The following is a 56,519-nucleotide window of genomic DNA, read 5'->3' as shown; positions in this document are numbered from 1 at the left end:
ATGCCCACATCAAGGCGTTCGAGGGTTTCCTCAACGATAATTTCAAGAAAAATCCGCTCAACCCGTGGATGAGCAAGCAGCTTGTCAGGTCGCAGCTTTTCGACTGGATGTCCGACAAGGAGTTCGATGCTTTTGTCGCCCACGCGCAGGCGTCCGGCAAAGTGGTCGTCGATAAAGCCCAGGTCGCTCACGCCAAAGCCCAGGTAACGGTCGGCGCCGAGGATGAAGCGCTCATCGAGAGGCTGACAAAGGCCATCGTCGACGGCGCGTATGGCCCGCCGGAGACGACCTGGTTGGCGAAAGAGTTCGCAGTCGACTTGAAGAAGTTGAATTCGCTTGCCGACCTGCTTACCCGGGAGCATAAGCTCGTCCGTATCGCCCCGAATATGTACTTTGAAGCCGGGCTTGTAGAGAAAGCGAAAGCCGAGATCAAGAAGAATTTCAGCGGCAAGCAGATTAGCCCCGCTGACGTGCGGCAACTCTTTGATACCTCTAGAAAATATGTCATCCCTCTGCTAAACTATTTTGATATGACCGGTGTTACGCGCCGCGTCGGGGACTCGAGGATAGTCCGGTAGACAAAAGTATCGTGTGTAATGTTGTTGCCGTCGGCTGTCGATGAGTTCAACGGCGACCTCTTCTTGGAGGTGGATTGGGCCTGGTGGCTCAGCTGGTCTTCAAAACCAGTCGGCCGGGTTAATCCTCGGTTGGTGGGTTCGATTCCCACGCACCTCCGCCAATACAGGCCATCCGCAAGGGTGGCTTTTTCGATTCCCATCCTATCATAACCAAAACGCCGCACGCTCTTTACAAACGGTTGCGTTTGCCGAAATATAGGTAGTAAGCAAACTTGTCGCACGAAGGGGATTCGATGCGAGAGCTACCGTATAAAAAACTCGCTTTAATATTCGCGGTCATCTGGATGGGGATAGGCTTCTTCGCCCTCGCTTTTTATCTGCTCGGCTTCATCTCCAATATAATCCTGTGGGTAGTCCTCGCCGGGGTGCTCTCGTTTATGCTATATAAGCCGGCGAGGCGGCTTCAGGAGCGTCTGCACCGCTTGCCCTGGGTCTTAGTCGTCGTATTGATATACCTTATTATCATCATCCTGATAGGCGCGGTATCGGCCGGGATAGGGGTCTCTCTTACAGTGGAGACGCAGGGCCTCACGCAAGACTATGCGCGTTTTATCGATTCGATGCGCGATTCCATCCGCTCACTCCAGGCTTTTCTTGAAGGGCTCGGTATCGATGTCAACCTCGATGTGCTCGAAAAACGAGGGCTGGTATTGTTGAGCGAACATGGTGACGTCGTCTTCAATGCTTTTCTCGGCCTGTTGGATAAGTTTTCGTCGGGCATCAGCCAGATATTTCTCATTCTCATTATTAGCCTCTATTTCTTATTGGAGGCGCGCATTATAGCCGAATCGTTCACTAGGGTCGTCCCGGAGCGTTACCGGGAAGAGATGAAACAGCTCGGCCGGGAAATAGGGAGGGTGGTCGGCGGATACACCAAGGGCCAGCTCTTACTCTCGTTCATCGTCGGCGTCTTCGCCGGCATCGGCTCGTTCGCGTTCGGCCTGCCTTACGCGCTCGCCATCGGCGTCTTCGCCGCCATATTCAATCTGATACCCGTGGTCGGCTCGTTTATCGCCGGGGTTCCCGCGGTAGCGCTCGCCCTTATCTTCCAGAGCTGGCCGATAGCATTGGCGGTCGCCGGATACTTCGTAGTCATCAACCAGGTCGAGTCGAACATCCTGAGGCCGCGCATCGCATCCGAGTCGGTCGATTTGAGTCCGCTCATGACGATTTTAGCGCTCTTGGTCGGCACTCAGCTCGGCGGTATAATCGGCGCGTTGCTCGCCGTGCCGGTCTTGAGCATCATTCTCATCTTCATCCGCTACGTCGTAAGATGGTACCGCGCTTATACGCAGGAGACGGTGTCGGCTGAGCCTTAGTTTTCTGAGCGCTTTAGCATTAGACGTGATTGTGCTGAGCCGTCGCCGACATCCCGAACTCGAGTTCGTTCTAACTCGATCGATTTAGCGGTCGCTAAAATCTTAGCTATCCCTTCCATATAAGGCTTCAGGGATTGCAGGAATTTACGTTGGAGACATCCAATTAAGCCAAGGATGGCTTGCGGGTGTGCGCCGAGCCGCGCGCACTTAAGCTTAGGCTTCCAATCGAGATGATAACGGTGGGTTCGGTATGGAAAAAGTCGATGTCGTCGTCGTGGGGGCCGGACCTTCGGGCTCGGCGGCCGCGTACTTTCTGGCGCGGCGCGGTGTTGAAGTTCTACTGTTCGATAAGAGCAAGCTCCCGCGCGAGAAGACCTGCGGTGACGGGCTGGGACCGCGCGGTATCGAGGTTCTCGATAAGATGGGCTTGGAGGGTTGGCTCATCCAAAACGGTTCCTACCGGTGCGACCGCGTCCGGCTATTTTTGAACAACGGGGATTACTTTGAAGCGGGCATCCCGAGCGAGGACACTTTGCGGCCTTGCTCTTACATAATGTCGAGAAAGGACCTCGACCTCAAGCTGGCGGAGACGGCCCGAGCCGCCGGGGCGCGGGTCGCGACTGAGACCAAGGCGATCGAGCCGGTGCGTGTGGGCGGGGCCGTAGCGGGCATTCTAGTCGAAGACGAGGACGGAGAGCGTCAAATCGGTTGTCGCGTTATCGTCTGCGCGGACGGCACGCTCGGCACGTTCGCCGCCAAGACCGGCATCGATTGTGTTAAGCCGCACGCCTTCGCGGTGCGGGCCTACTACGACGGGGTCAAAAACCTCGACGATTGCATTAACATCTTTATTGAAGACAAGATACGCGAGGGATACGCTTGGATATTCCCGACCGGCGAACAGTCGGCGAATATCGGTATCGGCTTAAGCACCCGCGTGATGAAAGAGGGCAAAATAGACGCGCGCCGGCTATTGGGTTGGTTTATGTCGGAGAAGAAGACGTACCCGATCGATCTCAGCGACGCGGTGGCGACGACCGACGTTAAGGGTGCTTACCTGCGTATGGGGTACGGGAGGCATGATGTGGTCGCCGACGGACTCGTCTTGACCGGTGACGCCGCCGGCCTTATCAGTCCTATGAGCGGTGAGGGGATAGCATATGCCCTGGAGAGCGGTGAGATAGCGGCGGATGTGATAAAGGAAGCGCTCGATAAGGGCGATGTCTCAGCCGGCGGCCTGGCCCCTTACAAAAAGGCGCTCGATAAGGCGTTCTTAATCGACCACCGCATCTACGAGTTTTTGCGCGAGTCGTTGGCGCGACCTTCGCTGATGAACAGGGTAGTCGTAAAAGCGAGGCTAAACCCCGATTTCGCGGGTAAGTTCGTCAGCGTGATGATGGGCACCGCGCGACCCCTCGATGTATTCACCCCGAAGATGCTCTGGCGCTTGTTCGGCCCCGACATAAAACGCGGGTAGAAGTTAGGGCAACCGGCTATTTCCACCCACGCGATATTGCCCTACAATGAAGATATGTCTGGATTAGTGGAGCTTACGGCAGTAGAAAATGAAGTAGAGGCGGAGATGGTCAATTCGCTGCTCTCTTCTCATGGTATTCACACGGTCATAAAAGCGGCGCCGCTCGAGTTTCCGATGTCGGCCTTGCTTAGAGTGGTCTATGTCCTCGAAGAAGACCTCGAACGCGCGCTGGAGCTGCTCGATTCGAAGAACTTCGTCGCCGACGACGAAGATGAGGAAGGCGCGCTGGAAGACGAAGACACCCCGTAAGGCGGTCGTTGCTAGAGCGGGCAATATCCCCACGGGCAGCCGCCGGAGTATTCCGATGCCGCCGTTACCGGCTGGTCGATTATCTTTCTATCTTCGGGCCTGCCGACATAGAGGACTTGCTCTTTTTTGCTCCCATACCGGTATGCGGTGATTCCTTTGCAGCCCAGCTCGTAGGCGAGGACAAAGACCTTGCGCACATCTTCGAGCGTCGCGTTTTCCGGAAGGTTGACCGTTTTGGAGACCGCGTTGTCCACATGTTTTTGGAACGCCGCCTGTATTCGCACGTGCCACGCCGGTTCGATATCGAGAGCCGTCACAAAGACGCGCCTTACATCCTCGGGTATCTCTTCCATCGCTTGAATCGTGCCGTGTTTGGCGATTTTCATCATCAGGTCTTGGCTGTGGAATCCGCGCTCCCGCGCGACCTTCTCGAAGACCGGGTCGACCTCGAGGAGCGTCGTTCCCTCCATTACTTCGCGGGCGTAGGAGACGGCGAAGAGGGGCTCGATGCCGCTGCTGGTGTTGGCGATGATGCTTATAGTGCCCGTCGGCGCGACCGTGGTCAGGGTAGCGTTGCGCATCATCTCGTAGCCCGCCGCATCCCATTTGCTCCCTTTGAAGTTGGGGAAGGAGCCGCGCGTGCGCGCCAGCTCGGCCGAGGCGGCAATCGCCTCCTCGTAGACGAATCTCATGACGCGCTCCGCGATATCGAGCGCATCCTCCGAGTCATACGCAATCGCCAGTTCCAGGAGCAGCTCGGCGAAGCCCATCACGCCGAGGCCGATTTTGCGGTTGGCTTTGGCCATATAGTCTATCTGGGGCAGCGGGTATTTGCCCGCGTCTATGACGTTGTCGAGGAAGCGCACCGAGAGCCGCACCGTCTCTTTGAGCTTGTCCCAGTCGACAGCACCCCCCCGAACCATCTTGTGGAGGTTGATCGAGCCGAGATTGCACGGTTCATTGGGCAGTAAAGGAATTTCACCGCATGGATTCGTGCTCTCGAATTCGCCTGCGTCGGGGGTGGGGTTGGCCGCGTTGGCGCGGTCGATGAAGAAGAGGCCGGGGTCGCCGGTCGTCCAGGCCATCGCTACTATCAAGTCGAAGAGTTCTTTCGCCGCCGCCGTACCGGTGGTCTCGCCGGTACGCGGGTTGATGAGGTCGATGTCGCCCCCGGCGGCGACCGCTTCCATGAACGCATCGGTGACCGCGACCGAGATGTTGAAGTTATCGAGAAAGCCCTCTTTTTTCTTAGCGGTGATGAACTCTATGATATCGGGATGGTCGCAGCGCAAGATGCCCATGTTGGCGCCGCGCCGCCGCCCGCCCTGCTTGATGACATCGGTCGCGACATCGAATACCCGCATGAAAGATAGCGGGCCCGACGCTACGCCTTTGGTCGATTTGACCAGGTCGCCTTTGGGACGCAACCGCGAAAACGAAAAACCGGTCCCGCCTCCGCTCTGATGGATGATAGCCATGTGTTTTACGGAATCGAAAATGGCCGGTATCGAGTCTTCGACCGGAATCACAAAACAGGCCGCGAGCTGGCCCATAGAGGTGCCCGCGTTCATAAGGGTCGGCGAGTTTGGAATGAACTCGAACCCGGCCATTAGGTTATAGAAGGCCTCTTCGAGCGTTTTGACGTCGGCGTCGGCGTCGTAGAGCTTTTCGACTGCGGCGACCGCGATTGCGACCCGCCTGAAGAGCCGGCTCGGGGTCTCGATGGTTCTTCCTTGGTCGTCTTTGAGGAGATAGCGGTGGCTCAGCACTTTCGCGGCGTTTACGCTCACTTTGAGGTCGTCGACGGGCACTCCGACGAATTGGCGGGCCGAGCGCACGTTGGCCCTCATCTGCCGGTAGAGGATATATGCTTTGGCGACTTCGTACAGGCCTTTCTCGCTCAGGACTCGCTCGACCGCGTCTTGGACCTCTTCGACGGAGAGCACCGGCAAGGCGCCTGCTTTCGACTCGAGCAGCAAGACGACCTTCTTGGCCAGCTCGGCTGCGAGCCTTCCGTCTTGCGTGCCCGTGGCGTTGAGCGCTTTCTCTATGGCGTTTGCGATTTTGCCTTTTTCAAAATCGACGGTACGCCCGTCTCTTTTGTTTATCTTTGAAATGCGCTGTGCCTGCATATCGTTGATCACCCCTCGCGAATACTACCCTGAAAATGACTATAGCGATAAGCAAAGATATAACCAATTTCGATCTATTAGAAACTTGTCCGGCGCCGGTTTAGCGCCCTTTATCGCGCGGGACCGGCGGCGTCCGGTAGGGGACGGGGACATATTCGACGGAAGGCCGCCGTTGCTGGGCTTGCGGATATAATTGCATGAGCTGGTGAAATTCTTTCGGCAAGTCCGCCCTTACCGGCAGGCCGAGTTCTTTAGCCTCGGCGACGGTTATGGGATAATCGTGCGTCCAGCGTCCTTCGCTCATCGTCGTTGCAAGACGCAAGGCCTCGTCTTTATCCATAGTCTCTTTTATCAGCGCGTATATAAAGTCCCTGACTTGGTCGATGGCTTTCTTGGCGATGTCGGCGAGGATTATCGTGTGGTCGTCGCGGTTGGGGTTGTCGACTGCCATAGCGGCGAGAATCGAGGCCGCCGGGTATGACCCGCCGCGCGTATCCCCGAGTTGCGGGTCGACCGGGCCGAGCACCGCGTTCTCGTCCATGATTATCTCGTCGGCGCCGAGCGCGATGAGCGTCCCGCCCGACATCGCATAGTGCGGCACAAAAACGGTGACTTTAGCCGGGTGCCGCCTGATTGCCCAAGATATCTGTTCCGACGCCAAGACGAGCCCGCCCGGCGTATGGAGGACGATGTCGATTGGCACGTTAGGGTCGGTGAGGCGAATAGCTCGCATTATCTGCTCGGAGTCTTCGATGTCGATGAAGCGCGCGAAAGCGATTCCTAAGAAGCTGAGCGCCTCTTGGCGATGGATGAGAGTTATAAGCCTGCTCTTGCGACTGCCCTCGATGTTGTGGATCAGTTGCAGCCTGCGTGACTCCAAAAGCCTCTTTTGGACCATGGGTACTATAAAGGAGATTAAAAATAGTACGAAAAAAAGATCGGTGATTCCGAAGTTCATAACACGCCCTTCTTGTCCGATTTCGTTTCTTGGTCGACCTGTACCGGGAGTGATTGCGGCCTAATCTTGGCTCGCGGCTTCCGCTTCTATCGCGGCGTTCAGCTCCGCCACGAGTTGGTCGGGGTCGATTCCGTGGAGCGCCGCGCCCTGCTCTATGTTTTCAAGTCTCGACACCGCGCATCCGAAGCAGGAGAGGCCGTGTTCGACAAAGACCTCGATTGTCTCCGGGTAGAGTTCGACACAGTCCGATATGGTCATATCTTTTGTAACCGCCATCTTAACAGCCCCCTTATCAACCTCTCAAACGCCGGTCGTTTAGCTCACGGCTTAAAACATCTTACCAAGATTATAACAGCAGTTAATGTAGATTAATAATAAGTATACCCTAGAAATGGCACTCGCCACACTGGTTATGAGATTCGTGACAGGCAAGGCAGTTGCTCAGACCGCCCGCTACCGTCGTCACGCTCTTATCGAAAGCGCCGATATTCCGGTGGGTGGCGGCGAGTTCTTGCCGGTCGTAGTGGCACATCGCGCAAATGTCGTTGCTCGGTTTTTCCTTAGACATCGCCGCGACTTTATCGATGTCGACCAGCGGCCCACACGCGGTACAGGCCCATCCGTCACCGGCTGCTTCGAGTTTACCGCCGCAATCACCACAATCGGCATCCGCCGGCGAGAGCTGCTTTTTACATTTTGGGCAGAAGAGGGCGTTCGATATCTTGGTCTTGTCTTTAGGGCGTTTTTTAACCACGGTTTTACCGTCTCTATGGCAATCCGCGCAGATAACCTCGTTTATCCGTCGTTGCTCAAGCGCCTGTTTGCTCGACGCGGGGCGCCCCGGGTCCATCAGGTTTTCTTTCGAGGAGTGGCATTTGCCGCAGTCTTCGCCGTCGAGCGCGTCGTGCATCTTTACCATCGCGGGCTTCTTGCTATGGCAGACGCACGCGGGCATAGCGCCGGAGGGCGCGGCTACTTCAGCCGGTTTATTTTGTCCGTCGCCGGCCGAGAGTTGCGCTACTTGCACGAAGCCGGGGAGCATATCATATTCTCGCAGGTAGGAGTAACCAACCAGCGATACGACGGCTAACATCAAGACAATCGTTACGATTGAGGCGCTCCTGTCGCTCATCCTTATAACCTCACACGCCGGCGGCCGCTATACTTCCAGCTCGACCTCGTTGTTTATTTTGGCCGAGACAGCGGTAGCCGCGCTTGTTTTGCCCGCTTTTTTACCGGTTTGCGACTGGTCCATGAGCCCGGCGAGGGTCGTCGCTTCGAGCACCGCGAGCATCTGCTTTTGCGCAAGCCCCCAGACCTCATGGATGGGGCACTTAGACTTGCGCGAACAGCTCGCTTCTCCGATAAGGCACTGGTTGAGAGCGATCGGCCCCTCGATGGCCTCGACGATGTAGCGGAGCGAGATTTCAGAAGGTTTTTTCGTCAGGTAGATGCCGCCGCCGCTCCCGCGAACGGTGTGTATGAGACCCGCCGAGCGCAATTCGGGGACTATCTGAATAAGAAAATTCGGCGGGATATCTTGGCGCGCCGCAATCTCTTTAGACATCAACGGCTGTTCATCGAGGTTGCTTGCGATGTCGAGCATCGTCCGTATGGCGTACTCCGCCCTTCTGGTAAGCTGCTTTTCACCCTCCGTGCATGTCTATAAACTTAAGTAAAATGGTTAACTTTATGATATAGGGCTTCGAACAAATAATCAAGCATTTGATCGGTGCGATGTTCTTAGGATTTGCGGCGCAGTCCAGGCCGTTTTGCGCACATAAAAGGCCGGTTTTCATCTTGACAAAATTGGCGCCGAGTATTAAAAATTGCTATAATGATAAGAAATAATGTGTTCGATAATGATAATAAATAATTATTGGAGGATATGATGAACATAAACCAGCTTAGAGCTTTTGTCAGCATCGTCGAGAAGGGTACGTTTTCGGCGGCCGCAAGGTCGATGGGTGTGTCGCAGCCCGCGGTAAGCCTGCAAATCCAAGCTCTCGAAGAGTTCGTAGGGGTCGAGCTTCTCGACCGGCGCACCAAGAAAGTACAACTTACCGAAGCGGGCAAGCTCTTCTACCCGAGCGCGTTGCAGATAGTGACTCAAATCGACAATGTCCAGCACCAGCTCGACGAGTTGGGCGAATCCGTTAAGGGGCGCCTGGCGGTCGGCGGGAGCACGATTCCGGGCGAGTACGTTCTCCCGAAACTTCTCGGCAGATTCAAACGCGAGTTCCCGGATGTTTTGATAACACTGAAGATAAGCGACACGAACGACATAGCCGAGCAGGTCATTTCAGGGGAGCTGCAGGTGGGCCTCATCGGCGCCAAGTTCAGCTCCGGCCAGTTGACGTCACGGGCCTTTCTCCACGATGAGCTGGTATTTATCACACCTTCCGACCATGAGCTGGCGAAACAGCGAGCGGTGACCCTTGAGGACCTGCGGAACGCGGACTTCATTATAAGGGAGCGGGGCTCCGGCACCAGGCAGACTATCGAGGGCTTCTTGACTACGCACGGCATGAGTTTCGACGATTTCAACGTGGTGATGGAGCTGGGCAGCACCGAGGCTGTGGTAAACGCGGTCAGCGCCGGCCTCGGCGTATCTATCGTCTCCAAGTGGGCGGCGGAGCGTTCGCTGAAGCTCGGCGAACTCGTCACCGTTAAGATACCGGGCTTCTCTTTCACGCGCGACCTCTATCTGGTCGTAAGCAAGCATGTCCCGACCCGGTCGGCAGGCGCGTTCTTGTCCTTCATCGAAGCGTTGGATGTCGATGAGATAAAACCGTAGAAGCACAACCCCGCAGCTACTTGCCACCGTTAACAAATTGCTATATTGTATTTTATTAGCTATATACGCATATTTTAGACTCCGACCCGAAATTCCTAAGGCGCAGGCTATGGGATGAGGGCGCTTGGGTGTGACAGCAAGTGAGCACCCAGCCAGGGTCAAGCTGGAAACGGCGTGGCCTCCCGTGTTTGGAAAGGAGCCTGTTTATTTAGGCACCAGTCTGTCCACGCGCGGAGACTGGCGCCTTTTTTGTTTTGATGATTATCAGAGGAGGAGTAGGATTGAAAAGAATTGTATTAGTATTGCTCGCAATAGTCCTTACGACGGCGGTTATGGCGATTGCCGGTTGTTCGGCTCAGCAAGCCACCGATGCCACAACTACGACCACGGCCAAAAAAAGCGCGGCCAAGTCTAACCAGACGCTAATCTTGGCGACCACTACGAGCACCAAAGATACCGGCCTCTTGGATGAGCTTTTACCGGCGTTTACCAAGAAGACCGGGATAACGGTAAAACCGGTCGCGGTCGGCACCGGCGAGGCATTGAAGATGGGCGAGCGCGGCGACGCCGATGTACTTCTCGTGCACGCCAGGGCGTCCGAAGACGAGTTTATGGCCGCAGGCTTTGGCAGGGTCAGAAAAGACGTCATGCACAACGATTTCGTGCTCATCGGGCCGGCAAACGACCCGGCTAACGTCAAAGGCGCAGCCGATGCGGCTGCGGCGTTCGAGAAAATCAGGTTGCATAGCATGTTGCAAAGCACGTTACCGGCGAGCAACCCGTTTGTATCGCGCGGCGACGACTCCGGTACCCACAAGAAAGAAATCAAGATTTGGGAGCAGGCCGGCGTCAAGACGGATGATGTCTATTTCAAGCCGGGAGGCGGTTCGTACATCAGCACCGGCCAGGGCATGGCGCAGACCATCATCATAGCCAACGAGAAGCAGGGCTACACGCTCGCCGACCGCGGCACCTATCTGGTGCAGAAAGACAATATCGACCTCGTCGTTTTGACAGAGAAGAGCAAAGACCTTCTCAATCCCTACGGCGTCATCGCGGTCAACCCGGACAAATTCCCGAAGGTCAACTACGACGGCGCGATGGAGTTTATCGATTTTCTCACCTCGGATGAGGGGCGGAAGCTTATCGGCGAGTTCGGCAAGGATAAGTTCGGCCAGGCACTCTTCGTGCCGGACGCGAAGAAGTAGAAAGAATTTTCAAACCTAGAGTCTTGAATGGCGATAATGCAAATCAGGGCTACGCCGACGGGCGGGGCTGGAAGACCCCGCCCGTCGCAAAGGCATAAACAGTGAGCTAACGTTATGGATTTGCTTTTCGAAGGCTTCAAACAAGCCGTCATATTGATACTCAGCGGCGACCCGCTGGTCGTCGAGGCGACCCTGCGCTCGCTTCAGACATCCGGGACGGCGGTGTTTATCTCGATAATTTTGGGGGTGCCGCTCGGGTTTTTGCTCGCGCTCACCAGGTTTCCGGGGCGCAATCTTATAGTAAGCCTCGTCAACGCCGGCATGGGACTGCCGCCGGTAGTCGTCGGCCTCTTCGTGGCGATTTTTTTGTGGCGCTCGGGCGCGCTCGGGTTTTTAGGGCTGATGTATTCTATCCCGGCGATTATCATCGCGCAGGTCATAATCGCGTTGCCGCTGGTAACCGGGGTCATTATCTCGGCCATCCAGCAGCTCAACCCGAAAATCAGGTTGCAGGCGCTCGCGCTCGGCGCGACCAAAACACAGATGCTTTTCACGTTAATTAAAGAGGCGCGGATTACCGCGCTCGTCGCCGTGATAGCCGGCTTTGGCGCGATAATATCGGAGGTAGGCGCGGTGATGATGGTCGGCGGCAATATCAGCGGGCAGACGCGGGTCTTGACGACCGCCATCGTCGAGCAGGTAGGCCGGGGCGATTTCAGCCGGGCGATAGCTTTGAGTTTAATCCTTCTTACCATCACGTTTGCCGCGACCTACGCGCTCACGCACTACCAGCAGAGGGGGGCGGCCGCATGGGCGCAGCGTACCTCCGAATAGCCGATCTTTTGCAGCGCTACGGGGACAAGGTCGTCTCCGATATAGATGACCTCGTTATCGAGCGGGGCGAGGTGCTCGCCGTCATCGGCCCGAACGGCGCCGGCAAGAGCACGCTTTTGAAGCTTATCGCGCGGCTGGAGAAGCCGGTTTCGGGTAAGATTTCGTTTAACGGCGGGATTAGCGACGAACTCGATATCCGCCGGCGCCTGGCGATGGTCTTCCAGGAGCCGCTCCTCTTTAACACGACCGTCTTCGATAATATCGCCTACGGCCTGAAGGTCCGTAAAGTCGCGAAGGAAGAGATAGCGAGCCGGGTGCGCGAGGTCGCCGGGATGCTGGACGTAGCGCACTTACTCGGGCGTGCCTCGATCAATCTCTCCGGCGGCGAGGCGCAACGCGTCTCCCTTGCGCGAGCGCTCGTCCTCGAACCGGAGCTTTTACTCCTCGACGAGCCGATGGCCTCACTCGACCCTCCCACTAAGAGGGCGCTCATCGAAGACTTGCGGGAGGTGCTCGATAGGCTCGACGTGACCGTGGTCTACGTCACCCACCAGCGCACCGAAGCGATAATGATCGCCGACAGGATTGCCGTGATGGACGAAGGGCGAATCGTGCAGGTCGGCACCGCGCAAGAGGTGATGAACCGTCCGGTAAACGAGATGGTCGCCGACCTCGTCGGCGTCGAGAATATCCTCGAAGGCAGGGTCGCCGGCGCGCGCGACGGAGTCACCGTCGTCGAGGTCGAAGGCCAAGAGATAGAGGTCGCCGGCGGGGAAGGTCTCACCGCTAAGGTCTGGCTCTTTGTCCGTCCCGAGAATGTCTATATCGCCGCCGCCGACCACAGCGAGCGCCAGACGGGCATGCGCAATCATTTCGAGGGCGAGATAACCAAGTTGTACGATATGGGCGCGTTCTATCGCGCGGTGACGGAGTGCGGGTTTGCGTTGGTCGCCCTCGTCACCAAGCGCTCCGCCAATGAGATGGGCTTGCGGGTAGGCATGCGCGTTTCGACGTCGTTCGATTCGACCGATGTGCACGCGGTATCGAGAGAGTAGCCGGCGTCCCGGTCGGCGGGCGGAGAAATTTTGCGTAGCAGTCCCTTTTATGCGGGGATTGCTAGGATTTTACAGTAAGTTATCAATATAATAATAGTATGGTTATGGAAGAGGGCGACGGAAAACTCAATATGGCCGCGATTATCGTGGCCGGCGGCAAGAGCAGACGCATGGGGCGCGACAAGAACCTGGTCGAGTTCGACGGCGAGCCGTTGCTCTTGCGCGCGGTAAATAATGTGTCGGCGCTCTTCAGCGAGGTCATCGTCGTCACGAACCAGCCTATTCCTTTGGAGATAACCGGCGCCAAGGTCGTGATGGATGCCGTCGCGAACCAGGGTCCGCTCGGCGGCATCGGCACCGGCTTGAAGGAGTCGTCGTACGAGACGAATTTCGTCCTCGCCGTAGACATGCCCTTTGCCGACCCGCGGGTCATCCGGTATTTGGCCGGGCTGACCGGCCAGGCCGACATTGTGGTTCCAAGGACGGCCGGCGGTCTTGAGCCGCTCTTCGCGTTCTACGGCAAACGCTGCATTCCGGCTATCGATGAGGTACTCGCGCGCGGCGAGCGCAAGGTGGCGGCGATTTTTCCACGGCTCAACGTCTGGATTGTGGGGAGTTCGGAGCTTGCCCATCTCGAAGGAGCCGATGTTACATTTATAAACGTAAATACCTCAAACGACCTGGACAAGGCGGAAAATGGGATCGCCGAATTGATGGCTAAGAACAAAAAAGACGACCGGCGCCCACCGATAGAGCGCCCGGTAACCATCTATCTGGACGGCGAGGAGTTAGTGACGTTGCAGTGCAGCCTCGAGCACCTCGACGAGCTGGCTTGTGGTTTTATGGTCGCCGAGGGTATCTTGGAGTCGCGCGATGAGATAAAGGGTTTGCGCGTCGATACGTGTCTCGGCGAAGCGCGCATCGAACTTAAAAAGGCCGGGCAGCGGGCGAGCGTCACGGCCGGCCGGCGTTTTATGACCTCCGGTTGCGGCAAAGGGCTTTCCTTTACCGACCCCGGCGATACGCGCGGCATCCGCAAGCCGGATTCGGGCTTTTCGGTCGAGGCGGCGAGAATCCCGGAATTAATGAAAGAGTTTTTAGGCCGGAGCCACCGGCCCGGCATGCACTCCTCGGCATTGGTCAAGGATGACAAGGTGTGGATGTTGCGCCAGGATATCGGCCGCCACAACACGGTCGACATGATTCTGGGACGCTTGTTTCTCGACGATGAGGCCGACCGGGACGTCATGCTGTTGACGACCGGGCGTATCTCATACGAGGTGGTGGTCAAAGCGGCGAAAGCGGGTATCCCCATTATCCTTTCGCGGACCGCGGCGACCGATATGGCGATCGATTTAGCTTACGAACTCGGAGTCGAGCTGGTCGGATATGTTCGGGGACGAAATTCGCAGCTCTATACGGGGGGTCTGAGAATCCGGGGGAAGTAACCAGCATGTAGTAGGAGGTATCGACGGTATTGATAGGTTTTGAGGAAGCGTTCGCCGACCGGTCGGGCCGCCGGAATATGGTCCGCGCGACGGTCGCCGAAGACATGGCGTTAAAGCCCGGTGATACCGTGACGGTGCAGCTTATGGAGCCGGTTACGGCGACTATTTCAGGGTAGATTGGAGATAGAGACAATGGACAAACCAACCTTAGAGGTTTTGAAGCGAGTCGAAGAGGCGGCGACGGACAAGCGGATATCGTGTACGGTGGCGCGCAAGGTCGCCGAAGACCTCGGCGTGCCGGCGCGCATGGTCGGCGATGCCTGCGACGAACTCGGTGTGAAGATTCACGCCTGTGAGCTGGGGTGCTTTAAGTGATACCGGTCATCTCGGTCGTCGGCAAATCGAACGCCGGCAAGACGACCTTTCTCGTAAAACTCATCAAGGAGCTTAAACGGCGCGGCTACCGGGTCGCCGTCATAAAACACAACGTCCACGATTTCGAGATGGATCATCCCGGAAAGGATACCCACCGCCACTTCGGGGCGGGAGCCGACGCGGTCGTCATCGCCTCGGCGCACAAGCTGGCGATGGTCAAGAGGCTCGATGAAGAACTCGCGGTCGACGAGATAATCGCGCTGGTGGGGCCGGGCTACGACCTGGTGCTAACCGAAGGATATAAACGGGGACGCTTTCCGAAGATAGAGGTCTCCCGCAAAGACCATAGCCGCGAATTTATAAGTGAGGAAGATGAACTCATCGCGGTCGTGACCGACAACGACTTCGCGGTGGAGCGACCGCATTTTGCGTTAGACGACGCCGCCGGGGTGGCGGATATGATAGAGAAGTCATACCTGGCCGGCACAGGCCGTCCAGGCGAAACAGAGGGAAGTCCGAGTGGAGCTTTACGATAGGTTCAACCGCAGGATAGATTATTTGAGAATATCCGTGACCGACCGGTGCAACCTGCGCTGCTCGTACTGTATGCCCAAGGCGGGGGTTGAGGCCAAGGCGCACCGCGACATTCTAAGCTACGAGGAGATAGAGCGCTTCGCTGTCGCCGCTGTCGCCGCGGGAATCACCAAAATTCGCCTCACCGGCGGCGAGCCGCTGGTGCGAAAAGACGCGGTCGCCCTGGTTAAGATGTTGGCGGCGATACCGGGCTTGCGCGACATGTCGCTTACGACCAACGGGCTGCTCTTGCCGGACTATGGCGACGACCTCAAAGCCGCGGGTTTGAAGCGGGTCAACATCAGCCTCGACAGCCTCGACGCAGGCATATATCGGCGTCTCACCCGCGTGGGCGACCTCGATAAAGCGCTCGCCGGCCTTAAAAAAGCGCTCGATTTGGGGTTTGAGCCGGTCAAGGTAAACGCCGTTTTGATGCGCGGGGTAAACGACGACCCCAAAGAGTTCGTCGAAATTATACACGAGTACCCGGTGCACGTCCGGTTCATCGAGTATATGCCGGTAGGAGTATGGGACCCCGCGCTTTACGTCTCTATGGACGAGTTCAAAGCAAACCTTGCCCGCTACGGCGCGGGTGACCCCGTCGAGGGCCCGCCCGGTGCCGGTCCGGCGACATACTTCGCTTTTGCGGGCGCGCTCGGCACCATCGGCTTTATCAGCCCCATCAGTAATCACTTCTGCGGCTCGTGCAACCGGCTGCGGCTCACCCCCGACGGCAAGGTCCGGCCATGTCTCTTCTCGGACGACGAGTTTGACATCCGCCCTAAGGTCGGGGATAACGTAAGCAAGGACGAGACAATCGAATTTATCCGGGAGATACTGGCCGCCAAACCCGAGCGGCATGCCGTTCACGAGAAAGAGCACCTCAAGCGGCTGATGTACCAGATTGGAGGATAAGATGGCGGACCGCTGGAAGATAGTCGAGGAAGAACTCAAAGTGTTGACGCATTTCAACAAAGAAGGTCGGGCGCGGATGGTCGACGTGGGCGCCAAAGAGATAACGGCGCGCACCGCAATCGCGCGCGGAATGGTGGCGATGAAGCCCGAGACGATGCAGCTCATAAGGGATGGGGCCATCGAGAAAGGGGATGTTCTAAACGTCGCGCAGGTCGCGGGAGTCATGGCGGCCAAGAAGACCTGCGACATCATCCCGATGTGCCACCCGTTGCGGATAACCGCGGTCGACATCAATTTTTCGAAGTTGAGTGAGACGGAACTCGGCATCATCGCGACGGTCAAGACTATGGACAGGACCGGCGTCGAGATGGAGGCCTTGACCGCGGTCTCGGTCGCCGCGCTTACCGTCTACGACATGTGCAAAGCGGTCGACAAGGGGATGCTCATCGGCGGCATCGAGCTGGTCGAAAAGACCGGCGGTAAGTAGTAGGGGCCGAGCTTGTCTCGGCCCTATAGACCGAGCCGAGGCCGAGCCCAAGTAGGGGCCGAGCTTGTCTCGGCCCTATAGATAGAGTTCCATGAGCCCCCTACGGGGCCCCAACAAGATCTTATACGTATGAACAAAACAGCGAAAATCATATCTATTAATATAAGCGAGAAGAAAGGCATGCGTAAAAAGCCGGTCGCCGGGGCGACGGCCGTCGTTGGCCACGGCCTCGAGGGCGACGCGCACGCCGCCGATTGGCACCGCCAGGTAAGCCTTCTCGCGCGGGAGAGTATCGACAAGATGGTCTCGATGGGTTTGTCGGTGGGGCCGGGTGATTTTGCCGAGAACCTGACTACGACCGGCATCGACCTGCCGGCGATGCCCATAGGAACAAGGCTGAAGGTCGGCGAGGATGTTGTTTTAGAGGTAACCCAAATCGGGAAGGAATGTCATACCAGGTGTGCCGTCTATCGGCAAGCCGGCGATTGTGTCATGCCGAAAGAGGGCATTTTCGCCCGCGTGATCGAGGGCGGGCCGCTCAAAACGGGCGACACCGTTAAGGTCGGGGGGTCGGGGGATAGCTATGAGGCTTAAAGACGTAAAAGTCGGCATTTTAACGATAAGCGACAAAGGGTCGCGGGGCGAGCGCGAGGATACAAGCGGCCCCGAGATACGGCGCATCGTCGAGGCCGAGGGCGCTAAGGTAATATCGTACCAGGTAATCGCCGATGAGCGGTACCTTATCGAAGAGCGGCTGGTCTACCTCGCCGACTTCGACGAGGCGGAGCTTATCTTTACGACCGGGGGCACCGGGTTTGCGCCGCGCGATGTGACGCCCGAGGCGACGCTCGCCGTCATCGAACGGCTCGTGCCCGGCTTTGTCGAGGCCATCCGCCACGCTAGTCTCCAAATCACTCCTCACGCGATGCTCTCGCGTGCCGTCAGCGGCATCCGGGGCACCACCGTCATCGTCAACCTGCCCGGTAGCCCGAAGGCGGTGCGCGAGTCCATAGAGGTCATCTTGCCGGCGCTCCCGCACGCCATAGAGGTACTCAAAGGCAACACCGAAGACTGCGCCGGGCATGCGCATTAAACTCCCCCTGAAACTGCCCGATATATAAACAAGTTCGAATAACCGCGGCGGCGAAGCCGAGTGGTCGCGGCACGGGGATAGTATCCACACACTTGCGCTAACAACGCGTTTTGTGTATCTTTCAGTCAAACCGGTTTAGTGCCGGCGATGACGGCGCAAGGACATGTGTTGCCTAAAAGGTGTCGACACCATATAATGTTCTCGCAAATCAATGCAAACCACGACCTAGAAGAGTTGGATGATTTAGATGAAGCTGATTGTCACAGAGAAGAATATCTCCGCGGAAAAAATCGCCAAGATACTGTCGGGTGGAAAAGCAAAGACTGAAAAGATCTATACCGTTCCGGTCTATCGCTATACGGTCAGGGGCAAAGAGACGGCCGTCATAGGCCTTAAAGGGAATATCCTCCAAGTCGATTTCCCGTCGGAGTATAGCAACTGGCAGAGCGTGGCGCCTGAGTCGCTAATCGACGCCGACATTATCAAAGTGCCGATGCAGAAACAAATCATCAAAGCGATGCAGAAGTTGGCCAAAGACGCCGGCGATGTCATCATCGCTACCGACTTCGACCGCGAGGGCGAGGTCATCGGACTCGACGCCGTCAATCTCATCAAAGAAGTCAACCCGAAGGTCAAGGTCAAACGGGCGCGGTTTTCGGCTATCACCAAGCAGGAGATAGAGAAATCCTTTAGCGAACTCGACGAATTATATCTCAACCTGGCCAACGCGGGCAGGGCGAGACAGGATATCGATTTGATTTGGGGAGCGACGCTTACCAGGTTCATCTCGTTGGCCTCCCTGAGGCTCGGCCGCCAATTTCTGGGTGTCGGACGGGTTCAGAGCCCGACGCTGGCGCTCATAGTACAGAGAGAGAAAGAGCGCGATGCTTTCGTAATCGAGCCGTATTGGCAGATAAAAGCCGAGTTCGAGCACGACAAAGAAGCGTTTTTGGCGAGCCATAAGACCGAAAAGTTCTGGGATAAGGCCGCGGCGCAAGCCGTTATGGATAGATTAAAGGGCGCGAAGTCGGGAACCGTCACTACGGTGTCGAGCACGCAGCGGGAGACCGCACCGCCGGCGCCGTTTAACACGACCGCGTTTTTGACGACCGCGGCAAGCGTCGGGCTTTCGACGGCGAATTCGATGCGTATCGCCGAGGGTCTCTATATGCGCGGGTTTATCAGCTACCCAAGGGTAGACAACACCGTATACCCGCCGTCGCTTAACTTGCGCGAGCTGCTCGAGATGCTCGAAGAGAGCCCGCAATTGGGCAAGCTTGCCACCGAGCTTCTGAAGCAAAAAGAGCTTAAGCCGACGCGCGGCAAGAAGTTCGCGACGGACCACCCGCCGATACACCCGACCGGTGTGCCGGTCAAAGACCAGCTCGACGCGCAGGAGTGGAAGGTATACGAACTCGTTGTGCGCAGGTTCTACGCGACGCTCGCCCCGGTCTCGATCTCGGAGAGCATGCGAATAGATATCGATGCCAACGGCGAGCCGTTCTTCGTGCGCGGAAGCCGCGTGCTGGAGGCGGGGTGGCTCAAGTACTATCACTACTCGCGCAAGAAGGACGAGGAGGTACCGGCGGTCAAAGAGGGGGACACGGTCGCCCTAAACGACACCGTGCTCGAAGAGAAAGAGACGCAGCCGCCCGCGCGCTACAGCCAGGGCAAGCTGATTCAAAAGATGGAAGACCTCGGCCTCGGCACCAAAGCGACCAGGCACGAGATAATAAAGAACCTCTACGACCGGGGTTATGTCCACAGCGACCCCATCCAGCCGACCGAGACCGGTATGGCGGTAGCCGATGCGCTCCTTAAATACGCCGAGCGCATCGCCCGGCCCGAGATGACCTCGGACCTCGAAGACGACATGGACGCCATCGCCAAGGGCGAGACCGATAAGGGCGAAGTAATCGACCGCTCGCGCAAGATGCTCGCCGACATCATGGTCGCCCTGAACAGTAAGAAAGAGGAGCTGAGCGCGGAGATTCGCGCCGGTATCCGCGAAGATAAGATTCTCGGGCCGTGCCCGCGACCGGACTGCGGCGGCCAACTCAAGATAATCCGGGCCAAGAAGAGCCGCAAGCGCTTCGCGGGATGCTCGAACTACCCGGAATGCGACCGCTCGTATCCGCTCCCGCAATTCGGTGAGATAGTGGCGCTCGGCGATACGTGCGCGCCGTGCGGCACGCCGAAGATAAAGGTGATGTCGGGCAAGGGCCGCCCCTGGACGCTCTGTCTCGACCCGCAGTGCGAGACCAAAGAGAAGAAGGAAAAGGTCGCGGCGGTCGCGGAGTAAGAAACCACGAACCAACCCGGAGGATTTAATGGCAAAGGTCTCAATAGTAGGCGCGGGGCATGTCGGCGCAACCTGCGCGTACACGCTCGTAAAAAACGACGTCGCGGATGTCGTCCTCGTCGATATCGTCGATGGTCTGGCGAAAGGCAAAAGCCTCGACATGATGGAGGCGGGCGCCATCGAAGGCTACGATAGGAGTATCACCGGCACCGCCGATTACGCTCAAATAGAAGGCTCGGATATCGCGATAGTAACCGCGGGGCTTGCCCGTCAGCCGGGTATGAGCCGTAGCGACTTGCTCTGCAAGAACGCGGATATCTTAAAGGTCGTCCTCTCAAACATCACGCTCGTCGCACCCGAGGCGCTTATCATCATCGTGACCAACCCGGCCGATGCGATGACGCAGCTCGCGCATAAAGCTACCGGTCACGATTCGCGCCGGGTGCTCGGTATGAGCGGCGTGTTAGACAGCGCCCGCTATAAGTTCTTCATATCCCAAGCGCTCGGAGCGCCGATGTCGAGTATCGAGGGCATGGTCATCGGGGCGCATGGGGACACCATGCTTCCCGTCGTCAGCCAGACGACGGTCGATGGGAGACCACTGGTCGAGCTTTTGCCCCAGGACAAAATAGATGAAATAATCGACCGGACGAAATTCGGCGGCGCCGAAATCGTCTCGTATTTAAAGACCGGCAGCGCTTACTACGCGCCCGGCGCGGCCGCGGCCAAGATGGCCCAGGCTATTATAAACGACACCAAAGAGGTGCTCCCGTGCTCGGTTTTGGCGCGGGGCGAGTACGGCATCGAAGGACTCTATATAGGCCTACCGGTGCGATTGGGCAAGGACGGCGCCGAGGGAACGGTCGAGATACCGCTTTCAGACGCGGAGACCGAGGCCATGCGCGATTCGGTCAAGGGCGCCAAGACGCTCCTGGCGGAGTTGCCGGAATTCAAATCGATAGTCATATAGTTGAAGTTAGCCGGACGTAGTTGGAGAGAGCATTGCGAGAAATACCTGTTTTAACCATAACCGAAATCGTCGATAGGCTCTGCCGGAAGGCGAACACGGTTCTCAGGCCCGATGTACTCGAAGCTATCCACGAGATGCTCGGTATGGAGGTCTCACCGACCGGCGTCGAAGTGATGGAGCAGATAATAAAAAACGCCGACCTGGCGGTGGTGGAGCAGCTTCCTATCTGCCAGGACACCGGCTATGTGACCGTGTTTTTGGAAATCGGGCGCGAGGTCGTTCTCCACGGCAATGTCTATCAAGCCATAGACGAGGGCGTGCGGAGGGCGTATATCGATGGGTACCTGCGCAAATCTATCGTCTCATGCCCGCTTTTCGAGCGCGGGAACACCGGCGACAACACGCCGGCGTTTGTAAGCATCGATATGGTAGCGGGGGATAAAGTGCGCGTCGTCGTAATGCCTAAAGGCGGCGGCACCGAAAACGCTTCGCAGTTGAGGATGCTCTCGGTCGCCGGCGAACTCGCCGCGGTCAAGGAGTTCGTAATGGAGGCCGCCGAGAACGCCGCCAAAGCATGCCCTCCGATCATCGTCGGCGTCGGCATCGGGGGAAGTTTCGACAAGGTGGGTCTGTTGGCGAAAAAAGCGCTGTTGCGGCCGATTCCGGACCGCAGTCCCGACCTGCGAATCGCGCAGCTCGAAGCGGAGCTGTTGACTGAGATAAATAAGCTCGGCATCGGCCCGGCGGGTTTGGGCGGGCGAATAACGGCGCTGACCGTGAAAATCGAGACTATGCCGACACACATCGCGTGCCTGCCGGTCGCGGTCGCATTCAATTGCCACGCCGCACGCCAGGCCGAAGCGGTGATTTAAGTATCAGGGCTAAAGCCCTGATACGGGCCGAATAAAAAATCTGATAGGTGATAAAAATTCGAGGTGCGGACGATAATTAAGCAAATCCATACCCCACTCCTAGACGACATCGTCGTCAACTTGAGGGCGGGGGACAAGGTTGAGATAACCGGGACAATATATACGGCGCGCGACCAGGCGCATAAGCGCCTGGTCGCGTCGATACACCGCGGCGAGCAGCTGCCTTTTTACCTCAAGGGGCAGATAATCTACTACGCCGGCCCCGCGCCCGCGCCGCCGGGCAAAGCGGTCGGCTCTATCGGCCCGACGACGAGCGCCCGCATGGATTCTTACGCGCCCATTCTCGTCTCGCACGGTTTGAAGGCGATGATAGGCAAGGGTCCGCGCTCGGGCGAGGTCAAAGAGGCGCTCATCCGGTATAACGCGGTTTACCTGGCGGCGACCGGCGGCGTGGCGGCATTGCTCTCGAGCTACGTGCGCTCATCGGAGCTTATCGCATATCCCGAACTCGGACCCGAGGCCATATACAGGCTCGAGGTAGAGAGCTTTCCGGTCATCGTGGCGATGGACGCTTGGGGCGGCGACCTTTACGAACAGAGCCGCCTTATCTACCGGGAGATATAAGGGCAAGGCCATTGAGGCGGTATTTGACTGAGGAGAGGGAGTAGTGAGCGCGGGGTTCTTTATCACGTTCGAGGGAATCGAGGGGAGCGGCAAGACGACCCAAATCGTCCAGCTCGCCGAGCATTTGAAAGCGGCGCGGCGCGCGGTCACGGTTACGCGCGAGCCGGGCGGCACCAATGTCGGCGCGGCAATCCGGGCCATCCTGCTCGACCCCGGGTTCTCCGAGATGGACTACCACACCGAAGTTCTGCTCTACGCCGCGGACCGCGCGCAGCATGTCGCTGAGGTGATTCGACCGGCGCTCGCGCGCGGAGATATCGTCATAAGCGACCGCTACATCGACTCATCCATCGCGTACCAGCACTACGGGCGCGGCCTGCCGCTCGACCTAATCGTCGACGTCAACGAGCATGCTGTCCAGGGCTTGAAACCGTCGCTCACCATATTAATCGATGTACCGACCGCCGTCGGGCTCAAGCGCGCGACCGAAATTGAGACCGACCGCATCGAGCGGGAGTCGGTAGATTTTCACGACCGTGTCGCCGCCGGCTTCGCACAGCTCGCCGCGGATGAGCCCGAGCGCTGGCGCGTCATCGACGGCACCCGCTCGATAGATGAGGTACACCGCGATGTCGTCGCGGCAATATCCGCCATCGCACCCGCTATGATATAATCTCTGCTTGTGGATACTACGATTCTCTGGTCGGGAATTATCGGCCAGAAAGATGCGATAGATAGGATTTGCGCTTCGCTCGACGCGGGCGAGACCCACCACGCTTGGCTCTTTGTGGGGCCGCGCGGCGTCGGCAAACGGACGACCGCCAAGGTAATGGCCGCCGCCCTCAACTGCGAAGAGCACGGGTGCGGGAGCTGCGCTTCCTGCGGCAAAGTCATGCGCGAAATCCATCCCGATGTCATCCTCATCGAGCCGGAAGGCAACCACATCACCATCGACCAGGTTCGCCGGTTGCAGCAGACCGTCTCGCTCAAGAACTTCGAGGGCGGCACCAAAGTAATCGTCATCGACGAGGCCGACCGGCTTACGCCCGAGGCCGCCAACGCGCTCCTTAAAACGCTCGAGGAGCCGCCGCCCGCGGTCGTCTTCATCCTGGTCACGGCGAACATCGACGCGATGTTGCCTACTATTATCTCGCGTTGCCGACAGGTGCGTTTCAGCCTCATCCCGGCACCGGAGATGACGACCTTTCTCATGGAGCGCCATGGGTTAAGCTACGACGAGGCGATGCCGGCCACAAAGCTTAGTTCGGGGATACTGGGGAGTGCCATCTCGTTCGCCGTGTCTCCCTCCAAACAGGAGCGCCGCAAGAAGGTGCTGGCGATCGCGCGCGACATCGACCGCGTCGACTTGGCTCGCCTCAGCTTCGTCGCCGAGGAGTTGCTGGCCGAGATAAAGAAGGGCGTCGCCGAGGTCCAAGAGCGGCAGAAAAAAGAGTTCGCCTGGTTCAAGGAGCAGTCGGGACAGAAGGATATGCCCGCGCATCTAAAGAAAAACCTCGAGCAGAAGCATAAGCGCGAAGCGAGCCGCGAGGAACACCAGGGCTTCGAAGAGATTCTCACTATCATGGTATCGTGGTTTCGCGACATCATCTTCAGCAAAGAGACCGGAAGGGATGACCTCCTTGCCAACCAGGACCGCATTCTCGAGATAAAAGAGCATGTCGACCTGGTTACCGGCGCGGACGTCTACCGCTGTTTACAAATTATTGAAGAAACCAAGCAACTGGCACGGTTTAATGTTAATATGCAATTAGCTTTGGAAACGATGTTATTCAAGATACACGAGGTAGTGACGGTAAAAGAGACGTTCTATCTCTAACGTTCTATCTCTAACAATATGAGCGATTGACGAGCGGGAGGCTTGGCGGTATATGCCGATAGTGGTTGGAGTCGTATTCAAGAGAGCCGGCAAGGTCTATTACTTTGACCCGGACGGTATAGGTTTGAAGAGTGGAGACAAAGCCATAGTCAAGACGTCGCGCGGGGTGGAGTTTGGAGAGGTCGTTTCGCCGCCGACCGAGGTCGATGACGCGGAGATAACCGCGCCCCTCAAAAAGGTGGTGCGAAAAGCCACCGACGACGATAAAGAACAGCTCAGGAAGAACAAGGAGAAAGAGAAGGAAGCTTATCGCGTCGCGGATGAGAAAATCTCGAAACACAAGCTGCCGATGAAGCTCATCGAAGTCGAGCACGTCTTCGACGGCAGTAAAATAATCTTCTATTTCACCGCCGATGGGCGCGTCGATTTCCGTGATTTAGTCAAGGACTTGGCGTCGGTCTTTAGGACTAGGATAGAGCTTCGCCAAATCGGCGTGCGCGACGAGGCGAAGATGATAGGGGGCTTGGGTCCCTGCGGGCAGCGCCTCTGTTGCACCGTCTTCTTGGGCGATTTCGACCCGGTCTCCATCCGCATGGCCAAAGAACAGGACCTGCCGCTCAATCCTTTGAAGATATCGGGTATCTGCGGGCGCCTGATGTGCTGCCTCAAATACGAGTACGATGCCTATCTCGACTTTAAGAAGCGCGCTCCGAGGCGGGGCACCAAGGTGGCCACCGAGTTCGGAACCGCCAAGATAGTCGATTTCAGCGTGCCCAAAGAGACCGTTATCCTACAGCTCGAGTCGGGCCGGCGCATAGAGATGTCCCTTGCCGATGCGCAGAAGTGCGGCTGCGAGGGCAAATGCGCCCCCGCGGCGTGTTGCGGGCAGGGCGAGCATGGCGACCAAGCGGGTAGAGCCGGTAAAGGCAGCCAAGACGAAGGTGTGGTAGTAGCCGACAGCGCCGCTCAGGGAGACGCCGAGGAATAATTTGGGAGCCAACCAAACCAGTAATCGAACTACGTTTAAAGAGCAGTTAATCGACCGGAGTGGCAAGTGCTAACGACTCTCAATAAATACTTCGGCTACACGACCTTTCTGCCGTTGCAGCAGGATATTATCGAAGATGTCCTCAATAAAGACGATGTCCTCGCGCTCATGCCGACGGGCGGCGGCAAATCGCTCTGCTACCAGTTGCCGGCCCTGCTTTTGGACGGGTTGACGATTGTTGTCTCGCCCTTGATCGCATTGATGAAAGACCAGGTGGATGGACTCGTATCCAACGGGGTTCCGGCCGCGTACATCAACAGCTCGCTCACCACGGCCGAGATAGCCGAAACCAAAAACGCCTTGGTAAAAGGCGAGGTCAAAGTCGTCTACGTAGCCCCGGAGCGATTGATGATGCCCGATTTCCTCGGCTTCATAAAAAGGCTCCCCGTAAACCTTATCGCCATCGATGAGGCCCATTGCATCTCCGAGTGGGGGCACGATTTCAGGCCGGAATACAGGCGGCTCAGAGCGGTCAAAACAAATTTCCCCGGCGTCCCGGTCATAGCCCTCACGGCCACCGCCACCATCCAGGTGCAAAACGATATCGTTGAGCAGCTCAATATCGAGCGGTGCAAGCGCTACCGGGCGAGCTTCAACCGGGCGAACCTCCACTACCGGATAGAGCCCAAGGTCAACGCCTACCGGCAGCTTCTCAAGTACTTGAAAGAGCACAAGCGCGATTCCGGCATTATCTATTGCCAGAGCAGGAAGATGGTCGATACGCTCTCGTCCGACCTGAAAAAGGACGGATACCGCGCGCTCGGCTATCACGCCGGGATGACGTCCGAGAGCAGAAGTGAGAACCAGGAGCGCTTTATACGCGACGACGCCGAAATCATCGTCGCCACCATCGCCTTCGGAATGGGGATAGACAAGCCGGATGTTCGATATGTTATCCATTACGACCTGCCGAAAAACATCGAAGGTTACTACCAGGAGACCGGGCGGGCCGGCAGGGATGGGCTCAAGAGCGACTGCATCCTCTTCTTCAGCTACGGGGACAAAGCCAAAATCGAGTATTTCATCCGCCAAAAAGACGACCCCAAAGAGCGGGATGCCGCCTACCGGATGCTCCGGGATATGGTCGGCTACTGCGAGACTAACGCTTGTCGGCGCACACGGCTTCTCGCGTACTTCGATGAGGAGTTTACCGAACCCAACTGCGGCGCCTGCGATATCTGCCTGGAGTCCCGTGAGACCTATGACGGCACGGCCTTCGACCATGACCTCTTTGAAATCCTGCGCGATACCAGAAAGACAATCGCGGACGACGAAGGCTTGCCGCCCTACGTCATCTTCCACGACGCGACGCTCAAAGAGATGGCGACGTTTTATCCGGTAAGTCCCGAGCAACTGGCCGATATCAGCGGCGTCGGCGAGGTGAAGCTCAAGAAATATGGGGAGAGGTTTTTGAGCGGCATAACCGGTTATTGCGCCGCGAACGGGATAGAGGCGAAAGAAATCGCGCTGCCGCGAGCCGAGCCGCCCGCGCCGAAAGCCCCCAAGCTATCAGGGGTCGAGTCCTCGACCGTCCAAATGACGTTTCAGCTCTACAACCAAGGCTTATCCCTGGAGAAGATGGTAGAGCAAAGGTCGCTCAGCCCACAAACGATCATAACCCACCTCGAAAAACTGATACACGCCGGCGAGGAGGTCTCCATCGACCGGTTCGTCCCGACTGCGAAGCAGCAAGCCATTACCGCCGCCATCCTCGATAGCGGCCCCGAGATTCTCCGCTCCATCAAAGACCGCCTCGGCCCCGACTTCTCCTATGAGGAGATACGGCTGGTGCGGGCAAAGGTAGTAAGGCAGCAAAAGGGACGCCAGACCGTATAAAAACCATTCTCAAAAATCGATTACTTAGGCAGCATCGACAAAGTGCTCTTTAAGTTACCGGCAAGAAGATCTTTTACGGCAACAATTGTCGTTTTCCTTTACGTAACGGCAGCGATTAGATTCTTTGTTAAGAATCTGTGGTGGTGTAATAGCTTGAGAAAAGGGGCACCATGATTGAACATGAGTTTTCTGAGCATGCTTATGATATGCTAAAGGAGCGAAACATTTCTGAAACTTGGGTAAAACTGGCTATAGAAGAGCCCGAAATGAAGGAATCAAAGGACGACGGCACTGTTCATTATGTTAGGGCAATTGAGGAGCACGAGGGTCGATATTTACGTGTTGTGGTAAATACATATGCCAATCCCTGGCGGATTGTTACCGTCTTTTTTGATCGCAGATTAAGGAGGTTGTCGTGAGGTTAAAAATAGATCACAAGAACGATGCCCTGTATTTCCGGCTCGACGAATCGGCAATTGTCGATTCGGAGGAGGTTAGACCTGGCGTGATTCTTGACTACGATGCCAATGATAACGTAATCGGCATTGAGATACTTGGTTTGAGCAAGCGTGTTCCGGCAGAGACGCTAAAGAACCTGCAATTCGAAACGGCATAAATCCTTAAGCTAATCTAATTCTTATGAACAGATGCTCTCGCATTCTTGCGGACATAAAAGATGATCGATATACATACAGAGTAACGTGGTCGGAAGAGGATGGCGAGTACGTAGGTCTGTGTGCCGAATTTCCGAGCTTAAGCTGGCTGGCAAAAAAACCGGAAGCAGCTCTTAGGGGAATTCGAAAGCTTGTTGAAGAAGTGAGAAATAATATGGACAAAGAAAGCGAAGCAATTCCCGAGCCTATAGCTTAAGGCATTATAGCGGCAAGTTTATGGTACGCGTACCCCCGCAGGTTCATCAAAAACTAGCGATTGAAGCAGCGGAGTCTAGTGTAAGTTTGAATCGCCTTGCCGGCTCAAAGCTGAGTCGATAGATTGTAAAAACACATAACAAATCACTACAGCGGACGTGCTAAGGCGCGTCGCTGAACTCAAGCGTTAAAAAAACAATTGAATGGTGGCTGGTATGAAGATCAATATCGACAACCTAACCGAAAAAGAATTAATTGAACTAAATCATCGCATTGTCGAACGCCTCAAGTTTCTCGATTCCATGCGCGCGCATGTCGAAATGATGGAATTCAGCATTGGCGACCGCGTGTCATTTAAGACAAACGGTCGAGAGAGAAAAGAAGGTCTATTGATTAAATACAACAAGAAAACCGTCACAGTAATCACCGATCAGGGTGAAAAGTGGAATATCTCCCCAAACCTATTGTCGAGAGTCGAATCGTCTTCAAAGAGAAGCAAACCCTCGAAGGTCATAAGCCTGAACGAGAGAAAGAGTAGCGCACCAGAAGAGGCGGAACACAAAGATCACCTGATTTTAGATTAAGGGCAGGGTGGGCGTTTTGGTGCAAATAAATGATATAATGGAGGCGTGATGCCGACTATCTCAATGTTTTATGGAATTATTATTCGCATGTACTGCTCCCCCGGGGAACACAATCCCCCACATATTCATGCTTATTACCAGGATTACACGGCGATAATTGATATTCATACATGTGAGATATCCTTCGGCAATTTACCTCCAAGATAGACCAAGCTTGTTTTGGCGTGGGCAGAAATTCACAAAGAAGAACTGCTGGCGGATTGGGAATTGACCTCAAAAGGCGAGCTTCCTTTTCCAATCGACCCTTTAAAATAAAGGAGGATAAGTGTGTATCCATCAGTAAAAAGCGTAAAACCGTTAGATGGCTACAGATTATTGCTTCAGTTTGAAAATGGTGAAGAAAAGGTTTTTGATGTTTCCCCATATTTGAACATTGGCAAGTTTGTCGAGCTACAAGATGTTTCTTTGTTTAACTCCGTAGTAGTTCGATTCGATACGGTCGAGTGGGCAAATCATTTAGACATCGATCCAGAATTTCTGTATGACAAAAGCGTAAAATTAAAAGGCGAGCACATAATAAAGCAAAGGGATTGAAGAAACCCACAGATAAACCAGCTATGACTCAGAAGAGCAGGCAATGGGTTGGTATTGTTACCTCCTATACAAATTATCTTTCCCATTCACCGCCACTTGCATGGCCGAAAGAGCAACATCGCTCTGGTTCTTGAAGGGAGTCTTGCCAGAGTCGGCGGCGGGTGACCGGCTCTTCCCGACAGAACTTAGCGCCAGTCAGACGCGGGAATATATCAAACGGAGATACAAGGGCTAACAAATCACTACAGCGAACGGCAATTTCACTGCGCTCTGTTGCCGTCCGATTAGCCGCCACGTTATCCAACATTTGAAATAATATTTGACAGTAATAACGCAGAACGTTATTATCTAGTTATGATAAAAAGCTTCCGCTGCAAAGAGACCGAGAAGATATTTGAGCGCCAACTCGTAAAGAGAATCTCTGTAGATATGCGGCGCTTAGCTTACCGAAAGCTTGTATTACTAGACTCTGCCGAGAGATTGGACGACCTGAGAACACCTCCCGGCAATCGTCTCGAGAAGCTTTCGGGGAATAGGCAAGAACAACATAGCATTCGGATCAACGATCAATGGCGCATATGCTTCAAATGGAGTGCGGGTGACGCTTATGAAGTCGAGATTACGGATTATCATTAGGAGGAAATTGTGAGCAACGAAAAAATAGAACCTATTCACCCAGGCGAAATACTGCTTGAGGAGTTTCTCAAACCAATGGGAATCAGTCAATATCGTTTGGCCAAGGATATCAATGTGCCGGCACGGCGCGTTAATGAGATTGTTCACGGCAAGCGAGCGGTTAGCGTTGATACAGCACTGAGATTGTCTCGATATTTTAGTCTTTCCGAGCGTTTCTGGCTTAATCTCCAAACACACTACGATATCGAGGTACAGAAGGATAGGCTAGACAAACGTATCGAGGAAGAGGTCAAAGTTCTCGCAATAGATAAACAGAGTGCCTAACAAATCACTCCAGCGGACGCGCTAGCCGATGGGAGCGTGTAGCTGCTATTTCAAGCGATTCGTTTAGAAGAAGTACTTAGACATTACAGGAAACTATGGGCAAGGATGAGGATTTACAGCTTCAACTAGATGCGGCCTTGGCCGAGTGTGCACGGCTTCGCGCTGAGAATAGCCGGCTGAAAACGCTGCTTGGATTGGCGGAAACAGAAGCTGTCTCGCCAGCCGAATCCTTGCCGCATGAACAAAAAGCCCCGGAAATCATAGTCCTGCAGCAGGGAAATTTATTCACCGTTACCAACCGCTCCTCAACTGAGGAAAAGATAGCGTTGTTTCGTAGCCTTTTTCGCGGCCGCGAAGACGTGTATGCCGTTCGCTGGGAGGGGAAGAGCGGCTCATCCGGCTACTCTCCGTCCTGCCGCAATGAATGGCATAAGGTCTTTTGCCGCAAACCCAAAATCAAGTGTTCGCAGTGTGAATACCGTGACCTTCTACCCCTAACCGACCAGGTTATCCTTAATCACCTGACAGGCAAGCATATTGTTGGACTATATCCGCTCTTATCCGATGAGACCTGTCAGATTCTTGCCGTCGACTTCGATAAAGCGTCGTGGCGGGATGATGCCGTTGCTTTTCTGCAGACCTGCAAGGAGATGGGCGTGCCGGCAGCGCTGGAGCGCTCCCGGTCGGGGAATGGCGGCCATGTTTGGATATTTTTTGACCGCCTTGTTGAAGCTTCGCCGGCAAGAAAATATTGATGTTGAAGTTCCTGTGCTGGTGCGCATGTTTGAGAAAAGGCTCAAGGGATACAAAGCGATTGGTTACTCGATACAGCGAGATTGACAGCGGCGGATTGTCCGCCTGCTGTCGACACCTTTCTATCTAAACCTTAAAGCATATAGAAAAGCGCGGGCGTTCCGATAAATTCAAACAAGGCATCAATTATGATGTAAAATAATATCTAGTATTTATTCTAAAAGTACAGGAACGGCGATGAAGATCAAAGCGCGTATTAAAATACCTTATAAAAAAGTAGCTGAGTTTTGCAGAAAATGGAACATTCAAGAACTCGCGCTATTCGGTTCGGTTCTTCGAGAGGACTTCCGGCCTGATAGTGACGTCGATGTAATGGTTTCCTTTACCCAGGAAGCTAAGTATAGCTTATTTGATCTAGTGCGTATGCAAGGGGAACTCGAAGAGATATTTGAGCGCGAGGTTGATCTTGTAGAAAAGAAGGCTGTGGAGCAAAGCGAAAACTATATACGCCGCAAGCACATCCTTGATTCAACAGAGGTTTTGTATGTGGCGTGACGAAGCATTTTTGTTGGATATTCTTATTGCCGCCAAGCGAACAAGGAAGTTCATAAGTGGTCTAGAATGGGAGAACTTTCAAAAAGACGAATTGCGTTCTGACGCAATTATGAGAAACCTCGAAATTATTGGCGAAGCAGCCAACAAGATATCACCGGAATTCAAGAACGCACACCCCGAGATACCCTGGAACGATATGGTCGGCATGAGGAATCGATTGATTCATGATTATTTTCGAGTCGATTTTGTGAAGGTTTGGGATACAGTTCAAAAGGATATACCAGCCTTGATTGCTCTTGTTGAACCTCATGTTCCATCTGAGGAAGATGTGTAGGAGGCGATAAAGCTGCGAAACATCAGGTTTTCTATCCATACGAAACGTGCGTTTCATCCAATGTTTTCAAGGGCATAATCTCATCGCACCGCCTGGCAATCACCCAGCAAACCCGTCTCAACCTTCCGGCAATTAGATAGCATACGCCAACGATTAAGCGTCATACCCATCAGGATTATCGAACACAACCATATAGAAAGTATAAAAATATCTAATTTTTATGTGATAATTCTTGTGATTGCTGATATAATCGGCTCAACGCTGTACACCAATTAAGTGCCAGGTAGTCCTTTCGGGGAAACGATTTACGGGGTGATCCGCCATCAAGGGTATATTGAAAGGTTATAAAGGAAAATTGCTTGTATTACTTATAATTATACTACTCTATGTGTTTGTACCTTTTATCAAGGTAAATTTCAACCAGGCTTTCTTCATAATGAGCAATTTCGATGTCGAGCTGGTAAAAGGCTATATCTTGGGGTTTGGCATCTGGGCGCCGATAGCCTCGTTTGCCCTCATGGTATTTCAGTCGGTAATCGCACCGCTCCCGGCCTTTCTTATCACGTTCGCCAACGCCGGCCTCTTCGGATGGGTCAAGGGTGCTATTCTGTCGTGGTCGAGCGCGATGGCAGGCGCGGTGCTCTGTTTCTATATCGCCCAGTACTTCGGACGCGAAGCGGTGGAGAAGCTTACTTCTCGCACCGCGCTCAAAAGCGTCGATGTCTTCTTTGAAAACTACGGCAAGTATGCGATTCTTATCGCGCGCTTGCTGCCGTTCGTCTCTTTCGACATCGTCAGCTACGCGGCAGGGTTGACCTCTATGAATTTTTGGTCGTTTTTCATAGCGACGGGCGTGGGGCAGCTGCCAGCGACTATCGTCTATTCCTATATCGGGGGGATGCTGACCGGCACCACCAAGACGATGGTCACGGGATTGCTGATGCTCTTTGCCCTAAGCGCGTTAGCGGTGATGCTCAAGAAAGTTTGGACTGACAGGAAACAAGGGGAGGTTGGTAGTATTGAAAACGCGGTCTAGCCTAAAGCATGCGACGCTGCTCATTGCATGCTTTTTGCTCGCATTGTCGGTTGCCGGGTGCGCGCAAGAACCAGCGCCGAAGTCTTCTTCGGCGGGCAAAAACACGGATGTTGCCGGTAAATCAGCAACGTCGGAGACGAAAGAAATCGATCTCGCGGTCTACAAAAACAACGATTTCCTTATTACGCCGCAGGAGCTAAAAGGGATGCTCGGCAGCGATGAGCTGGCCCTGTTCGATTGCAATAAACCCGACATCTATGCGAAAGAGCACATACCGGGCGCTGTAGGTATCGGCCTTCACGCGCTCTCGGACAAGGTCGGAAAACCCGGAGACCCGGGATGGGGAACCATCAAAGACAAAGCCGAGCTGAAGAAAACATTGGAAGAGCTGGGTATAGACAACGATAAGACGGTCGTCTTTTATTCCGATGTATTCAAGGGGCCGGGCGGTGACGGCAGGGCTGTGTGGCAATTGACACTGGCGGGCATGGACAACGTCAAGTTCCTGGTCGGCGGGCTTTCGTACTGGAAAGAGTTGGGCTACGATGTGACCGACGAGCCCGCGCAGCCAAAGCCTACGACCGGTGTTGAACTCAAGGATTATGACGAGAGTTATATAGCTACCAAAGCCTACGTCTTGGATAACCTCGACAAACAGGTCGTGCTCGATGTGCGGACCGAGGGTGAGTTCAAGGGCTCGCAAAAAGCCGGAGAGCCGAGAGGCGGACACATCAAGGGAGCAAAATTGATGCTCTGGCTCGACCTGCACAACGAAAACGGCACCCCGAAGACGCCCGAGGAAATCACGAAAATCATGGCCTCTTACGGTATCTCGCCCGAAGACGACTTCATACTCTACTGAACCATGGGTATAAGGTCTGGATACGCATCCATGATCCTCAGAGCAGTTGGCTTTGAGAAAGTAAGAAACTACGAAGCGTCCGTCTATGAGTGGGGCGGCGATTCAAAGATGCCCATGGAGAAATAGCGGGCACAGACTTCGAGTAGGGCACGGACTTCGCGGGCCGGGTGCGGGGGCGTGCGGGGCATGTTGCTGCCGGCAAGCATCTTGTCATTTGGGTCGATTTTATAGATAATATATAAGTCGCAAGCGTAGCCGACCCACTCGGACGTCGGTGTCAACGCCACTGTAGCTCAGCAGGTAGAGCAGCTCACTCGTAATGAGCAGGTCAGCGGTTCGAATCCGCTCAGTGGCTCCAGTTTGGATGGGGTGTCGAGAGAATCGGTACCCTTTACTTATAGCTTCTGCACTTATTTTGCACTTGTAAATTTCACGCTGCACTTGTTTATCTGCAAACCACTGCTTGAAAAATGTGTGATAGCCTAGCACACGCCAACTGTCCAGGGTATAACATTATTAAAGAACATCGTAGCGCCGGCATTACGACGCTTGTTATTCGATTCACATCAGGCGTTTGAACGGCAATTCCAAGTGCATGCACGGGGAGGTAGCGTGGGTAGCGGCGACCCCAACAGATGTGACTTCGATGCCGAGTATAAACATGCTATTTCCGTTGTGGATGAAGAAATAGTTCTCGGTGGTCTTGCCGGCAATAAGGAAAATCTTACCGTGAATCGCTATGGGGATGGTTTTGAGGATAGAGCGAAGGAGCGCCACGCTTTCTTTAGCCTCGATGGCTCCAAAATAGTGTTCTGGGCAAACGAAGGTCCGGGTTGCCCACAGGTGTATAATGATGGTTATTGGTTCTCGATGAACCCAGATGGCTCAGACCAGAAGCTTATCCTGCGGGGCTCTGGGTCATGGCGCGACCTGCCTCTATACGTGTCACCAGATGGCTCAAAGCTACTCCTTGAGATCGCGGAAGGGGAAAAGCAGGCCTTTTCTCCAACAACGTATGACGGTTCTCTTGGCATATCGCGGGATGGCAAGTTTTTTGCACTCAGAGGAGGCAGCGTTGCTATCTACTCTTCCGCTGGTAAGATGTTGAGCTTTGCCAACGCCAGTTTTCATAGAGTCTCTTGGGCGCCGGACAACAGTGCGATAGTCGGTGTTGTCAGGGGTAACATTTACTATATGCCCGTAAAGGATGGAGCGCTTGGCAATGCTATACAGCTAACAGCTACAGGCGACCGCAAGAACTCCTCACCAATCTTCTCCCCCGATAGCAGCAAGATTGCCTTTATTTCAGAGAAAGATAATCTTGTTCTATGGGTGATGAACTCGGACGGGTCGGAAAAAAGAAAGGTTACCGATCTTTATATGAGCCGTCCGCAAATTATCGAATGGACTGCGGAATAGGTGCTTCTTATAGGAAGCAAACAGATATAGTTATCGGGCCAATATAGCGATCGGTACTGCGTTGTCGTTCTCAATATCGCCCATAATACATTCGCCACCCCGCCTGCACCTAGACTATGGGGTCAAACGAACAATCCACCCTTCTACTAAGTCCGGTTTTCGGTATAGCATGACGCGGGGTTTAGCATGCTTGCCGAGGGGTATAAGTTCTCTTGGTTGTAGTTTAGTACGAGCTTTAAATTTAAGGGAGGCGGTTGTATTGAAAAGAAAGGTTGTGGCAGCGGTTGCGCTAGCTTTAGTCGTATCCTTGGCCTTTTTAGCGGGCATTGGTTACAGCGCAGCCACCATTCGGCTGATCGTCGAAGGTAAAGACATTGCAGCAGATGTACCGCCCTTTATTCAGAGCGGTAGAACCTTTGTGCCCATTAGATTTGTAGCCGAAGCATTAGGCTATCCGGTGAGTTGGGACAGCAAAACGAGAACAGTCAATGTCGGTATCCCGCCTGGCGGGGTTGATCTCGAGGCCTATAGCGGCCAGAAGCTATCGTTATCCAGTCCAGCCACAATTTTTGGTATTAAATACAGCAAGGGGTATGACCTGGATCGGGAGTGCGCCTTTAATCTTGCCGGCCGTTATTCAACAATTACATTCTCAGCAGGCATACCAGATGGGCGGGGGTATGACGAAGACGCTTTCATCGCATATGGGGATGGTGCAGAGATAGCTATAGGTGAGCTTAAGAGGACTAATGGATTAGAAGACTATACTGTCGATGTAAAAGGCGTAAATCAACTTCAGATAAAATTACGGACGCATTCTGTTGTTATCATAAACATCAGAGGTCAGAAATAGAAGAAAGAAATCAATCAATGGCCACCTCAAATCTCAGGCAACTACGTGGTGTGGACGGATTGGCGAAACGGAGATTACAATGACTATTACTTACGCTTAACTAATGCTGACATATATGGCGCTGATATATCTAAGAAATAGCGTGTATTTCTAAATCTTGGCCTTTATGGATGAAACAAGGAAAATCATAACACAGAAACCGTGAAAGAGGCGAAAAAAAGCAGATGGCTCGCAAGGCAAGAACGGCGCGCCACAAAGATACGATTCACGACGATTATAGTGCACGCCATATTTGAGGGCGAAAATGTTTAACGGGCCCGGCAGGTAATTGTGCGTATATCAATAGTTAGGCTAAGGCAGACCAAAACAAAGGGGCACGGCATGTTTTACAAACCATACAGCAGAACGACTTCTTGCTACGGGTCTAAGCATATGCGAATCTCACTTATTCTTTTCACCGTCGTTGGCCTATCATTTATCATGCTTTTTAGTACGCTGACCCTGACTGCGAACGCTTCGCCGGTGTCGACCGCTAAAATCGGCGTCGTCTTTTCCGAGCAGACGGAGGAATCCGGCAGGCAGACTACTCATCCGGGCAGCAACATGGGACAAGTCGCCATCCTTGAGCGAGAAGAGCTTGTCTACGACATGTTGAAAGAGAAGGGCTACACGGTTGAAAAAGTAAGCGATGCTACACTTAAAAGCACGTCCGCGCTCAAGAAATATAAAGCGGTTGTGTTTCCCTATACCTTTATGATGGACGAGGCGCAGGATGTGGCGGTACGAGACTATGTAAAAGATGGTGGCTCAATCGTCTGCCTCTTTGCGCCATCGAGAGTTTATCCTCCCTTTGCGTTGTGGATTCGCTATTTCAAGCACCTGGCGTGGGAGTGGGGCCCCTTAAGTGAGGTGCTTCAAGTGCAATTTATCAACGACCCCTTCGACTCGGGTTTCAGCGTTTCGAGCAAAGACTCAACGCATCCTATTATTTCGCGGACAAAAGAGGCGCTTAGCGTAAACGCCATCTCTCTCGTTGAGGATAGGGTGTCAGCAGTTGAGCTTACAGAGGCACTGCCTGGCGGCGTAAATAAAAACGTGAGTCCCATACTTTGGTATAAAGACGGCACGGCTGCCGCCTGGGCGGGACGATACGGTCAGGGCAGAGTCATCTATTTCACCTTTAGGGTGATGGATTTCTGGTGGCACGCGCGCCTTAAAAGCCAAGCAGCGCAGGCCAAAGAGCTTGTCGCAAACTCCGTTCTTTGGGCAAGTGAGAGCGATGGCAAAGCGGCGAAAGTTGATATTAGCGCCAAGACCACCGGCAAAATTACCTTTTCAAGGAGCGGTCTTTTAGTGCGCCACTACCACAAAGGGACCGGCAATGTCCAGGCTGTAGGAGATGTGACGACCTCCATATATAACGCAAAAGGCAAACTTGTTCACCAGCAGAAACGTGCCAAGGCAGGGGCGGTGCCCGGCAAGGAGTTATACTGGTCGTCAAACATAAAGGTAAGCGCAGAGCGGGGCACACAGTATCGCGTCGTCATTACGTATCAAGACCGCTATAAGCGCTTCGTGCACAAAGAAGAGGCAACGGTCACCTACGGGCAATCTTACGTACCGACAAAACCGATAGCCACCGTTGAAACAGGAAGGACATTCTCCGATGTCGCTTACAATGCCTGGTATGACGCTTTTATTAAAACCCTTGTTGAGCGGAAAATACTCAGTGGCTATACTGATGGAAAGTTCAGACCAGACGCTAGTGTCACAAGAGCCGAGTTCGCCAAGATGATATGCTTAGCCATGGGGTGGAGCTTAGAAGTTCCTGCAGGTGCATCCTTTAGTGATGTTGATGCAGCCGGCTGGTCTTATCGATATGTCGAGACTGCAGTCGCGCGCGGTGCTATAGCGGGATACCCTGACGGCACCTTTAGACCCGCAAGAGGAGTCACGCGGGCTGAGGTCGCCGCTATTTTAGCACGGATTCTCAATCTACCGGCTAGCTCAGGCTCACTCACCGATATCTCTTCGCACTGGGCAAAGAGTTTTATTAGTAGCTGCGTGAGAGCAAATATTGTTAGCGGTTACTCTGACGCAACGTTTAAGCCTGATAATACCGCGACGAGGGCGGAGGCGGCTAAGATGGTAGTCGGATGCATGGTTGAACATGCTAAATAGCGGTGGGGGCGAAAAGAGAAGGCACGGTCGGGAAAACCCCTCGCGAGCGCATCTAGTATAAATATGTTCTTGGTAGCCAAGCGTATACGGATAAGCTTGGCCATGGTATTTCTTTTTGACGTACTTTTCTATCAAGAGGTATAACCCAACCAATCTCTGAATAAGTATAAAATATATGTTAGATTCCTTGGAGGTCTATGCCAAGCCTTAGAAAAGGGAAAACGAAAACCACGCTTGAATCTTCTATGGATATATCCACATTAGAAGAATTTGATTTCATCATCAACGACGACATTAAATACCGCATGGGCAATGAACTATCTTGCGGCGAGGAGGATAGCAATGACTGAGAAAAAATTAGCCATATTTGAAAACTATAAAATCCGCCGTCATTACGATGAGCAAAACGAAACTTGGTATTTCTCGGTGGTTGATATTTTACAGGTTCTGATACAGCAGCCGGATTATCAAACCGCCAGAAAATACTGGAATAAGCTCAAAGAAAGGTTGAGAAAGGAAGGAAGTGAGTCGGTGACAAATTGTCACCGACTGAAAATGGAAGCCGCCGACGGGAAAAAATACCTGACCGATGTTGCCGACCCGGAAACATTGTTACGGCTTATTCAGTCTGTGCCCAGTCCCAAAGCAGAGCCGATAAAATTATGGCTGGCAAAGGTGGGATACGAACGTTTACAGGATATGGGCGACCCCGCACGCTCACTTGAGCGCGCCCGTGAATACTGGCAACAGCTCGGCAGAAGCGAAAAGTGGATCCAGCAGCGGATGATGGGTCAGGAAACCCGAAATAAACTCACTGATTATTGGAATGACCACGAAATAACCGAAGAAGACGAATACGCTATTCTCACCAACATCATTCATCAGGAATGGAGCGGCGTTTCAGTAAAAACGCATAAAGATATAAAAGGCCTTAAAACGCAGAATCTGCGCGACCATATGAGTGAAGCGGAGTTGATTTTCACGGCACTTGCGGAACTTTCGACCAGACAGATTGCCGAAAGCGTGAATGCTACCGGCATGGTTGAAAATGCGGATGCGGGGAAAAAGGGCGGTAAAATATCGAAGAAAGCTCGATTGGAGTTAGAAGCAAAAACAGGCAAGAGCGTTATCACAGCCGAGAACTATCTCCCGCCAGCGACGAAACAAAGGCAGATAGAACAAAAATCGGACCATAGCGGGGACTAGGAATAATATGGTGCAGCGCATTGCTTTACATAAGATAACAAGGAAAACACTTCTCTATAAGAGTGGTGTCGAATACGCTGACTACGCGTTGAACCACGCGGAAGGGTGTACTCACGGTTGTACTTATCCGTGTTATGCGATGATGATGAAGAAGCGCTGTGGCGTGATTGCCTCGTATCAAGATTGGGTTCGACCAATCGGTTGAGCAAGCAATGCTAGCAAAGCATCTCGTATGCTTAAAAGGTTGATTATCCGATGAATAAAAGCAACCCTACAGACCATCCTCCCGGCAACTACCCAAAAGACAAAATACGAGGCGCCCTCTTTGGCGCTATCGTCGGTGACGCGCTGGGTGTGCCGGTCGAGTTCAAATCGAGGGAATATCTCAGACAGAACCCGATAGTTGATATGGTGGGCTTTGGCACGCACGACCAACTCCCGGGCACGTGGTCTGATGATAGCTCGCTGATGCTCTGCACCCTGGAAGCACTGCTCAATGGTTTCAAACCTGAGCACATGGGAGCACTCTTTGTAAGGTGGTTAGCTGAAGGATATTGGACGCCGGAGGGCAAGGCCTTCGGGATTGGCCGGCAAACACAGGCGGCGCTATCGAACATAATGAACGGCACCGCTGCCGGCGAGGCCGGAGGCACCGACGAGCTCAGTAACGGCAACGGGGCGCTCATGCGTATCCTTCCGGTTGCGCTGCGGTATGCAGACGCACCCGATGCTGAGCTACTCCATTACGCGCATCTAGCGTCATCCATAACCCACCGCCACCCCAGGTCGCAAATCGCCTGCGGGCTCTATTGTCTCATGGTTTCTACTTTGCTAAAGGGTTTCGCGCCCGGCGAGGCCTACGATTACGCCATTAAAGAAGCTGGAATCCACTACCAATCCGGCGCCTACGCGTCAGAGCTGCCGCACTTCGAGCGAGTGCTCGGCGGCGAGCTTGCCCGGCTCGATGAAGCGGAGATTAAATCGGGCGGCTACGTCATCCATACGCTTGAGGCGGGGATATGGTCTTTCCTCAACTCCAACAGCCTCGAAGAGGTGGTGCTCAAAGCCGTCAATCTTGGAGGCGACACCGACACGACCGGGATTGTCGCCGGAGGCCTCGCGGGTCTTTACTACGGTTTCGACAGCATTCCGCCGCAGTGGATAGCTGCCCTGGTCAAGCATGAAGAAATCAACGAACTCATCGAGCTTTTTACTACTACGACGTAAACCCGATGGGACCCAGCTACTCCAAAAACATCTCAGACGACTTGTTCGAAGCAATAAAGCGCGCCCATCAACCATAATTGCCTGCATTTATCGGCGCATCAAAAAGCCGGATTAGGTTTAACTATACCCACCCTAAGAGGTATAATGGTAGGTATAGATGTGCCGATGTTAAGCTGAAAGGCGTATAAGGAGGGTTCAGATGCCCAAGATCAATATCACGCTTCCCGAGGAACTGTTGAGAAAAATAGATAAATCAGCGAGAGATGAACATGTGACACGCAGCGAGTTTTTCAGGAAGGCGGTCCAGGAATACTGGGAGATAGAAAAGAGAGAACGAGAAGACCGGGGGAGAGCGCGCGACATCAGAGAAGCGATGCGGGTGCAGGCAAATCTCCGGAAAAAAGCGGGTCATTGGGATGGTGTTGCTGAGGTTCGCAAGTGGCGGGAGGTACGCTAAGTTGCAAGAACAGGCGCAAAAGAGATACGTTATCGATGCATCGGTCGGTGTAAAATGGTTTACGCAGATGCATGAGGATGATATTGAAGCGGCACTCCGGCTTCAAGAGCTGCACCTTAATAAGCTGAGCATACTTGCCGTTCCCGACCTCTTCTTTTATGAGTTGGCTAACGCGCTGAGGTATAACGCCGACTTTACTGCGGACGACCTTGTTGACGCATCCACTAGCCTCATGAAGATGAACCTTGACGCGTATCCGCCGAGCAACACGTTGATGGTCGAAACACTTAGAATCGCACGCAATCATGACGTTACTGTTTATGACACATCCTACCTGGCGCTAGCACAACTTCTGGGATGCATCTGCGTGACCGCGGATTCAAAATTTTACCGTAAGGTAAAAACTATTCCACAACTTGTCCAGCTCAAAGAATTAGCTCTCAGCCCCTGAGTTAAAGTGATGACGGCGCCACCAAAGCAACAAATTGCGCCGTAGTTAGCGTGTCACTTATGCTTCCGCCGTTTTCTAAATAGGCTCCACAAAAAAAGACGAAAACATTCTCGAGCTTTGACTTAGGTCAAAGTTTACTGTTTTAATAAGGTTTATCATAAGAACCGGAAAGTATACGTTATTACGGAAGGAGGGGATAACGATGGCGAAGGTACTTAGAAAGATAATCGAGATAGACGAGGAGTTGTGCACCGGCTGCGGCGACTGTGTCAGTCCGTGCGCGGAAGGCGCTATCGCGATAGTGGACGGCAAGGCCAAGGTGATAAGCGATGAGCTTTGCGACGGCGCCGGCTTCTGCATCGGCACGTGCCCGGAGGGTGCGCTCACCATCGTCGAGCGCGAGACCGAGGCGTTCAGCGAAGAAGCCGTCCACGAGCACACCGCCGCCGCCAAAGTCGACCCGGTCACCCAGCATTGCAACTGGTGCAACGTGGCCGATACCGAGCGCCCGCTTCTGCCGACGAGACACCAAGGCCAAAGCGTGTGGGTTTGCGTCAAATGCTTACCGCCCCTTATTCACGGGTAAAGACTAGGGCGGGCGGATTTGCCGCCCGGCGTCGACAAAGCTATGCGCGGGCAAAGCTACGGCGAGCGAGCCGTCTATTCGCGCAAACAATGCGTTAAAGCTACGGCGAGCGAGCCGAGACCCGCGCAAGCAACATGTTTCGGCTAGACCGAAGTTTTAAGACATATTAAGACAAAGACCAAGTGACTCAAGGAGGATGGCTATGTTTTGTTATCAATGTGAGCAGACGTCAAAAGGAACCGGTTGTACCAAACTGGGCGTATGCGGGAAGCAGCCCGAGGTAGCGGCGCTCCAAGACCTTTTGACGCACGCGCTCAAGGGAACCGCGCTCTACGCGGTCGAGGGACGCAAGGTCGGCGTAGACGACCAGGATACCAACCGCTTCACCACGTGGGGGCTTTTTGCCACACTAACCAATGTAAATTTCGATGCAGATGATTTTGTAGGCTTCATCAACCGGGCGGTCGAGCTGCGCGACGGCCTTAAAGCCAAGGTAAAAGAAGCGGGCGGCAACGTCGATTTCGCGCAGGACTGCGCGAATTTTACGCCGGCGGCGGACCTGGAAGGTCTCATTAAACAGGGAGAGGCGGTCATGGAGGTCGTCCCCGACCCCGCGATTAACCCGGACATCCAGTCGCTCCAGGATATCGTCCGCTTCGGCGCTCGCGGGGTCGCGGCCTACGCTTACCATGCCGAGGTGCTCGGCGAGGAGGATGACTCTATATATGAGTACATCCATGACGCGCTCGCGAAAATCGCCAAGAACGAGGGTTCGCTCGAAGACTGGATAGGCACGACGCTCAAGTGCGGCGAGGTCAACCTGACGACTATGGGATTGCTCGATAAGGCCAACACCGAGACCTACGGCCATCCGGTCCCGACGAAGGTTCCGCTCGGCGCCAAAGCCGGCAAAGCTATTTTAGTCAGCGGGCACGACCTCAAAGACCTGGACGATATTTTAAAGCAGACCGAGGGCAAGGGCATCAACGTCTACACCCACGGTGAGATGCTGCCGACCCACGGCTATCCGGAACTCAAGAAATACGCGCACTTCTACGGTCACTATGGCACTGCCTGGCAGAACCAGCAGAAAGAGTTCCCGGAGTTTCCCGGCGCTATAGTGATGACGACCAACTGCATCCAGAAGCCGCGCGAAACTTATCTCGATAACATCTACACGACCGGGCCGGTCGGTTGGCCGGGCGCGCGCCACATCGCCGACGGCGACTACACGCCGGCCATCGAAAAGGCGCTTGCCATGCCGGGCTTTGCCGAGGACACAGCGGGCAAAGAGGTCATGGTCGGCTTCGCCAGAAACGCGGTCCTCGGTGTCGCGGGACAAGTCATCGAGGCGGTCAAGAACAAGGATATCCGTCACTTCTTCCTGGTGGGCGGCTGCGACGGGGCCAAACCGGGCCGCAGCTACTACACCGAGTTCGTCGAGAAAGTTCCGGATGATTGCGTAGTGTTGACGCTCGCCTGCGGCAAGTTCCGCTTCTTCGATAAGGACTTAGGCGACATCGGCGGTATTCCGAGGCTCCTCGATGTGGGGCAGTGCAACGACGCGTACTCGGCCATCCAGATAGCGGGCGCGCTCGCCGACGCGTTCGGCGTCGGCGTCAACGAGTTGCCGCTCTCCATGGTACTCTCGTGGTACGAGCAGAAGGCGGTAGCGATATTGCTCTCGCTCTTGCATCTCGGCATCAAAGATATCCGCCTCGGGCCTTCACTGCCCGCGTTTATCACACCTAACGTCCTCGATGTCCTGGTCAAGAACTTCGACATCAAGCCTATCAGCACGCCTGATGAGGACTTGAAGGCGATTCTGGGGTAGGGTTCGGAAACATACCCTCTATATTTAAGGCCCGAATTGGGTACATAGGCAACAGGAGCGATGTTACGCTTGGCGTACCGGCGTCCATGCCATAAGCGCTGCGCGTAAGCGGCTGGTGGAGACAGTGTAAACCAGGTGGAATCGAAAGGGGAGATGAAGTATGGCGTTGTTCATCATGCTAACCAATCTGACAGATGACGGGATGGAGACCTTGCGGGACAAGCCGGAACGCATCAAGGAAGTAAACGATGAGGTTACCCAGAAGTTCGGTGTCAAGATTCTCACACAGTATATGGTGATGGGGCCGTATGATTTTGTAAATCTAGTGGAGGCGCCCGACAACGACACTATGGTAAAGATGGCCATCGAGCTTGGCTCGCGCGGTACGATACGGACGATGACGATGCCGGCTATCGAAATAGACAAGATCATCGAGGACCTCAAAAACATGGGGTCATAAGCAGAATATCCGCTGAATCAAGACGCAACCGGGTAATGAGCGATGAGAGTTCAAAAGACAGCCGTATAAAACAATAGGCGGGACGCAAATAGTCACGCCTATTGTTTTTCGGTACAAACACTTATGCGCACAGCGGATTTGCGCTATAGTGCTGATATGGGAGAAACATATTTTGCTACGTGCGCTAAAGGTATCGAGGCCGTGCTGGCGCGCGAAATCGAATCGCTTGGGCTTGCGGTAGCCGGCGAGCGGACCGGCGGGGTCGCGTTTACGGGAACCATGGAAGCGGCATACCGCGCCAATCTGTGGTTGCGCACGGCAAACCGCGTACTCATGCCGCTCAAAGAGTTCGACTGCTTTTCCGAGCAGGATTTGTATAGCCGGGTGCGCAAGCTCGATTGGCCGCGCTACCTTACGCCGTCGATGACTCTCGCCGTCGATGCCAATGTCCGTGACTCGCACATCACGCACTCCAAGTACGCCGCTTTAAAGACGAAAGACGCGATCGTCGACCATTTGCGCACTAAGCTGGGCTCGCGCCCGGATGTCAATCCGAACGACCCCGACCTGCGCGTCAATGTTCACATTCATCGCAACCGTTGCACGCTCAGCCTCGACACGTCCGGTGAGAGCCTCCACAGGCGGGGGTACCGGCGCGCTCAGGTGGAGGCGCCGCTCAAAGAGACCCTGGCGGCGGCTCTCGTAGAGCTTACGGAATGGGATGGGACAACGCCCTTCATCGACCCGATGTGCGGCTCGGGAACCATCATCATCGAGGCTGCGCTCAAGGCCGCCAACATCGCGCCCGGCCTTATACGGGAGAGTTTCGGCTTTGAGCGGTGGCTCAATTTCGATAAGGCGCTCTGGGCTCGCCTTACCGACGAGGCCCGCGCGTTGAGAAAGAGCAAGTTAGATGTAGTCATTGCCGGCTATGATGCCTCCAGCAAGGCCGTCAAGGCCGCCGCTGCGAACATCCGCGCGGCGGGGCTGGACGAAATTATAACCTTGGGCGTTAAGGACATCTCTGATTTTACACCGCCCCCGGGGCCCGGCGTCATCATAGTCAACCCGCCATATGGCGAGCGCCTTGGTGACAAGGAAGAACTCGCACCGCTATACAAGCAAATAGGCGACGTCTTCAAGCAGCGGTGCGGCGGTTATACCGGTTATGTCTTTACCGGCAACCTCGATCTCGCCAAGCGAATCGGTTTGAAGACTTCGCGACGCTTCGTCCTGTATAACGGCCCCATCGAATCGCGCCTCCTAAAATTTGAGCTGTACTAGGGGACGTTGTTACGGATGTTACGGTTTGGTAATCCCCACCCGTATCCGTATCGAGCAGATGCCATTGCGAAAAGGCCGCAACATGCTTCGTAAGAGATTATTCGCCGATGGGGTATTATCTAATTGTGGATTGTTTTCAGCCGTCTCCATTTTCAAGACATACGTATAGAAGACGGCAATCTTAACGATCATGAAGTACCGTGCACTCGTGTGAAGTGCGGAAAGGTGGTCGGCAATGTTTCCTGGAAAATCATCTCCGGCGAAGACCGGCTTAGTAGTGTTCTTGGGAGCGCTTTTCTTGGGGTTGGCGATTCTGGTCCTCTTTGGGCTCTTGGCGGGGGTGTTCACTTCGGACAAAGGGGTTATCGCCGCGCTCACCGCATCCCCCTCGGGATTTATCGCGCTCTTTGGCGCTACTTTGATGCTCGCGGCGCCGCTTATCGGGCTGACCATTTGGGCATACGACCGCGCCATTCAATCCGCGACCGAACAATATCGGCGGCGGCAACAACAACAGCAGGAAGAGCGGCAACGCCGTCAAGAAAGCAATAATGCGCGATAAAGCGCGTCATTAAAGAGCGGAAGGGTCAGCACTTACCACGCCCGTGAGCCACGCCCCGAAAACCCATTACCCAACTCGATTAATGTCACATCCCGGGCATGTGCGGTGTTATAGAGATAAAGGCGCAAATAAAGGCGAAAACGGGAGGCCTACGAGTGGCGTTGAGACAGAGGCTGGAAAGAACGGTCGCGCCGGATGACTTCGCTTTCAGGGAACTCTTCGAAGCGAACTATCCGATGGTCCTTCGACATCTCATCCTGATACTGGGCGAGCAGGCGGCGGCCGAGGACATAGCGCAGGAGACCTTTATACGGCTATACGAGCGGCCCCCGAAGGAGTTTACCAATCTCTCGGGCTGGCTCATCAAAGTCTCGACCAATCTTGGTTATAACTATTTGCGAGGAGAGAAGAGCCGCAAGCGCCGCGAGACGGCCGATACGCTCGCGACGGAGACATATGCGGACGAATTTTCCCGCATGGGCGAGGCTGAAGAGGTGCGCGAAGTGCTCCGCCGACTGGATTACCGGGACCGCGTCTTGATAGTCCTCAAGTTCTACGGGTTTAGCTACGAGGAGATATCGGAGATGACCGGCGTGAAGAGGACGAGCGTCGGCAAAGCGCTCGCGCGGGCGCTTGAGAGGTTTCAGAGGGCGTATGAAAGGAAGAGCTAGGATGTGTTATGACGAAGGCACGCTCCAAGCTTATATCGATAGAGAACTCCCGGGGCGCAGGCGCTGGGAGATAGAGGCGCACGTCGAGACGTGCGAGGCTTGCAAGGCCAGGCTGGCGCTGCTGCGGGATGCTAGCGAAGCGGCACAGGCCCGGCTGAGACCACTTTCGAAGCAAATTCACAGCAAAACCGTATCGACCGAAGCGGCATGGATGCGCTTGACTCATGATGAGCGAATCAAGGCGCCGCTGAGAAGGAGAGGAGTATTTGAAATGTTGCAAGGCAGACCAAAAACGGCGTTGGTGCCGCTGGCCGCGGTGGCGGTGCTGGCGACGGCGCTGAGCTTTACCCCGGTCAGGGGATTGGCCGCGGATTTATTGAACATATTCAGGGTGCAAAATGTGGAGGTCGTCACTATCTCACCCGAGGATATGAACGCGCTGCAAAAACTGGGTGAGAAGGGCGGCGGCAAGGTAGATATCGAGAACCTCGGTAAGATAGAGTCGAGCGGCTTCACAGCGCCGGAGCAGGTCACGGCGAGTGCCGCGAAAGAGGCGGTCGATTTTGACCTGAGGTTACCGCAAGGTCTCACCGGCTATAGTGAGCCGAGCTACAACGTGCAGAAGGGTTTTACGACCAGCTTCACGCTCGATGTGGACAGGGCGAACGAGGTCTTCAAGTCGTTCGGCGCGACCGAGCTTCTGCCGAAAGCGATCGATGGTAAGAAGTTCACCGCTAAGATGCCCACAGTCGTCATGGCCAACTACCCGAAAGACGATGGCGGTATGGTCATAATCGGCCAAGCGAGAAGCCCCGAGTTTGTCCTGCCGGCCGGAGTCGACGCCGACGCCGTGCGTGACGTGCTCTTGAGCCTGCCGGTACTTCCGGAGAATATCAGGAGGCAGCTCGAGGCGGTCAAGGATTGGCGAAACACCCTCATCATCCCGAACATCGACGGCAGCGCCAAAGAGGTCAAAGTCGGCGATGCCGAGGGTGTCTTTATCACACCTCCAAGGGAGCATGCCACAGGTGCCAGCGCGCTCGTATGGCAGGATGACGGCGTGATATACGGGATAAGCGGACAACTCGATTTAGCGGCCGCACAAGAGATAGCGGCTTCACTCGAATAACGGTATATAATAATAGTCATGGTTATAGAGACGCACGATTTAACAAAACTATACGGTGAAAAAGTCGGCTGCGAGAAGATTTGCCTCTCCGTCGGGGAGGGGCAAATCTTCGGTTTCTTAGGGCCGAACGGCGCCGGCAAGAGCACCTTTGTCAAGATGCTCGTCGGCCTCATCAAGCCGACTTCGGGGACGGCCAAGCTGCTCGGCGCGCCCCTCGGCGATGTTGAAGCCCGCCGTCGCCTCGGCTTTTTGCCCGAGAACTTCCGGTATCAGGATTGGCTATCCGGACGAGAGCTTCTCTACTATCATGCCGCGCTCGCGTTTATCCCGCGCCGTGAGCGGGAGAGTCGTATCGACGAGGTCTTGCGCATGGTCAAGCTCACGGGAGCCGCCGACGGCAAGATAAAGACCTACAGCAAAGGTATGCAGCAGCGAGTCGGCATCGCGACCGCGCTCATATCCGACCCCGACCTTCTGTTTTTGGATGAGCCGACCTCGGCGCTCGACCCAATCGGCCGCCTGGAGGTGCGCGAGATAATCACCTCCCTTCGCGACCGCGGCAAAGTGGTGTTCTTAAACAGCCACCTCTTGAGCGAGCTTGAGATGATATGCGACAGTGTGGCCATCATCAAAGGTGGCCGGGTCGTCGAAGAGGGATCGCTTACCGAGTTACTCAAAGGCAGGGTGGAGGTCGAAGTGACCGCGTCCCAACTAAACGGCCAGGTAGAGCGGGTCGTCGAAGGCCTCGGGCGGGTATTGGCCGGCACGGGCGCCAATGTCTTGGTCGAACTCGATAGCGAAGAGATGATTCCCGTGCTCGCCGCGCGCATCATAGAGGCCGGGGGCAAACTTTACAACCTGAGCCGTAAGAAGCGAACTCTTGAGGAACTCTTCCTCGGGGCGGTCAAGGGCGGTGAGGCGTAGGTGCTGACTATCGCCCGCCTTACCTTTAAGGAGGCGCTGCGCAAGAAGATACTGGTAGCCGCGATAATCCTGAGCGTCCTTTTCCTGACGGTCTACGGTGTGGGGCTGCACTATGCCACCAACACCATCGAGCAGCAAAGCGCGCAAGGCATCGGAAGAGGCATGAACGACGGTTCATTCGCTGGTGCGGATGTCATCGTCGAGTCGTCGAAGAAGCTCCTGGTCTTGCTCGGCCTCTACTTTTCAAGCTCCATAGTCTCGCTCTTGGCGATACTGTCGTCGGTGGGAGTGGTCTCGTCCGAGATAGAAAACGGCATAATCCACGCCATGATGGCCAAACCCATCCGGCGCCGCGATATAATTCTCGGTAAGTTCGGCGGGTACGCCGCCATGCTCTCGGTCTATTCGGCGCTGCTCTTTCTCTCGGTTCTGCTTCTCAACTATTTTATAGCGGGGGCGGCGCTCGGCAATGTGCCGCTGCTTATCGCGCTCTTTATCATCCAACCGCTCGTCTTTCTCGCGGTGACGCTCGCAGGGAGCACGGCGTTTTCGACGCTGGCCAACGGTATCGCCGCCTTCACTCTCTATATCGCGAGCGCGGTCGGCGGGATGATCGAGCAAATCGGCGCGATGCTCAACAACGACATGCTGGTAAACACGGGAATCGTAACCAGTTTGCTGATGCCGGCGGACGCTATCTATAGGATGATAGCCTCGCTCGTCACCAATGTGCCGGGCGGTTCGATTAATGCGATGTTCTTCGGCCCGTTCGGGGCGATATCGGCTCCCAGCGCCGCGATGGTCGTCTACGCCATCTTGTATCTGGTCGGCTTTGTCGGCCTCGCGTCTTTTCTGTTCTCAAGAAAAGATATCGGGTAAGTCAAAGGGCATCTCGGGCATAGTCTATCGTTTAAGAATGAACCCAACCCACGCGCTATTCTCCGATTATCTTTACTAAGACGCGCTTGTTGCGCCGCCCGTCGAACTCCCCGTAAAAAATCGCTTCCCAAGTTCCGAGGTCGAGCCTGCCGCCGGTGATGGCGACGACCACCTCGCGCCCCATGATGGTCCGTTTCAGGTGCGCGTCGGCGTTGTCCTCACCGGTGAGGTTGTGCCGGTACTGGGATATCGGCTCGTGCGGAGCGAGCTTTTCGAGCCAGACCTCCCAATCGCTCAAGAGCCCGCCCTCGTGGTCGTTGATAAAGACGCTCGCTGTGATATGCATCGAGTTTACCAGACACAAGCCCTCCCGGACGCCGCTCTTGTCGACCAGCGCCTGGACTTTTGGCGTGAGATGGACAAAATCGTAGCGCTTCGGCGTGTTTACCATGAGATACTCGGTCAGGTGTTTCATATTTTAACCCCCGTTTCTCGTTGCCCGCTATATTATGTTGTTGCGGGCGCTATCCTAATATTTGGCGTTTAACTATTAAGCGGTCGATATCGTGGCCCCATCGGTGAGGCTAGACATGCGGCTAGTGCGATTATCTTACCCATCCCTGTCGGGAAAACATGTTTCAACGATAACACAGGCCATTGGCTAAGGTAAGCGGTTCAATTTCAGCTCGCCCCGCATGTGTGAGCTTAAAATCCATCGACTTTATGCCGATAGCTATGGTTAGGCTATCGGGGTACGGTGTCGCACGATTCATGTGGTGGTTCCATTCGCGGGCGGTTTTTTGGTAGTGCTTCGCGTGATAAATCGGGCAGCTGCATGATTACCGGCGCCAAGCGGGTGCGCCGATTTGACTACGCGACACCCTAATAGGAGGATTGAGTTGTCGGGAAAGCAAAAGAGCGCCGCCAATAAGGCCGATTCCATAAACAATCGCAAACAGGCTGAAGCAGCGATACGGAAAGCCGAAGCCATATACGGCGCCTCAGTCGATAACGCGAGCGTTAGTATATTATTCGCTGACGATAAAGGGAAATTGCTTGAAGTAAACAAAAAAGCTGAAGAGCTTGCCGGCTATGCCAGGCAAGAGCTTTTAGGCATGAGCCTTGCGCAACTTTATCCGAAAGAAGAGCTGGAGAGGATTACCAGAGCTTCCGAGAGTGGCTTTGAGCGGAAGATATGGTATGTGGGCAACACGCTAGTGCTGCAAAAAGGCGGAAAAGTTATCCCCGTAGATGTAATCGGTAACATTCTTGAACATACGGATAGGCGGTTGTCGCAGATAATGATTTTTAACGACGAAGAACGCAAACGAGCCAAAGAGATTCTTAGCGAGAGCGAAGAAAGATACAAGAGTATCATCAATGGGGCGGCGGAAGGTTTTTGGTTAATCAATCCGCAGTTAGAAACAATCGGAGTAAATGAATCCCTCTGTAAAATGTTGGGCTATAGTCGCGAGGAGATGCTGGGCAAAAAGCCATTCGATTTTGCCGATGAGGAAAATCGAAAAATATTCAAGGAACAGACATCAAGAATACCCGGAACATCGCACCGGCATTATAATATCGTTCTAAAATCGAAGGCAGGCAACGATGTCTATACCCGATTTAACGCCACCACGGCAAGAGATAACTCGGGAAACACAATTAGCGCCTTTGCTTTTGTCACGGATATTACCGAGCTTAAGTTGACCGAGAACTCGCTCCTTGAATCGAAAGAGCGGATGGAACAGTTGTATAAGGTCATACCGAGCGCTATATTTACGGTCGACACGGCTCACACCATACTAAGCTTCAACAGAACGGCCGAGGAGATAACGGGCTATGTCGCCTCAGAGGTGATCGGGAAGAAATGTTCGATCCTTTCCCTCGACACGTGCGCGAAGGAGTGCGCCCTGTTTGCCGGCAATTCGGCCAAGCCGATCATAGGCAAGGAATGCACCATAAACAGGAAAGACGGCGAGAGAAGGGTGCTTTCTAAAAATTCGGATCTTCTTAAAGATATATATGGAAACGTTATCGGCGGTGTCGAGAGTTTCGAGGATATAACGGAGCGCAAACAGGACGAGGAAATGCTTAATTATCTGGCCCACTATGACGCGCTTACCGGGCTCCCTAACCGGAGGCTGTTGTATGATAATTTTGCGGCAGAAATTTCCCGCACGCGCCGAAATGGCGCGATATCGGCCGTATTATTTCTCGACCTGGACAACTTTAAGACCATCAACGATACTTTGGGCCACCCTGTCGGCGATCAGCTATTGCGGGAGGTCGCCGTTCGGCTGAAAAAAAGTCTTCGCAGTGAAGATACCGTCGCGCGGCTGGGCGGGGACGAATTCACCCTGTTGATAACGGAGACAAGGCGAATTCAGGACGTGGCCAAAATCGCGCAGAAAGTTATCGATGAATTTAAATCGCCGTTTAGTATCGGCAATCGCGAATTTTATATTACCACCAGTGCCGGAATAGCCGTTTATCCAAACGATGGTAAAGAAGTAAATACTCTGCTTAGAAATGCTGATATTGCCTTATATCGCGCAAAGGAACAGGGCAGAAATAATTACCAATTCTATACGTCGGCCATGGGAGAAAAAGTTCTCGAGCGCTTAATACTTGAGAACAATTTGCATAAAGCGCTTGAAAGAGAAGAGTTCTTGCTTCATTATCAGCCAATTGTAAATCTGAATTCAGGCAATATCGCGGGGATGGAGGCGCTGCTTCGCTGGCAACACCCCGATTTCGGACTAGTCTATCCATCGGACTTTATACCTATCCTGGAGGAAACGGGGCTTATTGTCCCGGTTGGCGAATGGGTGTTGCGCACCGCATGCAAGCAGGCAATGGCTTGGCAAGATAAGAGCCTACTGCCAATACGCATAGCGGTGAATCTTTCAGCGAAACAGTTCCGGCAGGAAAATTTGGTGGAAATGATCGGTGATGTATTGGATAAGACCGGTTTGCGGCCCGAGTGCCTGGAGATCGAAGTTACGGAGAATGCCGTTTTAAAAGATATGGACCAGGCTGTTAAGACATTCCAGAGGTTAAAGGAACTCGGCGTATATATCTCGTTCGATGATTTTGCGACCGGGTATTCTTCGCTCAGTCTTTTAAGGAAATTACCCGCGGATACATTAAAGATCGATCGGTCCTTTGTATGCGAGATCACGACCAGCTTACGTGACGCAGAGATCGCAAAAGCCGTGATAACCTTGGCTCACAGTCTGGGAATGAAGGCGATTGCGGAAGGTGTGGAAACGATAGATCAATTGGAGTTTTTGCGCTCGCTCAAATGCGATGAGGTTCAAGGGTATGTCTTCGCCCGCCCGTTACCGGTCTACGAAGCCGAGGCTCTGCTCGCCGCCGAGATGCGCTTATGCGCTTGATAAATTAGCCCCAATAGCCCAGGGAATGTCGTTATGGAGTCTAATTAAACTGTTACGGCGCCCTGGTCTGCTATTCCCACACCGGGCAGTGACTAAAACATATCCCGGTCGTCTATTACGACATGACCATCCTTCCGACTTCCGCAAAGCAGTGCCGCGGGAGTTTTCGCTGAGCTGAAGATAGCCTGCGCGTTACAATATTAAGGCGATAAGGAGTGTGCTATCGGGGGAGGCGAATCTCGCATATGATTTTTCTGAGGCAAAAAACCCGTATGCCGGCATGCTTAAGCGGCAGATTACTATTCGCATGGATCAGATAGCGGTTGATTGCTTCAAAAAGCTCGCCGTGGAGACGGGTCGGGCGAAAAGCCAAAGAAATGGTCTTTGATTACGATAAGACATGGCTTGGCAAGAGGTACGCGCAAAAGAAGGTGAAGGTTGAAAAAGTAACGAGCAAGCTACGGTGCCGTTTCGGGCGGGGCCTCGGCAAGGTGACGCCGGCCGCCCTAAGGAGAGCGGCGGAAGTGTCGCTGTCGCAAAGGCCGGATAGACCAAGCGAGCCACTTGTCATACCTTCCGACATTCATTCGCAACGCCTGTTGGAAGGCGGCCCGTGATATCCGAACGGTCCAAGAACTCCCGGGTCATAAAGACGTAAAAACCACGATGATTTACACCCATGTCCTCAACCGCGGACCAGCTGGGGTTCGCAGCCCCGTCGATAGGTTGTAAGGTTAAATAGGGCAGTTTAGAGAGGGTATATACCGATCCGTATAAGACGCCATGATAAAATAGCGTTTCGTGTCAACAGCTACATTTAGCACTGGTTATAGCTACAAGTGACATATTTTCGCAGGCGTCTTATATGGACAAAATCAATGTATTTGGAGTATTATGCGGATTGGTATAAACATAGTTCGGTGTCACAGGAGTAATCGCGCGGTGCAGGAAATCTTCGACGCAATTGACCAGTACGCAGACGCCTATGCAAGGCTTGAACAGCTTCAGCGCTCTCGCACTCTTGAGATACCTATCGGGGATCAAAAGACTGGTGTCATTGCAGAGTTCTTCGCGCGCATCTACGCAAGGCATCGGTTCCCCGAAGCTGCATTGGAATTTGGTTCCGCCAGTGAGCACGCTTGGGATATCAAAGTTCTTCGGCCCGGCCGACCTGAACTCAAAGTGCAGGTCAAAGCTGTTTCTGCGCATTCACAAACGAGTCGTGTATCTCCCATTCATCCTGGGTGGCATCAGCTCTGGCTCATGCGCCTAGATGAACATCTTCGACCACATGCGCTCTGGGTGGTTGAAGCACAGACCGCAGCATGGTCAAACACTTTGCTGAAGAACCGCACTATGCCCAAGCTCGGAAATCCCCAATCCGGTTCTGCTGAGTTGAGAGCAGGTGCAAATGAAACCACCCCATTTCTTGCCGCGCTGCTGACGGCCAACCCATCATTCCACCGGACCTGCGCGAAAAGCCGCGCAGGTCGGTGAATTCAAACGTTAGGCCTCAACAAGGGAGGGAAATATATGGTAGTGCCCTCGGTAGAGAAATTAGATCGTCTCGCTATTGATGTTCTTTCGGGCATTGACAATTCTCTGTTTGAGCAAAACATTGTCGAATTCATCTTAGACACGTATAGACAATTCTGTCGCAGCGATGAGGCTCTAAGACTGGATATATCGGAGATGCCCATCACCGACGAAATTCGTCTCAGGCCGCGCTTCGAGTCCCTGTGTTTTTCTACATTCCTCGCAAGTTTGCAGTCATCAAAATTCCTTACAGACAAAAAGTGGTTTGTTAAACGACCAAACCAGAGGCTCATTGGACTATTTGACGGTGCGATAGCAGCAGCACTTATTGAACTTTGCAATAATGCTGGAATGAGCGAGCTACGTGAAATAACACTTGTTGCAATTGATCCGAAGCCAACATTTGGGCTTGGCGATCATCTTGATCCACTAAATCGTTTGGAAGAATATCGGGCCGCATTCGTCAAGGAACGGGGGAGCGAACTCGAACGATTCGGGAAATGGATAGGGAAGGCACTTGATGGTCCAAATTATCCACTCTTTGAGATCATTGGTGGTACCTTTGGAGAGCCACTACTTCAATTGTCAGATTATGCAATGGCCGATGTACTGAAGCGAGGCGCCAACCTTCCTCTTCCTATGAATAATCAAGAGGACGCGAAAGAGCAACTGCGCACGCAGATTGCGGGATGTAATTTCGCAATGGCCAAAGCTCTTGTTGTTCGCAGTTTGGGCGGGAGCATCATCCCAAAAGAACTTGCAGCGCTCTTGGACGGTTTCACTGAGAATCCTTGTCTCGAAACGGCGGCCAAACTCATCGAGTATGACCAGAAGTTTCGTGCGGTCTTTGAATTGGCTCGCGGCGGTGGCTTCACCGAGCAGTTGTTCCGTAAGGGCGACATTGAGTGATGGCCCAACCCGTCGCTCCGGCGGATGCGGTGAGACTGCGCCGGTGAGCTTGGTCGTTCAGCGGCCATAACAATTCCATGTTGCATTGACAAGTGTCACGTGATAGCTTACTATTGATGCATGATCAAGACGTTTGCCGATAAGCATACGCAAGAGTTTTACCAAAAGGGTAAATCAAAGCGTTTTCCGCCGGAAATCAGTAAGCGGGCAATCCGCAAGCTGGAATATATCGACCTGGCAACGGGTTTGGATGACTTGAAGGTTCCCCCAAGCAATCGACTCCACGAACTCGAACGAGAACGGCAGGGACAGTATTCGATCTCCGTCAATGACCAATGGCGCATATGTTTCCGGTTTGTCAACGGCGACGCCTACGACGTAGAACTTACGGACTACCACTAAGATGAGGTGTAAAACATGAGTATTCAGAATATGGGAGAGCGTGAAATTCGACCGACTCATCCCGGCGAGATACTGCGCGAGGATTTTTTGCCGGATTACGGCCTTACCGTGTCGAGTCTTGCTAGGGCGCTTGGTGTGTCGCGCCAGACGGTCAATGAGTTGGTCCGGGAACGTCGGGCAGTCAGCCCGGAGATGGCGCTTCGCCTCGCCCGCTTGTTCGGCAATACGCCGGAGTTTTGGCTCAACGCTCAGCGTGCCGTAGATCTTTGGGAGGCAGCGCGGGCCGGCAAGAAGAAGATTGAGCGTATCAATCCATTAAGTGTCGCATAGCACTTGAAGTAGAAAAATGAAGGAGAATCAATAAGCGCCTAACAAGGCGACGTCGCCGACGCACAATTAGCTTGCCTATTAGCTTCTAAGTTGGCGGCGCAAGGCTGATCGTCAGCGTTATGTTAAAATTTTAATAAAAATCTACCACAAGCAAAAGGAGCAAGCTA

The 56,519-nt window shown here is 54.2% G+C and carries 63 protein-coding genes, 2 tRNA genes, 3 pseudogenes and 1 riboswitch (1 of these 69 running past the window's edge); of the genes and pseudogenes, 61 read left to right on the top strand and 7 right to left on the bottom strand.

Translation table 11 applies throughout. From position 1 onward, the window contains the following. From selB to KGZ93_05795, 5 genes are all read left to right on the top strand, one after another. On the top strand, positions 1 to 578 hold the end of the coding sequence (selB, locus tag KGZ93_05815; protein ID MBS3909124.1) for a selenocysteine-specific translation elongation factor. 1,327 nt of this gene lie to the left of the window's left edge; 578 of the gene's 1,905 nt are visible here — the last part of the coding sequence; the start codon falls outside the window, past its left edge; the stop codon is at positions 576 to 578. Positions 579 to 643: 65 nt separating this feature from the next. Beyond that, a tRNA-Sec gene (locus KGZ93_05810) sits at positions 644 to 739 on the top strand. 132 nt (positions 740 to 871) lie between these two features. Next, entirely contained in the window at positions 872 to 1,957 is a 1,086-nt protein-coding gene (locus KGZ93_05805; protein MBS3909123.1) for an AI-2E family transporter, read from the top strand. Positions 1,958 to 2,207: 250 nt separating this feature from the next. Next, positions 2,208 to 3,434 (top strand): geranylgeranyl reductase family protein, encoded by a 1,227-nt coding sequence (locus tag KGZ93_05800; protein ID MBS3909122.1) that lies wholly within the window; start codon positions 2,208 to 2,210, stop codon positions 3,432 to 3,434. Positions 3,435 to 3,488: 54 nt separating this feature from the next. Continuing rightward, entirely contained in the window at positions 3,489 to 3,743 is a 255-nt protein-coding gene (locus KGZ93_05795; protein MBS3909121.1) for a DUF2007 domain-containing protein, read from the top strand. A gap of 11 nt (positions 3,744 to 3,754) precedes the next feature. On the opposite strand, the gene KGZ93_05790 is transcribed toward KGZ93_05795, so the two are convergent. From KGZ93_05790 to KGZ93_05770, 5 genes are all read right to left on the bottom strand, one after another. Beyond that, the gene (locus tag KGZ93_05790; protein ID MBS3909120.1) at positions 3,755 to 5,875 is read right to left on the bottom strand and encodes a vitamin B12-dependent ribonucleotide reductase; all 2,121 of its coding nucleotides are present in this window, start codon (positions 5,873 to 5,875) and stop codon (positions 3,755 to 3,757) included. A gap of 100 nt (positions 5,876 to 5,975) precedes the next feature. After that, positions 5,976 to 6,833: a hypothetical protein gene (locus KGZ93_05785; protein ID MBS3909119.1), complete on the bottom strand. Its 858-nt coding sequence runs from the start codon at positions 6,831 to 6,833 to the stop codon at positions 5,976 to 5,978. Positions 6,834 to 6,893: 60 nt separating this feature from the next. Continuing rightward, complete coding sequence (locus tag KGZ93_05780; protein ID MBS3909118.1) at positions 6,894 to 7,109, bottom strand: DUF1858 domain-containing protein; 216 nt, start codon at positions 7,107 to 7,109, stop codon at positions 6,894 to 6,896. 109 nt (positions 7,110 to 7,218) lie between these two features. Then, the gene (locus KGZ93_05775; protein MBS3909117.1) at positions 7,219 to 7,965 is read right to left on the bottom strand and encodes a hypothetical protein; all 747 of its coding nucleotides are present in this window, start codon (positions 7,963 to 7,965) and stop codon (positions 7,219 to 7,221) included. Between the two features lie 27 nt (positions 7,966 to 7,992). Then, positions 7,993 to 8,439, bottom strand: coding sequence for an Rrf2 family transcriptional regulator (locus tag KGZ93_05770; protein MBS3909116.1), 447 nt, complete (start codon positions 8,437 to 8,439; stop codon positions 7,993 to 7,995). Positions 8,440 to 8,724: 285 nt separating this feature from the next. Between KGZ93_05770 and KGZ93_05765 the strand changes: the two genes are divergently transcribed. The 46 genes and pseudogenes from KGZ93_05765 (at position 8,725) to KGZ93_05540 (ending at position 45,612) form a co-directional block, all read left to right on the top strand. Next, entirely contained in the window at positions 8,725 to 9,630 is a 906-nt protein-coding gene (locus tag KGZ93_05765) for a LysR family transcriptional regulator (protein ID MBS3909115.1), read from the top strand. 67 nt (positions 9,631 to 9,697) lie between these two features. Continuing rightward, a riboswitch (molybdenum cofactor riboswitch) is annotated at positions 9,698 to 9,845 on the top strand. Positions 9,846 to 9,911: 66 nt separating this feature from the next. Beyond that, on the top strand, positions 9,912 to 10,838 hold the full coding sequence (locus tag KGZ93_05760; protein MBS3909114.1) for a substrate-binding domain-containing protein: 927 nt from the start codon (positions 9,912 to 9,914) through the stop codon (positions 10,836 to 10,838). Between the two features lie 114 nt (positions 10,839 to 10,952). Beyond that, complete coding sequence (locus KGZ93_05755; GenBank protein ID MBS3909113.1) at positions 10,953 to 11,672, top strand: ABC transporter permease; 720 nt, start codon at positions 10,953 to 10,955, stop codon at positions 11,670 to 11,672. Continuing rightward, complete coding sequence (locus tag KGZ93_05750; protein MBS3909112.1) at positions 11,648 to 12,727, top strand: ABC transporter ATP-binding protein; 1,080 nt, start codon at positions 11,648 to 11,650, stop codon at positions 12,725 to 12,727. The genes KGZ93_05755 and KGZ93_05750 overlap by 25 nt, the downstream gene beginning before the upstream one ends. Before the next feature lie 104 nt (positions 12,728 to 12,831). Continuing rightward, a complete protein-coding gene (gene fdhD / locus KGZ93_05745; GenBank protein ID MBS3909111.1) occupies positions 12,832 to 14,175 on the top strand; it encodes a formate dehydrogenase accessory sulfurtransferase FdhD in 1,344 nt (447 codons plus the stop codon). A gap of 29 nt (positions 14,176 to 14,204) precedes the next feature. Continuing rightward, positions 14,205 to 14,351: a hypothetical protein gene (locus KGZ93_05740; GenBank protein MBS3909110.1), complete on the top strand. Its 147-nt coding sequence runs from the start codon at positions 14,205 to 14,207 to the stop codon at positions 14,349 to 14,351. Between the two features lie 16 nt (positions 14,352 to 14,367). Continuing rightward, positions 14,368 to 14,550, top strand: coding sequence for a hypothetical protein (locus tag KGZ93_05735; protein ID MBS3909109.1), 183 nt, complete (start codon positions 14,368 to 14,370; stop codon positions 14,548 to 14,550). Beyond that, positions 14,547 to 15,086, top strand: coding sequence for a molybdopterin-guanine dinucleotide biosynthesis protein B (mobB, locus tag KGZ93_05730; GenBank protein ID MBS3909108.1), 540 nt, complete (start codon positions 14,547 to 14,549; stop codon positions 15,084 to 15,086). Before KGZ93_05735 ends, mobB begins: the two co-directional genes overlap by 4 nt. After that, positions 15,070 to 16,038, top strand: coding sequence for a GTP 3',8-cyclase MoaA (moaA, locus tag KGZ93_05725; protein ID MBS3909107.1), 969 nt, complete (start codon positions 15,070 to 15,072; stop codon positions 16,036 to 16,038). Before mobB ends, moaA begins: the two co-directional genes overlap by 17 nt. Before the next feature lies 1 nt (position 16,039). Beyond that, positions 16,040 to 16,525, top strand: coding sequence for a cyclic pyranopterin monophosphate synthase MoaC (gene moaC, locus KGZ93_05720; GenBank protein ID MBS3909106.1), 486 nt, complete (start codon positions 16,040 to 16,042; stop codon positions 16,523 to 16,525). 129 nt (positions 16,526 to 16,654) lie between these two features. After that, positions 16,655 to 17,119: an MOSC domain-containing protein gene (locus KGZ93_05715; GenBank protein MBS3909105.1), complete on the top strand. Its 465-nt coding sequence runs from the start codon at positions 16,655 to 16,657 to the stop codon at positions 17,117 to 17,119. Next, on the top strand, positions 17,109 to 17,618 hold the full coding sequence (mog, locus tag KGZ93_05710; protein MBS3909104.1) for a molybdopterin adenylyltransferase: 510 nt from the start codon (positions 17,109 to 17,111) through the stop codon (positions 17,616 to 17,618). The genes KGZ93_05715 and mog overlap by 11 nt, the downstream gene beginning before the upstream one ends. A 247-nt stretch (positions 17,619 to 17,865) precedes the next feature. Continuing rightward, positions 17,866 to 19,920: a DNA topoisomerase I gene (locus tag KGZ93_05705; GenBank protein MBS3909103.1), complete on the top strand. Its 2,055-nt coding sequence runs from the start codon at positions 17,866 to 17,868 to the stop codon at positions 19,918 to 19,920. A 28-nt stretch (positions 19,921 to 19,948) separates the two neighbouring features. Beyond that, positions 19,949 to 20,890, top strand: coding sequence for a malate dehydrogenase (gene mdh, locus KGZ93_05700; GenBank protein ID MBS3909102.1), 942 nt, complete (start codon positions 19,949 to 19,951; stop codon positions 20,888 to 20,890). Positions 20,891 to 20,922: 32 nt separating this feature from the next. Further along, the gene (locus KGZ93_05695; protein MBS3909101.1) at positions 20,923 to 21,762 is read left to right on the top strand and encodes a fumarate hydratase; all 840 of its coding nucleotides are present in this window, start codon (positions 20,923 to 20,925) and stop codon (positions 21,760 to 21,762) included. A gap of 72 nt (positions 21,763 to 21,834) precedes the next feature. Then, complete coding sequence (locus tag KGZ93_05690; protein ID MBS3909100.1) at positions 21,835 to 22,386, top strand: fumarate hydratase C-terminal domain-containing protein; 552 nt, start codon at positions 21,835 to 21,837, stop codon at positions 22,384 to 22,386. A 43-nt stretch (positions 22,387 to 22,429) separates the two neighbouring features. Then, entirely contained in the window at positions 22,430 to 23,059 is a 630-nt protein-coding gene (locus KGZ93_05685; protein MBS3909099.1) for a dTMP kinase, read from the top strand. A 9-nt stretch (positions 23,060 to 23,068) separates the two neighbouring features. Beyond that, positions 23,069 to 24,223: a DNA polymerase III subunit delta' gene (gene holB, locus KGZ93_05680; protein MBS3909098.1), complete on the top strand. Its 1,155-nt coding sequence runs from the start codon at positions 23,069 to 23,071 to the stop codon at positions 24,221 to 24,223. Positions 24,224 to 24,275: 52 nt separating this feature from the next. Then, on the top strand, positions 24,276 to 25,211 hold the full coding sequence (locus KGZ93_05675; GenBank protein ID MBS3909097.1) for a stage 0 sporulation family protein: 936 nt from the start codon (positions 24,276 to 24,278) through the stop codon (positions 25,209 to 25,211). 66 nt (positions 25,212 to 25,277) lie between these two features. Then, positions 25,278 to 27,107: a RecQ family ATP-dependent DNA helicase gene (locus KGZ93_05670; GenBank protein MBS3909096.1), complete on the top strand. Its 1,830-nt coding sequence runs from the start codon at positions 25,278 to 25,280 to the stop codon at positions 27,105 to 27,107. A gap of 170 nt (positions 27,108 to 27,277) precedes the next feature. After that, complete coding sequence (locus KGZ93_05665; protein ID MBS3909095.1) at positions 27,278 to 27,526, top strand: DUF4258 domain-containing protein; 249 nt, start codon at positions 27,278 to 27,280, stop codon at positions 27,524 to 27,526. Continuing rightward, positions 27,523 to 27,723, top strand: a complete 201-nt coding sequence (locus tag KGZ93_05660) for a DUF2283 domain-containing protein (GenBank protein ID MBS3909094.1) — start codon at positions 27,523 to 27,525, stop codon at positions 27,721 to 27,723. The genes KGZ93_05665 and KGZ93_05660 overlap by 4 nt, the downstream gene beginning before the upstream one ends. Positions 27,724 to 27,746: 23 nt before the next feature. Next, a pseudogene (locus KGZ93_05655) lies at positions 27,747 to 28,099 on the top strand (toxin-antitoxin system HicB family antitoxin). A gap of 92 nt (positions 28,100 to 28,191) precedes the next feature. After that, positions 28,192 to 28,560, top strand: coding sequence for a hypothetical protein (locus KGZ93_05650; protein MBS3909093.1), 369 nt, complete (start codon positions 28,192 to 28,194; stop codon positions 28,558 to 28,560). A 48-nt stretch (positions 28,561 to 28,608) separates the two neighbouring features. Next, a pseudogene (locus tag KGZ93_05645) lies at positions 28,609 to 28,875 on the top strand (DUF4160 domain-containing protein). A 12-nt stretch (positions 28,876 to 28,887) separates the two neighbouring features. Continuing rightward, entirely contained in the window at positions 28,888 to 29,154 is a 267-nt protein-coding gene (locus KGZ93_05640) for a DUF2442 domain-containing protein (protein MBS3909092.1), read from the top strand. A 43-nt stretch (positions 29,155 to 29,197) separates the two neighbouring features. Beyond that, on the top strand, positions 29,198 to 29,389 hold the full coding sequence (locus KGZ93_05635; protein MBS3909091.1) for a hypothetical protein: 192 nt from the start codon (positions 29,198 to 29,200) through the stop codon (positions 29,387 to 29,389). A 119-nt stretch (positions 29,390 to 29,508) separates the two neighbouring features. Continuing rightward, entirely contained in the window at positions 29,509 to 29,790 is a 282-nt protein-coding gene (locus KGZ93_05630; protein MBS3909090.1) for a type II toxin-antitoxin system RelE/ParE family toxin, read from the top strand. A 6-nt stretch (positions 29,791 to 29,796) separates the two neighbouring features. Beyond that, complete coding sequence (locus KGZ93_05625; GenBank protein ID MBS3909089.1) at positions 29,797 to 30,114, top strand: HigA family addiction module antidote protein; 318 nt, start codon at positions 29,797 to 29,799, stop codon at positions 30,112 to 30,114. Positions 30,115 to 30,209: 95 nt separating this feature from the next. Then, positions 30,210 to 30,869 carry a hypothetical protein gene (locus tag KGZ93_05620; protein MBS3909088.1) on the top strand — a complete coding sequence of 220 codons (660 nt, stop codon included), beginning with the start codon at positions 30,210 to 30,212 and terminating at the stop codon, positions 30,867 to 30,869. Positions 30,870 to 31,104: 235 nt separating this feature from the next. After that, entirely contained in the window at positions 31,105 to 31,422 is a 318-nt protein-coding gene (locus tag KGZ93_05615) for a nucleotidyltransferase domain-containing protein (protein ID MBS3909087.1), read from the top strand. Next, positions 31,412 to 31,756 (top strand): DUF86 domain-containing protein, encoded by a 345-nt coding sequence (locus KGZ93_05610; GenBank protein MBS3909086.1) that lies wholly within the window; start codon positions 31,412 to 31,414, stop codon positions 31,754 to 31,756. Before KGZ93_05615 ends, KGZ93_05610 begins: the two co-directional genes overlap by 11 nt. A 322-nt stretch (positions 31,757 to 32,078) precedes the next feature. Further along, positions 32,079 to 32,792 (top strand): TVP38/TMEM64 family protein, encoded by a 714-nt coding sequence (locus KGZ93_05605; GenBank protein MBS3909085.1) that lies wholly within the window; start codon positions 32,079 to 32,081, stop codon positions 32,790 to 32,792. Then, positions 32,776 to 33,654, top strand: coding sequence for a sulfurtransferase (locus KGZ93_05600; GenBank protein ID MBS3909084.1), 879 nt, complete (start codon positions 32,776 to 32,778; stop codon positions 33,652 to 33,654). The genes KGZ93_05605 and KGZ93_05600 overlap by 17 nt, the downstream gene beginning before the upstream one ends. 282 nt (positions 33,655 to 33,936) lie before the next feature. Next, positions 33,937 to 34,012: transfer RNA gene (locus tag KGZ93_05595), tRNA-Thr, on the top strand. Between the two features lie 743 nt (positions 34,013 to 34,755). Then, a complete protein-coding gene (locus KGZ93_05590) occupies positions 34,756 to 35,073 on the top strand; it encodes a PD40 domain-containing protein (GenBank protein ID MBS3909083.1) in 318 nt (105 codons plus the stop codon). Between the two features lie 169 nt (positions 35,074 to 35,242). Continuing rightward, positions 35,243 to 35,926: an NPCBM/NEW2 domain-containing protein gene (locus KGZ93_05585; GenBank protein ID MBS3909082.1), complete on the top strand. Its 684-nt coding sequence runs from the start codon at positions 35,243 to 35,245 to the stop codon at positions 35,924 to 35,926. Between the two features lie 432 nt (positions 35,927 to 36,358). Further along, complete coding sequence (locus tag KGZ93_05580; protein MBS3909081.1) at positions 36,359 to 38,107, top strand: S-layer homology domain-containing protein; 1,749 nt, start codon at positions 36,359 to 36,361, stop codon at positions 38,105 to 38,107. 342 nt (positions 38,108 to 38,449) lie between these two features. Beyond that, the gene (locus KGZ93_05575) at positions 38,450 to 39,313 is read left to right on the top strand and encodes a Bro-N domain-containing protein (protein MBS3909080.1); all 864 of its coding nucleotides are present in this window, start codon (positions 38,450 to 38,452) and stop codon (positions 39,311 to 39,313) included. Positions 39,314 to 39,568: 255 nt separating this feature from the next. Next, positions 39,569 to 40,540: an ADP-ribosylglycohydrolase family protein gene (locus KGZ93_05570; GenBank protein MBS3909079.1), complete on the top strand. Its 972-nt coding sequence runs from the start codon at positions 39,569 to 39,571 to the stop codon at positions 40,538 to 40,540. Positions 40,541 to 40,739: 199 nt separating this feature from the next. Continuing rightward, the gene (locus KGZ93_05565) at positions 40,740 to 40,997 is read left to right on the top strand and encodes a ribbon-helix-helix protein, CopG family (GenBank protein MBS3909078.1); all 258 of its coding nucleotides are present in this window, start codon (positions 40,740 to 40,742) and stop codon (positions 40,995 to 40,997) included. A 1-nt stretch (position 40,998) separates the two neighbouring features. Then, positions 40,999 to 41,448 carry a type II toxin-antitoxin system VapC family toxin gene (locus tag KGZ93_05560; GenBank protein MBS3909077.1) on the top strand — a complete coding sequence of 150 codons (450 nt, stop codon included), beginning with the start codon at positions 40,999 to 41,001 and terminating at the stop codon, positions 41,446 to 41,448. A 202-nt stretch (positions 41,449 to 41,650) separates the two neighbouring features. After that, positions 41,651 to 42,034: a 4Fe-4S binding protein gene (locus KGZ93_05555; GenBank protein MBS3909076.1), complete on the top strand. Its 384-nt coding sequence runs from the start codon at positions 41,651 to 41,653 to the stop codon at positions 42,032 to 42,034. A 202-nt stretch (positions 42,035 to 42,236) separates the two neighbouring features. Next, positions 42,237 to 43,868 carry a hydroxylamine reductase gene (gene hcp, locus KGZ93_05550; protein ID MBS3909075.1) on the top strand — a complete coding sequence of 544 codons (1,632 nt, stop codon included), beginning with the start codon at positions 42,237 to 42,239 and terminating at the stop codon, positions 43,866 to 43,868. Positions 43,869 to 44,028: 160 nt separating this feature from the next. Next, a complete protein-coding gene (locus KGZ93_05545; protein ID MBS3909074.1) occupies positions 44,029 to 44,328 on the top strand; it encodes a GYD domain-containing protein in 300 nt (99 codons plus the stop codon). Between the two features lie 156 nt (positions 44,329 to 44,484). Continuing rightward, a complete protein-coding gene (locus KGZ93_05540) occupies positions 44,485 to 45,612 on the top strand; it encodes an RNA methyltransferase (GenBank protein ID MBS3909073.1) in 1,128 nt (375 codons plus the stop codon). An 18-nt stretch (positions 45,613 to 45,630) separates the two neighbouring features. Here the strand turns inward: KGZ93_05540 and KGZ93_05535 are convergent, their stop codons facing one another. Continuing rightward, positions 45,631 to 46,086, bottom strand: coding sequence for a hypothetical protein (locus KGZ93_05535; GenBank protein MBS3909072.1), 456 nt, complete (start codon positions 46,084 to 46,086; stop codon positions 45,631 to 45,633). A gap of 186 nt (positions 46,087 to 46,272) precedes the next feature. On the opposite strand from KGZ93_05535, the gene KGZ93_05530 reads away from it, so the two are divergent. From KGZ93_05530 to KGZ93_05515, 4 genes are read left to right on the top strand one after another with little or no spacing between them, the layout of a single operon-like run. Then, positions 46,273 to 46,845, top strand: a complete 573-nt coding sequence (locus KGZ93_05530) for a sigma-70 family RNA polymerase sigma factor (protein ID MBS3909071.1) — start codon at positions 46,273 to 46,275, stop codon at positions 46,843 to 46,845. Continuing rightward, positions 46,829 to 47,974, top strand: a complete 1,146-nt coding sequence (locus KGZ93_05525; GenBank protein MBS3909070.1) for a zf-HC2 domain-containing protein — start codon at positions 46,829 to 46,831, stop codon at positions 47,972 to 47,974. The genes KGZ93_05530 and KGZ93_05525 overlap by 17 nt, the downstream gene beginning before the upstream one ends. Positions 47,975 to 47,992: 18 nt before the next feature. Next, a complete protein-coding gene (locus KGZ93_05520) occupies positions 47,993 to 48,898 on the top strand; it encodes an ABC transporter ATP-binding protein (protein MBS3909069.1) in 906 nt (301 codons plus the stop codon). Next, positions 48,899 to 49,777, top strand: coding sequence for an ABC transporter permease subunit (locus KGZ93_05515; GenBank protein MBS3909068.1), 879 nt, complete (start codon positions 48,899 to 48,901; stop codon positions 49,775 to 49,777). Between the two features lie 55 nt (positions 49,778 to 49,832). Here KGZ93_05515 and KGZ93_05510 read toward each other — a convergent pair whose 3' ends face one another. Continuing rightward, a complete protein-coding gene (locus KGZ93_05510) occupies positions 49,833 to 50,252 on the bottom strand; it encodes a secondary thiamine-phosphate synthase enzyme YjbQ (GenBank protein ID MBS3909067.1) in 420 nt (139 codons plus the stop codon). Positions 50,253 to 50,676: 424 nt separating this feature from the next. Here KGZ93_05510 and KGZ93_05505 point away from each other — a divergent pair, with 424 nt between their 5' ends. The 6 genes and pseudogenes from KGZ93_05505 to KGZ93_05480 all read left to right on the top strand — a co-directional run bounded on the left by KGZ93_05505 (position 50,677) and on the right by KGZ93_05480 (position 56,352). Continuing rightward, on the top strand, positions 50,677 to 53,175 hold the full coding sequence (locus KGZ93_05505; protein ID MBS3909066.1) for an EAL domain-containing protein: 2,499 nt from the start codon (positions 50,677 to 50,679) through the stop codon (positions 53,173 to 53,175). Positions 53,176 to 53,638: 463 nt separating this feature from the next. Continuing rightward, positions 53,639 to 53,907: pseudogene (locus KGZ93_05500) on the top strand (tyrosine-type recombinase/integrase). Between the two features lie 210 nt (positions 53,908 to 54,117). After that, the gene (locus KGZ93_05495) at positions 54,118 to 54,672 is read left to right on the top strand and encodes a hypothetical protein (protein ID MBS3909065.1); all 555 of its coding nucleotides are present in this window, start codon (positions 54,118 to 54,120) and stop codon (positions 54,670 to 54,672) included. Positions 54,673 to 54,708: 36 nt separating this feature from the next. Then, on the top strand, positions 54,709 to 55,620 hold the full coding sequence (locus KGZ93_05490; protein MBS3909064.1) for a hypothetical protein: 912 nt from the start codon (positions 54,709 to 54,711) through the stop codon (positions 55,618 to 55,620). Positions 55,621 to 55,740: 120 nt separating this feature from the next. Continuing rightward, a complete protein-coding gene (locus KGZ93_05485; protein ID MBS3909063.1) occupies positions 55,741 to 56,022 on the top strand; it encodes a type II toxin-antitoxin system RelE/ParE family toxin in 282 nt (93 codons plus the stop codon). Between the two features lie 15 nt (positions 56,023 to 56,037). Further along, the gene (locus KGZ93_05480) at positions 56,038 to 56,352 is read left to right on the top strand and encodes a HigA family addiction module antidote protein (protein MBS3909062.1); all 315 of its coding nucleotides are present in this window, start codon (positions 56,038 to 56,040) and stop codon (positions 56,350 to 56,352) included. Positions 56,353 to 56,519 lie beyond the last annotated feature (167 nt).

The organism is Actinomycetota bacterium (assembly GCA_018333515.1).
GTDB lineage: Bacteria > Actinomycetota > Aquicultoria > Aquicultorales > Aquicultoraceae > Aquicultor.
The sequence above is the reverse complement of the archived record's forward strand: the minus strand, read 5'-3'. Positions and strand labels throughout refer to the sequence as shown.

What these genes read in the sequence shown, in the direction of transcription:
- KGZ93_05805 (MBS3909123.1), top strand. Translation starts at nt 872, where the DNA reads ATGCGAGAGCTACCGTATAAAAAACTCGCTTTAATATTCGCGGTCATC.
- KGZ93_05800 (MBS3909122.1), top strand. Translation starts at nt 2,208, where the DNA reads ATGGAAAAAGTCGATGTCGTCGTCGTGGGGGCCGGACCTTCGGGCTCG.
- KGZ93_05795 (MBS3909121.1), top strand. Translation starts at nt 3,489, where the DNA reads ATGTCTGGATTAGTGGAGCTTACGGCAGTAGAAAATGAAGTAGAGGCG.
- KGZ93_05790 (MBS3909120.1), bottom strand. Translation starts at nt 5,875, where the DNA reads ATGCAGGCACAGCGCATTTCAAAGATAAACAAAAGAGACGGGCGTACC.
- KGZ93_05785 (MBS3909119.1), bottom strand. Translation starts at nt 6,833, where the DNA reads ATGAACTTCGGAATCACCGATCTTTTTTTCGTACTATTTTTAATCTCC.
- KGZ93_05780 (MBS3909118.1), bottom strand. Translation starts at nt 7,109, where the DNA reads ATGGCGGTTACAAAAGATATGACCATATCGGACTGTGTCGAACTCTAC.
- KGZ93_05775 (MBS3909117.1), bottom strand. Translation starts at nt 7,965, where the DNA reads ATGAGCGACAGGAGCGCCTCAATCGTAACGATTGTCTTGATGTTAGCC.
- KGZ93_05770 (MBS3909116.1), bottom strand. Translation starts at nt 8,439, where the DNA reads ATGCTCGACATCGCAAGCAACCTCGATGAACAGCCGTTGATGTCTAAA.
- KGZ93_05765 (MBS3909115.1), top strand. Translation starts at nt 8,725, where the DNA reads ATGAACATAAACCAGCTTAGAGCTTTTGTCAGCATCGTCGAGAAGGGT.
- KGZ93_05755 (MBS3909113.1), top strand. Translation starts at nt 10,953, where the DNA reads ATGGATTTGCTTTTCGAAGGCTTCAAACAAGCCGTCATATTGATACTC.
- KGZ93_05750 (MBS3909112.1), top strand. Translation starts at nt 11,648, where the DNA reads ATGGGCGCAGCGTACCTCCGAATAGCCGATCTTTTGCAGCGCTACGGG.
- fdhD (MBS3909111.1), top strand. Translation starts at nt 12,832, where the DNA reads ATGGAAGAGGGCGACGGAAAACTCAATATGGCCGCGATTATCGTGGCC.
- KGZ93_05735 (MBS3909109.1), top strand. Translation starts at nt 14,368, where the DNA reads ATGGACAAACCAACCTTAGAGGTTTTGAAGCGAGTCGAAGAGGCGGCG.
- moaC (MBS3909106.1), top strand. Translation starts at nt 16,040, where the DNA reads ATGGCGGACCGCTGGAAGATAGTCGAGGAAGAACTCAAAGTGTTGACG.
- KGZ93_05715 (MBS3909105.1), top strand. Translation starts at nt 16,655, where the DNA reads ATGAACAAAACAGCGAAAATCATATCTATTAATATAAGCGAGAAGAAA.
- mog (MBS3909104.1), top strand. Translation starts at nt 17,109, where the DNA reads ATGAGGCTTAAAGACGTAAAAGTCGGCATTTTAACGATAAGCGACAAA.
- KGZ93_05705 (MBS3909103.1), top strand. Translation starts at nt 17,866, where the DNA reads ATGAAGCTGATTGTCACAGAGAAGAATATCTCCGCGGAAAAAATCGCC.
- mdh (MBS3909102.1), top strand. Translation starts at nt 19,949, where the DNA reads ATGGCAAAGGTCTCAATAGTAGGCGCGGGGCATGTCGGCGCAACCTGC.
- KGZ93_05675 (MBS3909097.1), top strand. Translation starts at nt 24,276, where the DNA reads ATGCCGATAGTGGTTGGAGTCGTATTCAAGAGAGCCGGCAAGGTCTAT.
- KGZ93_05665 (MBS3909095.1), top strand. Translation starts at nt 27,278, where the DNA reads ATGATTGAACATGAGTTTTCTGAGCATGCTTATGATATGCTAAAGGAG.
- KGZ93_05650 (MBS3909093.1), top strand. Translation starts at nt 28,192, where the DNA reads ATGAAGATCAATATCGACAACCTAACCGAAAAAGAATTAATTGAACTA.
- KGZ93_05635 (MBS3909091.1), top strand. Translation starts at nt 29,198, where the DNA reads ATGGGTTGGTATTGTTACCTCCTATACAAATTATCTTTCCCATTCACC.
- KGZ93_05630 (MBS3909090.1), top strand. Translation starts at nt 29,509, where the DNA reads ATGATAAAAAGCTTCCGCTGCAAAGAGACCGAGAAGATATTTGAGCGC.
- KGZ93_05620 (MBS3909088.1), top strand. Translation starts at nt 30,210, where the DNA reads ATGGGCAAGGATGAGGATTTACAGCTTCAACTAGATGCGGCCTTGGCC.
- KGZ93_05615 (MBS3909087.1), top strand. Translation starts at nt 31,105, where the DNA reads ATGAAGATCAAAGCGCGTATTAAAATACCTTATAAAAAAGTAGCTGAG.
- KGZ93_05610 (MBS3909086.1), top strand. Translation starts at nt 31,412, where the DNA reads ATGTGGCGTGACGAAGCATTTTTGTTGGATATTCTTATTGCCGCCAAG.
- KGZ93_05590 (MBS3909083.1), top strand. Translation starts at nt 34,756, where the DNA reads ATGTTGAGCTTTGCCAACGCCAGTTTTCATAGAGTCTCTTGGGCGCCG.
- KGZ93_05585 (MBS3909082.1), top strand. Translation starts at nt 35,243, where the DNA reads ATGACGCGGGGTTTAGCATGCTTGCCGAGGGGTATAAGTTCTCTTGGT.
- KGZ93_05580 (MBS3909081.1), top strand. Translation starts at nt 36,359, where the DNA reads ATGCGAATCTCACTTATTCTTTTCACCGTCGTTGGCCTATCATTTATC.
- KGZ93_05575 (MBS3909080.1), top strand. Translation starts at nt 38,450, where the DNA reads ATGACTGAGAAAAAATTAGCCATATTTGAAAACTATAAAATCCGCCGT.
- KGZ93_05570 (MBS3909079.1), top strand. Translation starts at nt 39,569, where the DNA reads ATGAATAAAAGCAACCCTACAGACCATCCTCCCGGCAACTACCCAAAA.
- KGZ93_05565 (MBS3909078.1), top strand. Translation starts at nt 40,740, where the DNA reads ATGCCCAAGATCAATATCACGCTTCCCGAGGAACTGTTGAGAAAAATA.
- KGZ93_05555 (MBS3909076.1), top strand. Translation starts at nt 41,651, where the DNA reads ATGGCGAAGGTACTTAGAAAGATAATCGAGATAGACGAGGAGTTGTGC.
- hcp (MBS3909075.1), top strand. Translation starts at nt 42,237, where the DNA reads ATGTTTTGTTATCAATGTGAGCAGACGTCAAAAGGAACCGGTTGTACC.
- KGZ93_05545 (MBS3909074.1), top strand. Translation starts at nt 44,029, where the DNA reads ATGGCGTTGTTCATCATGCTAACCAATCTGACAGATGACGGGATGGAG.
- KGZ93_05540 (MBS3909073.1), top strand. Translation starts at nt 44,485, where the DNA reads ATGGGAGAAACATATTTTGCTACGTGCGCTAAAGGTATCGAGGCCGTG.
- KGZ93_05535 (MBS3909072.1), bottom strand. Translation starts at nt 46,086, where the DNA reads ATGGCGCGGTCGTATGCCCAAATGGTCAGCCCGATAAGCGGCGCCGCG.
- KGZ93_05530 (MBS3909071.1), top strand. Translation starts at nt 46,273, where the DNA reads ATGTGCGGTGTTATAGAGATAAAGGCGCAAATAAAGGCGAAAACGGGA.
- KGZ93_05525 (MBS3909070.1), top strand. Translation starts at nt 46,829, where the DNA reads ATGAAAGGAAGAGCTAGGATGTGTTATGACGAAGGCACGCTCCAAGCT.
- KGZ93_05520 (MBS3909069.1), top strand. Translation starts at nt 47,993, where the DNA reads ATGGTTATAGAGACGCACGATTTAACAAAACTATACGGTGAAAAAGTC.
- KGZ93_05510 (MBS3909067.1), bottom strand. Translation starts at nt 50,252, where the DNA reads ATGAAACACCTGACCGAGTATCTCATGGTAAACACGCCGAAGCGCTAC.
- KGZ93_05490 (MBS3909064.1), top strand. Translation starts at nt 54,709, where the DNA reads ATGGTAGTGCCCTCGGTAGAGAAATTAGATCGTCTCGCTATTGATGTT.
- KGZ93_05485 (MBS3909063.1), top strand. Translation starts at nt 55,741, where the DNA reads ATGATCAAGACGTTTGCCGATAAGCATACGCAAGAGTTTTACCAAAAG.
- KGZ93_05480 (MBS3909062.1), top strand. Translation starts at nt 56,038, where the DNA reads ATGAGTATTCAGAATATGGGAGAGCGTGAAATTCGACCGACTCATCCC.